This window comes from Enterococcus sp. DIV0436a (assembly GCF_051711605.1).
Classification (GTDB): Bacteria; Bacillota; Bacilli; order Lactobacillales; family Enterococcaceae; genus Enterococcus_B; species Enterococcus_B faecium.
Genome location: NZ_JBIONA010000001.1, coordinates 2,730,343 through 2,788,013 on the forward strand (window position 1 = coordinate 2,730,343; position 57,671 = coordinate 2,788,013).

A 57,671-nucleotide genomic window follows, 5' to 3' on the forward strand; every position below is an offset into this window, starting at 1 on the left:
GTTTAGCAATTATTGCTCCTGGTAACACTTCATTTTCACCATCACGGAAATAGATAGAAACATGACCTAATTCATTGAAGTTTGCATTAGCTGCCGAACCAACCTCACCAATTATATATTCTTTACCAGCAATAGTAAGCTTTCCACCTTTTACTATAACATTCTTTTTTTCATCCACATGATCATGTATGACGCTAATTGAGCGTAATTCTGGTGTTGCTTTAGGACCAAAAAGAATCAAAAGACGCTCCTCTTGGAAATCTGGTACAAGGTCCCCTATTTCAGTGATTGTTGTTTTATACATCTTGCCACTTCCTCTCGTATTAATACAATTAAAGAAATTACATAGCAAAACTGTTTACTAAGTTTAACTTAAGCTAACGTAGAAAAAAATATATTTTCAAGTCGTATTTATTGATTACATGGTGTAAGTAGCGTCCAGTACTCTTTCATATTATCTAATTCTAGTCTATTAATAACTCATTCACCACTTTATCAGTAGTTACAATAACATTAATTAATTGATGTTCTAAAGCAAGTTTTATTGACTCAACCTTCTCTATTCCATATGCGATACCAATCACCGTAGGAATTTTTTTTATGTCTTCCAGATTAACACCGATCACACTTTTATTTAGCTGACAGTCAGCCTCTTTACCGTTTTCATCAAAAAACCGCGAGTTAATATCTCCTTTAATCCCACTTTTCTTTAGCTCAGAAATATCTTGTTCTTTGATATAGCCGATTTCAGCCATAGTACTTTTCTCGAATGGACTAGCAACCCCAACCAAGGCAATATCAACATCACGACCTTCTTCTATAACACTATAGATAGTAGGATTTTCGAATAAATCATCTTTAATACGTGGATTAGATACTAACGCTGGGGCGTAAAGATACTTAGCTTTTCCCCTCATTTTTCTTGCTAGATCATATGACAATTGATTGGAATGAATATCAACATAATCATCACCCATACCACCAATCAGTGGATATACTGTCACATCAGGTTGATTGGTGAAAGGATAATTATCGACTAGTTTTCTCAATGATTTTCCCCAAGACATTCCAATTTTTGTTGCTTTTTTTGATGCTTTTTGCAAATACAAAGCTGCTTGCCGACCAATCATCTTATCAACTTCAGATCCAGCTAAGTCCATTGTATCAACGACTATAGCGCTTTTCAGGTTGAATTTTTGCTCAAGTTTCCTTTCAAGTTCTACCGAGTAAACACTCTTGCTATTAATGAATATTTCAACAAGCCCTGCTTCCTTAGCATCAATTAAATTTTTAGAAACTAACGATCTAGAAACGCCTATAATTTTCGCGATTTCTGCTTGTGTCATCCCTTCTTCATAATACATTGACGCAATTTTAACCAATTCTTTTTCATCAGCGCGATCCATAACATCTCTCCTATTTGCCTTTTTAGTAAAATATAACATATAGATTGGCATATGACACAGATAAAAAAATTATTAGTAAAAATTGATTAATTCGTTTTTCTTGTATTGATGAAAAGTTATCTGGTTCTATAACAATTGCGCCTAGAAGAGCTTCAACCTTACTGAATTTGAAATAGATGGAGATATGTCTTAATTCTTTAAAGTTCTTATTTGTAACATTCACCAACGTAAGTAACGGTGTATTCATGTTGTCTCCAATTCATGAATCACATAATTTGTTTTTAACTCATTTGTTGTATTTTGTTCAAATAGAATCAGTAATTTTTCTTTTTCAAATGCAGAAATCATTTTCCCTACTTCTAAAACTTTTCATTAAACCAAATCATCTTCCTCCCTTAATACATTCCAATACTGAATACCCAAGCAATAACTACTGCTAGTACGCCAGTGATGACGCGACTATACAAAATAGCAGGCACACCAACGCGTACCGTTTCAGGTTTAGCTTCTCCTAAAGACAAACCTACTGGAATGAAATCACATCCTGCTTGTGCATTGATCGCAAACAATGCAGGTAAGGCATACACAACTGGGATTGTTCCTGCACCAATTTGTGTGCCAATCAATACACCAACGACCTGTGCGATAACTCCACCAGGTCCCAAAATCGGTGACAAGAAAGGCATACTACAGATAAAAGCAATCGCAAGCATGCCTATAATCGAATCAGAAAAAGGTGCCAGTCCTTTTGCAATTAAATCCCCTATACCAGTATAATTAATGATTCCGATAATCATGGAAATAAATGCCATGAACGGAATGATGTTCTTTAAAATCATATCTACAGCATCGCGACCTGCTTGGTAAAAAATCCCCATGACTTTCCCAATACCACGAGAAAATTTAACTAATATACTGTCTTTCTTAGCATTGGCTGAGACATGATCTGCTTTTACTTTGGCATATGTTTCAACAAAGTCTTCATCGACGACGGAAGCTGGACTAGGAGCCGCATTTGCTTCCGTCGTCACCACGTCCCCCACAACTTCCACATCTTCAGGCTTTACACCTGACACAAAAACATCCTCTGTAATATGTTTTGATAAAGGTCCTGATGGCGAAGATGGCAGTATATCCACGGTCGGAATACGTTTCATTGGATAAACACCGATACGAGCAGTACCACCACAATCAATAACTGCTGCCAGGATTTATTCTTCTGGAACTGAATTAGAGAAACCATCAATCACTTCAGCACCACTTAAATCTGCCATCCGTTGCGCAACGGGGTGAATCCCACCACCAGTCACAGAAATGATTTTTGTTTTCTTACCTTCTGGTTGAATTTCTAAGCCTTGCCCCCAACCATTACTACCCTTCTTTACAAAAATTTTTTTATACATATTTCTTCCCCCTACATATGTTTAGCCAGATTATGCCACTTCTGTTTTAGCTGATGTTTCACGTTTCATTAAGAATTTAGTGATTTTTTCAGTAATGAAGCCACGTACAAAAATTATAACGATACCACATAAAAAATAACGAACTGCAAGACTCCCTTGATCATAACCGGCTTTCATAACACCATTGGCAATTCCAAGATAAACAAACAATTCACCAGCATTTGCATAGGGAAACAGGCCAGTCACTGGGTGTAGAAATGAAACTACTGCATCGTAAAAGGCAGGTTTTTCATCTTCTTCAACGAATTTACCAAATGTGTAAGCCATAGGATTTGTCAATAAAAGAACAGATAGTACTGGCATAACAGTATATCGTAGCAGCAAAAACTTGGCGCTTGCTTTAATTGCTTTATTTACGCGTTCTTCGCCAATAAAGGCAATAATAGAATAAGTAAACGTCAGCAAAACGATCAACAAAGGAATAATACCAGTCATAAAAGCCATAAATTGTTCTCCGCCAGCCTCAAATAAGCCAATAAAGTTTTTGCCAAACCATTCAATATATTTCATTTATTTTTCCTCCTTATTTTAAGTAACCGATTTCATTTTTTTGGATAAAAATGAATGAATCGCTCTCTGCTTAAGAGTTGGTTTTTCTTTGGCAATTTCATTTTTTAAATTTTGTGAAATTGTTTTTCCTGTCAAAACATCACACGGTTTAAACTGCGAAAAAATGGTTAGTCCAGCGTATATATAAGCTTCTGTAATAGTATCTTGACTATCTGTTATAACCACGAGTACTACCGAAGAAATCCAATTTTTTTCCACTTCAGTTGTTAACGTGTATCCAGGACATGTATCGTATCTTTTAATTAGTTTATTCATAAAAGCATTATAGTAACGGATTTGATAAAGACTGAGTAACACCTGAGCGACGATAATAAGTGTTCCTAAAATGGTTAAACCTCGCATAAAAACTCTCTCCTCCAGCCATCATTCTTCAATTGAAAATAGTGATGTCAATCTTTATTAATTGTAATTGAATTGTTCCATCGTCACAAGGCGAATAGGAGCCGTTTTGTATCATATAAAGATAATAAAGTACAAAAAAAGCTGGAGGAAGATCATCTATTACAAATTATGCAAATGCTTCATCTTGTAATTTGCGTAGTTTATAAACTGTAGTTGATTCATCCAATTCTACATCTTCTATCGTTAAAAATGCACCATCTTTAATATTACGTTTAGCAATTGCTCCAGCAATCAACCCGATTGGAATATTAGCATTTGTTACCATATCTTCATGTGTTTCTAATACACCACGAACGCAGAATCCACCAATACCATCAATTTTTTCACCAGCTTTAATATCTTTTTTCGCCACACAGACTGTTTCAGAAATTGGTGCTCCCATAGGTAAAATTGCTGTATCTTGCTCCAATACTGCACGAGCAATTGTAATTGGGGTTTCAAGTGAACATAAATGAAATGGACGATATAAAATGTGGTGATCACGATCTCCTTTCTTCATCAAGTAGTTCATTTCGTGGGCCACGCCTTCATTTTGTCCTTTAACAATACAAAAAATACCAGGAGCAATACCATCTACATACTCAACAACCCCAAATTTACTTAAAACTCCCCCATTTTCTTTTAGATCTAATTTATTGACAGTGCCATCCAAATCAGCTGAGATGCCGTGCATTCCAACCACATCAGGTACAAACCCCATTGCATTGGATAGTAAGTTCATTTCCCCCATTGTCTTTGTACCGTCTTGGAATGAGGCTAAAATTTTAGGACCCATCACTTGTTTTTTTGCTTTTTCAGCTGCTGTGTCAGGATTGGCATGAACCATCAATTTATTATTTTTTCCTTTACCAACAACCAAAACCTCCATACCCATACTTTTAGCAAATTCATACATTTGCATTGTTGCTGCTGGTTCGTCTCCATCTGATCCAGTATAAATCAAATCAGTAGCTCCATACATTTTATTCATTAATGGTCCAATGGTGATATCAATTTCTACATTTAGCAACACAATATGTTTTTTTGCCATCAACGACTCCAAAGAAATTTGTGCCCCTGCTTCAGGAACACCAGTTGCATCAACAATAATTTCAACTTTGTCTGAGTTAATCACGTCTTTGAAATCTGGACTGATCAAAATGTCATGTTTTAGAGCCGAACTCGCTTTATAAGCTTCTGCCGCACGATTAGCAGCTTCCAGGTTAATATCACTGATACCAGAGACAATCATCCCAGGAATAGTTGATATTTGAGAAATCATCCCAAAACCCATTTGTCCTGCGCCAATCACTCCAACTCTAATTGGGTGGCCATCCTTTTCTCGTTGTAATAATTTTGTATATAATGTCATGATTTCTCCTCCTTATTTGTCAAATGACAACAATTATGTCATTTGATTTTACAAAATAGTTATATCATTGTTTTTGTCAAATGTCAACTATATTACCAAACGACAAAAAGGGCTTATTATCGCAAATTACATTATTATAGATATTAAATGAAGAACTGAATAAATATAGACAACTACTGAAAGATTTTTTCTTGAAATTTTATTGATTATATTAACCTTTGTGTTGTAATTCTTTTATTAATATAAATATCTACAAAAGAGGAATTTACTATAACAATGAAAAAATCAGCAAAAAGAAGAACTGATATTAAGCAAACTCCAGATCAATTACTCTTTACTTTCCATGACGATAGGAAAATGTTGCTCAGAGACTACATATAAATTATCTAAAATACTAAATGAATTCGATCGTCGTCACAGAGATCTTGTTCAGACAATGATGCATAAGACGAGATACATCGATGTTACTTTATAGCAAAAAAATCTGTCTCATCCTTGAACAAATTCCAGATGCATTGATCTATATCGATATAAATATTACTCGAACTTACCTGAACACTTAGCGTGATGCAAATGCCAGTTGGTGAAATTGCTTAACGTAATTTATCTCAAAAAAGCATACCAAAATGTTGTCAACAACAAAAAAGACGTTTCACAAACAATGTTGTGAAACGTCTGAATCGCTGATCTACAAGATATATGAACGTTTTGAGCATTGAGATGCTTTACGAGCTTTCTTAAGACCTGGTTTTTTACGTTCAACCATACGTGCGTCACGAGTAAGTAACCCAGCACGTTTTAAAGCAGAACGGAAATACTTATATATCAACGTTTACAATGGTTTTTCTCACCATTTATTCCCCTTTAGAATACAGTCTTAAATTCTTCGATTTACCTCAAAATTTCAAAATCCAGACCCAAAAATAAAAAAGCCTAAAATTAAGGCTTTTCTATTTTTACCTCTAAATCAAGTTTTCTGCCATTAGCTCTGCTTGTGTAATCACTAAATCAATGGTTTCTAAATCCGTCTTAAAATTATTTTTTCTCAAAAAACGTTTAATTTCAACTCTCATTCGGGCTTTCTCAGAACTACGTTTTGTCCAATCAATTGTCATATTTTCTTCAATGGTTTTAGCGATACCTACTGCAATATCTTTTAGAACTTGTTCATCTTTATCCGAATTTTTAGAGATAACATCATAAAAGGCTTTTTCTTCGACTGTCAAGCCTAATTCTTCGCCTTCTTCTTTCATTGTTTTCATGTCTTTTGCCAATTCAATTAATTCACGAATGGCAATTTCAGAAGTAATTCCTCTAGTATTGTATTTATTGATTGATTTTTTCAATAGTTCAGAGTATTTTTCTGCTTGAACAACATTCGTTTTTTGAATAGACTTTATTTTTCCTGCTAATAAATTTTCAAGTAATTGTAAAGCAAGATTCTTCTGTGGCATTTCTTTAATTTCTTCTAAAAACTTATCAGACAAAATAGACAATTCAGCTTTTTCTAATCCTAGAGAATCGTAAATATCCACAATATCTTCCGTTACAACAGACTTAGAAATTAATTGCTTCAGTTCTTCATCGATTTGTTGAGGAGATTTTACTCCATCTACAAAGTTTAATTTAATTAAATATACTTTTACAGCTTTAAAAAAGGCAATTTCAGCGTTGTATTGTTGAACTTCTTCCTCTGTCACACACAAAGCATACGCTCGAGTGATTTCCGTTACTAAATCTTTAAATCTCTTAACATCTTCAACATCATCTAATCCTAAAATATAGTTTGCAGCATTTGTAATAACTTGTAATTTTTTCGCATAATCTGTTGAATTGAAATTAGAATAATCAAACTTATCTAAAATCGTATTGGTAATCAAATCATATTTTTCTTTGACTAAATTCACAGCAATTTGGGTATCAATCCCTGCTTGTTTTTGGTCATTTGGTGTATATTCTTGTAGAGCATTTTTCAAATTCGGTGCAATACCAATATAATCGACAATCAATCCACCTGTTTTGTCTTTAAATACACGATTTACACGAGCGATTGCTTGCATTAAATTATGCCCTTGCATTGGTTTATCAATATACATGGTATTCATGCTAGGAACATCAAAACCTGTCAGCCACATATCTCGAACAATAACAATTTGAAGTTCATCAGAATCATCTTTCATTCGCTTCGCTAATTTATCACGTCTTGTCTTATTCCCAATAAAAGGTTGCCAATAATCTGGGTCACTACTTGAACCTGTCATTACAATCTTAATTTTCCCTTTGTCATCGTCATCAGAATGCCAATCAGGACGAAGTTTAATTATTTCTTGGTATAAATCAATCGAAATTCTTCTAGACATTGTAACAATCATTGATTTACCGAAAGAAGCCTCTTGTCTTGTTTCAAAGTGTTTCACAAAATCTTGAGCCAATTTTTCTAATCGAGGTTGTGAACCTGTGATAGCTTCTATCCGACTCCATTTTGCTTTTGTTTTTGAAGCGACATCATCTTCTTGACCTTCCACAATGTCTTCTACTAAATCGTCTATATCTAATCCATCAGGAAGTGATACAGGGATGATTCGGCTTTCATAATAGATTTTTACTGTAGCTCCATCTTCTACCGCTTGGGTCATATCATATACGTCTATATAATCCCCAAACACAGCTTTTGTAGACTTGTCTGCACTAGAAATAGGTGTTCCTGTAAAACCAATGTAGGAAGCATTAGGTAACGCATCTCGTAAGTACTTAGCATACCCGTATTTGATTGAGCCATCTTTTGCATTAACATCAGCACTAAAACCATATTGAGAACGGTGAGCTTCATCTGCCATCACGATAACGTTTCGTCTATCAGACAATACATCCATCTGGTTACCTTCTTTAGGTGCAAATTTTTGCATGGTACTAAACACAATGCCACCCGCATTGACAGACAGTAATTCTTTTAGCTCGTCCCCATCATTGGCTTGTTTTGGTGTTTGTCGTAATAAATCACTTGATTGACTAAACGTTAAAAACAATTGGTCATCTAAATCATTTCTATCAGTTAAAACTACGACAGTAGGATTGTTTAATTCTTGTACCAACTTCCCTGTATAAAAAACCATTGATAGGCTTTTACCTGAACCTTGAGTGTGCCAAACAACCCCAATTTTATTATCTCCTTCAGTGCTAACTGCACGTTTTGCTTCTTCTACTGCACGATTCACTGCATGGTATTGATGATAGGCTGCTAAAATTTTAATCGTTTTATCCCCATCAGTTTTAAACAAGATAAAGTGATGAAGTAAATCAAGTAATACTTCTGGATTACACATTCCTTTGATTAGCACTTCTAATTGACTACTAGCTGTTCCATGTTCCACTTTTCCATCAATCGTTCGCCAAACCATGAAACGTTCTTCATTACTTGATAAAGTTCCTACTTTTGCTTGCACACCATCACTAGCAACCATAAATTCATTAAACGTAAGTAATGAAGGAATTTCTTGTTTATATGTTTGTAATTGGTTATAAGCGTCTGAAATGCCTACGGCTTCATCAGTCGCATTCTTTAATTCAAACAGCACAATAGGTAATCCATTGACAAAAAGAATAATATCCGTTCTCTTGCGTTGATTATCCTCTTCCACGATAAATTGATTGACGGCTAAAAAGTCATTATTTTTTGGTTCATTAAAATCAAATAATAAAATGCGTTTTGTCACATTACGATTACCTTCTCGCGTAGGAATTTCAATACCATCTGTAATGTATCTATGGAAAGTCTGATTATTGACCGCCATATTGGGATGTTTATGGACAGTAATTGTCTTAATGGCTTCATCAATCACTGCCATTGATAATTCAGGATTAATTGTTACAAGAGCTTCTTTCAAACGGTCTATTAATACCACTTGTTTGTAATCTTTCCGTTTAGACATCCCACTATCCTCTAATTCTTTGGCAGAAACAGAAGTATATCCCACTTCTTCTAACCAACGTAAAGCAACTAACTCTAAATCATTTTCATTGAAATGGTATTCTTCAGCCAAAAATTACACCTCCTCATCTTCTGATAGTTCTATTTCACCTGATAGTAGTTTGGGTAGTAATGCATCTCTCATTTCTTTAAGATTCTCGATTTGATTCCTTAAATTCATAATTTGCTCACTTATCCCTGAACAAATTTCACCATATTTATTAATTAAATCAACTGCACCAACAAATTTAAACCCCATTGCTATACTTGGTTTTATACGTTGTCTACTGCCTGTTGACCCAGTAGCATTATTAACTAAGAACCTATTAAATGCGGTTGACTTGCATAAAAAATAAGTATAAGTTTGTAGATTAATATTTTTACAATCTAATGCTATAAACTCTGGTGAGCAAACATTTAAATAACTTTTATTTAGTTCTGTTAACCATACTCTTTCAAAATTTGGATTCATTTTTGAAAATAACACTGTAAAATCTGTTATTTTTGTTTTATTACTTTTAATAGTATTTACATCCTCTATAACAGGAAACTTTTTAGAATCAAAATTAGGAATGCTAAAATGATTTACTTTTTCCACTTCGGTTTTATTTGGATTAAATGTTTCTTTTATCTGAACAACTAAATCTGACAGTTTTATTATTTCCCATTCTTCAGGAATTTCACCTAATTCACTGTAAACCATCTTTCCACCACTTGATTTATAGGGATTTCCATTCTCATCAGGAAATTCAAATTCAACAAACCATCGTTTGAACAATGTGGATGCTAGTTCTTCAAGATTAGAAATAATTTGATTGTTTAATTCTATTTTTGAGTCAATAGAATCTAAAATGGATAATACTTTTTTTTGAATCGATATTGATGGTAATTCAATCTCAAAATCTAAAATAGATTCTTTTTGAGCACGCTGTCTTCCAGAAGTTCCTGTCATTGACTTAATAGCAACATTTCTTAGTTTATCTGATATGGAAATATAATATAAATATTTTGGGAGTATATAATTCTCATCTGCACGTAATACGAAGTATTCTGTTGAACCAAATGCAATTTCATCTTCATTTAGGATATTAACATACGCAGTTTTACCATTTTCTAAACACGGAGTAATTCGAGCCATCAGAGTATCATTATTTCTAAATTTTGTACCACTATTAAACTCTTTAACCTCATAATATCCAACTTTTCTTGTAAAAGGTATTAACGCATCCATTGGAATTTTCTTTGCTAACTGATTTTTTTTTATAGTTTCCTTGGGATTAAAAAAAATTATATCTTTTAACTTGACTTTTTTATATTTCATATCCAATCCCTCCAAGTGCTTTTCGGATATTCTCTTCTAATTGATGAGAGTGAATAAATTGTTCTGATAACAACGTAGTTAATCGTTCCATCTTTTCTTCAAATGGCTCAGAATCTGCTACCTCATCTTCTAAACCTACATAACGACCAGGAGTCAAAATATAGTCTTGCTCCTTAACAGTTTCCAATGAAGCTGATGAACAAAAACCTGCTACATCATCATATTCTTTGTCGTTGGTTCCCTTCCATGCATGATAAGCATCTGCCACTTTTTTAATATCTTCTTCGCTAAACTCTTTTGTTGTTCTATCAGCCATAAACCCTTCATTTCTGGCATCAATAAATAAAATTTCGCCTCGATGATTGCGTTCATTTTTTTTTGCTTTGGATTTTGTTACAAACCACAAACATGCTGGAATTTGAGTATTATAAAACATTTGACTTGGTAAGGTCACAATACATTCTACTAAATCATTTTCAATTAGATTTTTACGGATTTCAAATTCATCTTTTGTAGACGTTGACATACTTCCATTGGCTAATACAAAACCTGCAGTTCCTTCTGGTGCTAATTTAGACACCATATGTTGAATCCAAGCATAGTTCGCATTATTTTTTGGTGGTATGCCATATTTCCAGCGAGAATCTTCTAGTAGCTTTTCTTGACCCCAGTCACTGATATTAAAGGGAGGATTGGCTAAAATATAGTCCGCTCTCAACCCCTTGTGTAAATCGTTTTGGAATGTATCAGCATTATTGGTGCCGATATTTCCATCAATTCCTCTGATTGCAAGATTCATTTTACAAAGTTGCCATGTTGTTGGATTAAATTCTTGTCCATAAACGGAAATATCACCAATTTTCCCTTGATGATTTTCTACAAACTTTTCTGATTGAATAAACATTCCACCTGCTCCACAACAAGGGTCATAAATACGTCCTGCATAAGGCTCTAGCATTTCAACTAGTAATGAAACTACGGAACGTGGCGTATAAAATTCTCCGCCACCTTTTCCTTCCGCATTTGCAAACTTCCCAAGAAAATACTCATAGGTTCTTCCTAAAGTGTCAGTTTTACGGTTTTCGGAATCCCCTACTTTAATGTTAGTAATTAAATCGACTGTTTCTCCTAAACGAGTTTTGTCCAATTGAGGTCTTGAATAATTTTTAGGTAATACATTGTTTAAAGAAGAATTTTCTTTTTCAATAGCTATCATCGCTTCATCAATCGTTTCGCCAATTTTTGGTGTTTTAGCATCACGATTGATTTTTTCCCATCTTGCTTCAGAAGGTACCCAAAAAATATTATCAGCCAAATATTCATCTTTATCTTCCGGATCCGCATACTCATCTTTAGTTAGTTCTTCATATTTTTCTTCAAAACTGTCTGAAACATATTTTAAAAATATTAATCCTAAAACAACATTTTTATATTCTGAAGCATCCATGCTTCCTCTTAGTTTATCTGCAGCTGCCCACAGTTTATCTTCAATTTTAAGTTCTGCTGATACCATTATTTACTTCCTCCTAATCATTGTCATACTTTACTATTATAACAGTTTTTGAACAGTTTTAGGACAGCAAAAAAACCCATTCAAAATAGAGTGGGTTTATCCGTTTGAAATTTTTGAGACATATGATAATGCAAAGCAATTGCTCGAGAATTCTCCTCTGTATAAACTGAAAAATCATAGTTTTCTTTTATCTCATCCATCAGTGCTTGTAATTTCTCATTATACTGTTTTGGATAATAGTTCCTTTTCCTCAAATGATGGAAATCTTTTTCGATTTCCACGTAAGTACGTTTTGTATTCATTTTTATCCATCATCCTTATTTAACTTAATCAATTATATCTATAAATCTTAATAAATCAACTCTGTAGACTTAGGTCTCTTATAAAAGATACGCAACACCTTTAATTTCATTTGAATAAATTTTAACTAATTTATTTTCATCACCTTTTAAAAATTCCTTTAACAACTGATTGGATATTTTCCTTATATTTTTGAGTGCCTATACAATCATTTAATGATGAATCTAAAGTTAGCAAAATAAAAATAGCGTGTTATTAATTAAAGTTTGAATTAATAATTATAACTCTAACACCTCATGTTAAACTTCCATATCTTTTATTGGACCAGAAAACTATTACTAACCAAACTATAGTTATATGTAATATGGATAAGCAGCTACATAATCTCAAATAAAAAAACATTAGATACTGATAATATCTTAAGATAGCGAGAGATCAAAACGAAAAAATATATTTTTTAAGAAATTAAAATAAAAAACACACCTTCCAAATAGAAGGTGTGTTTTGCTCGAACGATAATCGCAATTAACGTTTTGAGAACTGTGAAGCTTTACGGGCTTTCTTAAGACCTGGTTTTTTACGTTCGACCATACGTGCGTCACGTGTAAGCAAGCCAGCACGTTTAAGCGCTAAACGGAAGTCAGGATCAACTTCTAGCAATGCACGAGCGATACCATGACGGATAGCTCCTGATTGTCCAGCGTATCCTCCGCCGTTTACGTTAACAAATACGTCATATGCGCCTTTTGTTTCAGTAACAGCGAAAGGTTGATTGATTACTTCACGCAAGTCAGCATGTGGAATGTATTCTTCAACATCTTTTTTATTTACAGTAATTTTGCCAGTTCCTGGTACTAGACGTACGCGAGCAACTGCGTTTTTACGACGGCCTGTGCCGATATATTGAACTTGTGCCAATGAAATTCCCTCCTATTAGATTAAGTTTGTGATGTCTAAAACTTCTGGTTGTTGTGCTGCATGTGGATGTTCTGCTCCACCGTATACGTTCAATTTTGTAAATTGTTTGCGGCCTAAAGTGTTTTTAGGAAGCATACCTTTTACAGAAGTTTCGATCAAACGACGAGAATTTTTAGCACGCAATTCGCCAGCAGTGATTGATTTCAATCCTCCTGGGTAGTTGCTGTGACGGTAATAAATTTTGTCAGTCGCTTTTTTACCTGTTAATTTCACTTTGTCTGCATTGATGACGATGACGAAATCGCCAGTATCCAAATGAGGTGTGAAAGTTGGTTTATTTTTACCACGTAGTACAGATGCAACAACTGTTGAAAGACGTCCCAATGGAACATCAGTTGCGTCTACTACATACCATTTACGTTCTACTTCGCCTGGTTTGGCCATATATGTTGTACGCACGTTATTTTCCTCCAATTTAAGTTCTGATGTTTGACATACACTTCGAGTTTCCGGGGCTCTTTGTGGGGCAAACAATACCATTTAACATATTACCCGCTAATCTAGTCAATGTCAACGTTTTTCTGCTTGATTGAAAAATTTATATGAAACTTTACTTCTTTTTCTTTCTTTTATATAAAAGGGTCGTTTCCTGTCAAAATAAAAAACAAAAAGAGGCTGTGACAAAAGTCTTGTCACAACCTCTTATTTTGAATAAACGGTGTTCTCCTGCCAACTCCTCGGTCACAAGTCACAATATCCATAAAACATAAGAAGCTGTTTTTTGAAATTGTTTCTTGTGACTCGGAGCTGAACGGCAGGCTTACGACCTCTTGGTAAACGGTGTTCAATCAGCTGACCCTCGGTATTAGCTCAAAAAACGGCAAAATATGAGGAACTATTTTGACGTTTGTTTCTCTAATACTCAGGTCAAAACGCTGATTTCACAACCTCTTTTTCGGTCAAGTTCAACAACAGTTTTTACGCGTCGATCTCTGGCGCTTTGCCCAAATGAGCTTGGATCATCCAGATACGTTTTTCTGTGGCTGTTTTGAATTCGATAAAGATATCTTGTGTTGGATCGTCGCCTTCTTCTCCAGAAACTTCGATTCCTTTTTGGTAAAGATCTGCTAGATAACGATAGCCTGCAACAAGTGTTTCCAAACGTTCTGGAATAGTACGATCCCAGCGGCCAATTTCATCAGGGATTTTTGTGTTATCTGCAAATTCACGCAATGTAGAATAAGGCGAACCGTCTAATGTGATCAAGCGTTCGGATACTTCATCTAACTGAGCGTTCAAATCATCCATGAACTCATCCATCATTGGGTGCAATGTAAGGAAACCTGGTCCTCTCATGTACCAATGTGTTTGGTGAACAACAACAGACATTTGGCTTAGATCTGCAACTAATTGATTTAATACTTCTTTGGTTTGTTGGAATTTCATCTTTCTTGCCTCCTAACATTTTCTTACACTTAAAATAATAGTAGACTTTCAATGAAAAGTACAACAAAATCATTTACCTGAGAACGATTTTCAGTTCGCTTTTTTATCCGTAAAGCCAATCATTTTTCAGAATCAGCTAATTCTTCTCGCAGTTGAGCAAATTGCTGATAAGTCTGTGCTAAATGCTTTTGTGTCGAAACAAATAATGGATAGATTTTCTGATATTTTTTATGATCAGTTTCTTGTACTCCAACTTGCTCTTTCAATTCTATCAATTCCTGTGCTTCACTGATACTTTGGATCTTTCCGATGCTTCTCCAGCCTAAAATCACAGCTCCTAATGCGGATGCTTCTGTGACAGTAGGGAAAACAAGCGGGTAACCCAGTACATCAGCCATCATCTGACGAAAAATCGGAGATTGAGCAAACCCGCCTGTAGCACGGATCTCTGTGAGCTGATTTTCCTGGCAAACTCCTTTTAAAATCCGATAAAGGTTGAGACAGATCCCTTCTAGAATCGCCTTCATCATTTCTTTTTCTGTATGTTGCCGCTGTAAACCGATAAAACTGCCAAACGCATCTGCGTCCCAAAGCGGTGCTCGCTCACCAAGTAAATAGGGATGAAAAATCAGACCATTGGCACCCGCTGGCACAAAAGCGATAGCCGAAAGCAGTGCATCATATGGATTTTCTCCTTTTTCTTTAGCAGATTGAACGACTTCCTGTAAAAATGTATGCCCTGCCCAATCAAAGATGCCAGCACCATTGCTAGTCGCTCCTCCCACTATCCAATGTTTCTGATCCAGAACATAACAAAACGTCTCCATTTCTGGATGGAACTGAGGCTGAGTAGTAATAAAACGAAGTGCTCCGCTCGTTCCTACGGTCAAAGCGGCGATCGTATCACCAAAAGCACCTAACCCTAGATTAGAAAGCGGCCCGTCTGCCCCTCCCAAAACAAATGATATATCATTTGGCAAACCTAGTTCTGCTGCTGTTTTTGATGGTAGACCTGTTACTTGATAGGTGGAAGGAAAGACTTGCGGCAATTGCTCTATTCGAATGTTCAAGTAGTCAAGCACTTCTTCTGCCCATTGGAATTCATGGATATCAAAATATCCAGTTCCTGAAGCTGTTCCGTAGTCGCTGATCAGTTCGCCAAACAATCTATAAAAGATATAGTCTTTGATACCGACAAAATAAGCAGTTTTTTTGAATAATTCAGGTTGGCTGTTTTGCAGCCACTTGATTTTGTTCAATGGTGTCATTGGATGAATCGGCGTCCCAGTCTGCCGATAAAATTTTTTGCCAAGCACGGTATATTTCAGTTTTTCTGCTTCGTCCGCTGCTCGGTTATCTGCCCAAGTGATCATTCGAGATAACGGTGTTTTCTCTTCATCCAACAATATCAGGCCATGCATCGCAGAGGAGAAGGAGACAAATTGAATGATTGTGTCTGAAGGCAACTGTTTAATTACTTCTTTTATAACGGTGCAGACACCTTGAAAGATCAATTCCTGATCTTGTTCTGCCATCCCTTGTGTTTCTTGGATCAAAGGGTAGCGAAAATAAGCGGATGCTACTTCTTGGGCTTCATCTGTGAAAGCAACTGCTTTGGTTTGTGTGGTTCCGATATCTAATCCGATTGAAACGTTCATTTTTTCACCTCAAATTTTATGTATGTACAAAAATTTAGTTTAAGCTTGCGTATCTTGGTTTTGAAAAGGGGGAGATGGCGTGTTACTTTATTTTATCATTGGTTGCTGTATCGGATCATTTTTATGTTTAACCGCCCAGCGGATTCCGTTAGGTCACTCTATTATTTATCCTAGATCTCATTGTGTCAAATGCTGTCGTTCGCTTTCTTGGTATGAATTGATTCCGATTCTCTCGATCATCGTCCAACGATTTCGCTGCCGCTATTGCAGGTGTCGGTTGCCCTTCTACTATTTGTTGGCAGAAGCCTTATGTGGTGGTCTTTTTGTCTGGTTCTTTACTTTTTCTTCTGCAAGAAATTATTCGACGTTCATATGGATGCTTTCGGCTTTGCTATTTTCGTTGATGGATTTATTTTACTTCATGGTCCATTCTCACACGCTATTCTGTTCTTGGGCAATTTTATGGATTTTTTGGTTGCAAGGCCGGCGTCTTCCAATGGCAAAGTGTGCTGTTAACGTTTATCGTAGGCGGTGTGTGCCTTCGCTATGGTCAATCCTATCTCGGAGCTGGTGATACTCTGTTGATGCTTTCTTGGAGTGGTGGCTTGTCTCTGGAAGAGTTGCTTCAGATCTTGTTTCTTGCTAGTCTGTTTGGAATATCCGTTTTTTCTGTTTACTTTATCTGTCATAAAAAAAAGATGGAAAAACTGCCTTTCATTCCTTTTTTGAGCAGTGCGTTGCTGATCGTCCTTCATCTTAGGTATTGAAAAAAGGTTGTGACAAACGACTTGTCACAACCTCTGATATACGGTGTTACATAAGTAGCTTTTTCGGCTTCTTATTTCTTGACGCCCCAATGTCGACGAAGGAAACCTGCACGTCCAGAACCTTCTCGATAAAGATTGTAATGGAGCTTGTTTTTCTTGTAATAATCCTGATGGTAATCTTCTGCAGGATAAAATTCGCTTCTTGGTTCGATTTTTGTCACGATTGGCTTATCGAATCGCCCGCTGTCTTGCAATGCTTGTTTTGAACGCTCTGCAATATTTCGTTCTTCTTCATCATTATAGTAGATCACTGGACGATAAGAATCACCGCGATCAGCGAACTGTCCTAATGCGTCAGTCGGATCGGTTTGCTGCCAATAGATTTCCACCAACTGATCATAAGAAATAACTTCTGGATCATATTCGATCTCTACTGCTTCTGTATGCCCTGTTGTGCCTGTTGTTACTTGTTCATAAGTTGGATTTGGTACATGCCCGCCAGTATAACCGGATGTCACAGAAATGATCCCTGGCTGCTCTTCAAATGGTTTGACCATACACCAAAAGCATCCGCCTGCGAAAACTGCTTTTTTTGTCATATAAAATCCCCCTTTTTTCTCATCATACCTTGATTTCCAAAAGGAGGATAACGTTTTGCTTGTGACAGAAAAAACGGAAACTATTATATACGTGATACGGCTTCTGATAAATGCCAAAACGAACGTACTTGATCAAAAACGGTTAAATCAGGAATCACATATTCAGCAGAAGGAAGATTTATGTTTTCACCTATTCCCAATACATGCATGTTACCAGCCAAAGCTGCTTGACAGCCAGCTTCTGAATCTTCAATGACCAAGCATGCATTTGGCGGTACATTCAATTGCTGTGCTCCTTTGAGAAAAACTTCTGGATCAGGTTTTGCTTTTGATACTTGCGTACCGTCAATAAGGACATCAAAATAACTTGTCAAATTCGTTTTTTCTAAAATAAGGCATGCATTTTTGCTTGCTGATCCCAATCCGATCTTGATGTTTGTGTTTTTCAAGTACTCCAAAACAGCTATTGCACCAGGCAAAACGGATGTTTCATCCATTTTTTGAATCGCTTGAAGATATAGATTGTTTTTTTGCTCAGCAAAGGCTGATTTCTCTTTTTCTGAGAATTTCTGTTCCATTTTTCCAAATGACAGCAATCGCTCTAGTGACTCGGTTCTGGATATTCCTTTCAGTTGCTCGTTTTCTTTCTCAGTGAATGGAATGGACAGCTGGTTAGCTAAAACCAGCCACGCTTCGTAATGATAACGAGCTGTGTCTACAAGAACGCCATCTAAATCGAATAGTGCTGCTTTGATTTTCATCGATTACCTCCTTGAAAATGAACGACTTGAAGTAAAGATGCGATGTTTTTAGCTGTGCGATGAAGATTATCAGTGGCTTGCTGTAAAGCTTCTTGTAAAGGCACAGCTGCAGGAAGGATCGGAAAAACGGCCGAAATGCCAACATCTGCTGCTTTTTCGCTTCCTTTACCAACACTTCCGCAAATAGCTATCACAGGAACGCCCTCTGGTACTCTTCTAGCAATCCCAACTGGCGCTTTTCCTTTTAGACTTTGTCCATCTAGACGTCCTTCGCCTACGATTACGAGGTCTGCTTGCTGTACCCGTTTATCGAACTCCAGTAAATCCAATACGTAGTCGATGCCAGAGACTATTTTCCCTGAAGCAAATGCTAACAGTCCTGCACCCATTCCACCACCAGCACCACTGCCCGATGCCTCGATTACTTGAGGGGCAAATCTCATATAAAAATCATGCATGGCTTGGTCAGCCACTGCTAATTCATTTTCTTTCAAGCCTTTTTGTGGTCCGAAAACAAAAGAAGCGCCTTCTTTTCCGCATAAAAGATTAGTAACATCAGTAATGACAGTGATTTTGGCTTTAATCAGCTCAATAGGCACGTTCGTTTTATCAACTGTAGCAATTTTACCTAGATTTTCTCCCAGTGCTTCTACTTTTTGATTATCTTGATCGTAAAAAGCATAACCTAGACCTTCTGCCATGCCGATGCCGCCATCGTTGGTACTACTTCCGCCAACGCCGATGATGATGTGTCGAACACCTTGTTGCAACAATTGTCGTATCAGTTCTCCTACTCCTCGCGTGGATAACCTAAGTGGCTGTCGTTGGTTTAGTGGGACATCTTTCAATCCGACGATTTCTGCCATTTCAAAAATCGCAGTTTGACCGTCTGAAGCGTACTGGATTTCTTTGTTTTTGCCAAATGCATTAGTAACGACTGCTGTTTGCCGCTTCAACCTTAAACTGTCTGCTAATGATGAAACCGTTCCTTCTCCTCCATCGCCTATAGGTAGCAGATCATATTCAGCCTGAACAAAAACTTCTTGAAAACCTGATTGAATGGCTTGTGCTGCCTCTAAGGCTGTCAGACTTTCTTTGAAAGAATCTGGCGCAATCAGAATACGCATTATTTTCCCCTCCGTTCCAAGATCAGTTCTTTTTCCAGCTGGTATTGGTCTCCATTGACAAAAATAGGTAATGTTTCTTTCGTCTCTTTTTTTATTACTATTTGTTTTTTTGTCAAAACAAATAGCAACCTGTGATTTTTCCAAATAAAAGGAAAAGAAATTTTTTCCCATGCTGAAGGAAGTCTTGGAGAAATAGAAAGAGTTCCATTCGTTACTGTAATACCTGAAAAACCAAATATAACTGCTAGCCATAGTGCTCCTAATGAAGCAGCATGAATTCCGTCATCTGATGAATGCGGATCTGGTCCTAAATCAATCAGGCACGCTTCTTGGAATAAATGATACGCCCATTCCATTTCTTGGATACGGCAAGCCTCTATGGCGTGAATCGCTTTACTCAACGATGAGTCGTGGATCGTTTTGTTTTCATAGTAATGCAAATTCTTAGAAACGATTGGTTGAGAAAAATACTCAGGTAATAAGTATAACAGCATGACAAGATCTGCTTGCTTGCTGACTTGGAGTTCATTTACTTCGCTACGGGCATAATCAAGTAAAATAGACTGGCTGCCAGGACGTTCTTTGTAAGTGGTCAAATCAATAACTGGCTTACTGAGATACGTGTCATCTTGCGGAATCAGCTGTTCTTTGTTAGGCACTGGCAAATATAACTTATCTAAAAAATTTTGACATTCTTTCAAAAAAAGCGGATCGCCAGCTTGATATTTAACAGCTAAGGCCACATTATAATGCGCCAGATAGTTCGTATATGCATTATTGTCGATATATTCTGTGTATTCATCTGGACCAATGACTCTGTGTATCTCTAAATGATCATCGACTTTTACAGCTCTGCTCAGCCAAAAAGCTGCTGTTTCATGAATGAGCGTTTTTCCCTTTGTTTCTAAAAACAATTGATCCTCTGTTGCTTGGACATACTCTTGAACGGCATAAGCAAGGTCTGCACTGATATGGTGTTCTGCGGCAGCTGAAGCAACTTCTTGTCTTGTTCCGGTTTTGATATTCAATGCAGCAAATTTGGGTGTCTCTTCCTGACCAGTGTGTGCGCTTTCCCATGGGAAAAGTGCACCTTGATAGTGATAATCTCTTGCTTTTTGCCGAGCGCCTTCTAATCGATCATAACGGTACAGCAGCAAATTCTTTGCTACTTCAGGAAACTGATATAAAAAGAAAGGCAGGATAAAAATTTCCGTATCCCAGAAAACATGCCCTTTATAACCTTCGCCAGTTAGTCCCTTCGCCCCTACACTAACACTTGGATCATTGCGGGGAGTCATAATCTGTAAATGGTAAGCAGCGAAGTCCATCGCTAACTGATCGAAAGAAGAATCGCCTTGGATCGTTATCCGATGCTGATGCCAAAAATCTGTCCAATAAGACATCGACTGCTCTAAAATTTCTGTATAACTAACGCTTTTCTGGGCTTGGGCAATACTTTTCTTAAATGGGTCTGTTTGCTGAAGAGAGGTAGAGAGCACGATGATCTTCTCCAGCGTAAAGGACGTATTTTTTCTGATCTTTTCTGAAAAGGAAGCGGTGATCCGGCGATTTTTTGCTTGGAATACACCTGCTTTATTGAATTTAGCTGCAATCCCAATATCAATTTTACTTTCTGTTGTCTGGTAGGATGCACTGATCAAATCGTCACCAAATACTCGCAGTTCTTTTTCAACCAACTGCTGTGTACCAAAATTGGTTTGCTGTCCATCGATACCCGTTTTCACATCTACTTGGCAGTCTTCGGTCAACGGCTTGATGACCACTTTCAGGGCTGCCTGATGGAGATTATTTTGATCAGCAACACGACAAGTAATGACTTCCACTTTTTTTCCTTGAGCAGTTTCAATGAGCGCATAGCGTTTAAGCTCTCCCATTTCTAAATCTAGTGCCCGCTCGTATGCAAGAACTTTCATCGTCTCAAGAGAAAAATGTTCACCGTCGATTTTTATTTCCCATCTGATGACATCTGGAAGATTCACTAACTCGGCTGATTCTGCTCCTAAAGGTCGGTTATATACACCAGCTGCAAACATTCCCCTTACTTGATTCCGATAGTCTTCCTCCTGGCTTCCTCTGATACCAAAAAATCCATTTCCAATGGTCATCTGACTCGCATACTTATTGATATACTCTAAATCAAATTGTTTTTCTTCTACTTTCATAAGGTAATAACTTCTCCTGTTTCTGCCGAACGATATAAATTTTCCACCAGATTCTGGATGACATATCCTTGCCAGCCATCTGCAATCATCTGAGCCTGGTCACCGAGCGCCCTATTCACAAAATGAGCCATACTTTGTTCATGTGGGTCATTAACTGGCGTGGTCTTTTGTAAGGAAACCAGCTTTCCATCTACATCTTCGAATAGTTCGCCTGGATACAGATTAGCACCTGCCTGATCGCCACAAAAAGCCACATTCAGTTTGTCTTCTCTGATATTCAAAGCAAACGAAGTATTCAGTTGGATGATCTTGCCGTTTTCTAATTCCAGTGTGCCAAAAATTGCATCTTCTACTGTGAATTTGCTTGGATCCCATTTCCCGAATTTCCCTGAATTTTTTTTCGTACCAATTTTTTGGAAGCTGTACGCCCGAACGCTTTTTACTTTAGGAAATCCAGTAATATACATCGCTGTATCAAGCATGTGAATGCCATAATCGATCAAAGGCCCGCCTCCTTGAAGTTCTTTGTCGATAAACGTTCCCCAGCCTGGAACACCAGACCGACGAAGCGCATTCGCTTCTACGTAATAAATATCCCCGAGAACATCAAGATGATTCTTGATCATTGTTGCTTCGTCAGAAAAACGATGCTGGAATCCATAAGCCAAAATCTGCCCGTTTTTATCGGCTGTCTCTGCCATCTTTCTTGCTTGATCAGCTGTCATAGCTGGTGGTTTCTCGCACATCACTGAAGCATTAGCTTCGAGGGCAGCCAATACATGTTCGAAGTGAAAGCGATTGGGTGTACAGACACTCACGATATCGGGAGAAATCTCATTCAGCATTTGTGTAACTGATGTATACGCATGAGAAAATCCTGTACGTCGGCAAAAGTCTTCTGCTCGCTGGCTGACTGGATCAACCACAGCGGCCAATTCTAAGACATCTGATCTTTTTTGATAATAAGCAGCATGTACTTTTTCTGCTACTTGTCCAGCGCCTATGATTGCTACTTTCTTCATTTATTTCTCCCTCCTTTGCTTATTTACTTATTGTTTTTCTTTCTCTATTCTTTCTCTAAATCATTTAAATGACGCGCTGTTTCCAGACAGTTTTTCAAGTATTGCAATGATTCCTGATAAATTTTCACTTCATTTTCTCCTCGCAAACGACATTCATATACCATATAACCTTCATACTCATTTTGAAGTAGCGTTTGAAAATGGCGAGTAAAATCAATTGCGCCAGATCCTGGTTGGTAGCGATGATTATCTGCTAAATGGATATGACCCACATACTCTTTTTGCGTAGTCAATGCTTTTGAAATATCATCTTCTTCAATATTCATATGATAAAAATCAGCGATGATCTGCACATGTTTCAATTGATTAGAGTCAATGTAATGACGCGCATCCGCTAACAAATTGATCATATGGTCTTGGTATCGGTTCAAAGGCTCCAAATAAATAACCGTACCTGTTTCTTCGGCTACTTTATCTAAATAACGAAGTGATTCGCTGACTGCTTTATAGTCTCCTTCTTTGCTTCGGGGTGAAACCATCGGCGGTAATCGATAAGTGAACATTCCCCAAGCTGCTGGGATAACGATTCCTTTGCCTCCAACCTCGCTTAGTGCACGCAAAATCTCAGCAATTTGACGTACACCATTAAGACGCCGTTCTTCGATAAAGTCACCGATCCACCCATCGTAGCCGTTACAAGCTGTCACTACTGGGATCCCTGTTTCTTTGATTGCCTGTTTGACTGTGTCGATATTTTCTATTAACAACTTACCGTCGATTTCGTATTCTTCAAATCCACAGTCTTTGATAAATCTAAATTTTTCTAAAATGTCTCTTGGGAAAAATGCTTGATCTTGCGTACCGAATTTCATTGTTCTCCTCCTCGGACTTGAACGCCCATTTTGATACTTTCTTCTGGGTGCTGGTCTACATAACGCATGTAAGCTTCTGCGCTTTCTGCAAATGGCACAACTGGATCAATGATTTCTTCACAATCCAAGTAACCGTTCATCAATAATTCCCAACATGTGTCCTCGATTCGTTTACGGTTCCATCTTGGGTAATCTGGGTTTGGTTCACTAGATGCTCGAGCAAAGACGATTTTTGCATTATTGAAATGTGCTTCGCGACCAAGATTAAACCCAGCTGGAAAAGGTTTAGCAAAGGCAACATAAGAAATGATCCCGCCATAGCCGATCCCTCTTAAAGAAGCTTGTAATGCGGCAGCACTGCCACTCGTTTCAATAACTGAATCTACTCCACGTTTATCTGTCAATTCCTTTAGACGAAAACCGACATCTGCTTTCATAGGATCTAGCGTGTAATCGGCACCGTATTTTTCTGCTAATTCTCTACGCTGCGCTATGGGATCGATCCCAACGATGGTAGTAGCACCTGCTTTTTTAGCTAATTGAATCGCAATTTGCCCGATAGCGCCTAAACCGAAGATTGCTACAGCATCACCTGCTCGAACATGTGCTTCCCGGATACCACCTAAAGCGAATTGAGCAGGATCGTAACATACTGCATTTTTCCATTGATCCAACCGATCAAGTTTACGTAGTTTATAATTATCAACACCGTTTGTAATCAGCGTTTCACGAATGGGTCCATAAGTGCAGACTAACTCTCCTTTTTGATACTCTGTCACCAAACTGCCCGTTTCTTCGATCGTACCGACAATCATATTTCCTAATTGAAATTCGCCAAATACCACACCGCGTTGGCTTCCTTCTTCTCTTGGCAAGAATAGGCGCCATTCTTCCGAAAATTCTTCATCGATAAATGGACTTAATCCTCTAAAGTCGACAATTTCTGTTCCTGGTTTTGGAGTAGCGAAAATTACTCGGATACGTACTTCGTTCTTTTCGATCTCACGGTCTTCGTAATCTTTGAATCCGGCTATTCTTGGTTCTAATGCAACTAATTTTTTCATCTTTTCTTTCCTCTTTCTTTTCTTTTTATCCTTTTACGCCGCCTTCGACTAAATCACCTTTAATAAATCGTTCAGATAACGCATACATAATGATGACTGGTAAAGCGGTCACCAATGAAGCGGCCATCATTCGTCCCCAAATGTAGTCTGGTGTACTGAATAATGTGTTCAAACCGATTGGTAAAGTAAATTTTTCGGAGGTCGACAGGAAAATCGAAGCAAATAAATAATCATTCCACGAAACCATAAAGCAATAAACGAAGACAGAAATGATTCCAGAAATAGCCAATGGTATAATGATCCGAATAATAATCTGGATCCGGCTAAGACCATCGATCATTGCTGCTTCTTCAATATCAGTCGGAATCGCGTCAAAATAACTTTTTAGCATGAATATCGCAGTAGGAAGTGTTTGAACGACCATCGTGATAATCAGTGCTGTATTGGTATCATACAAACCTAGACCGGAAATGATTTTAAATAATGGAACAACGATCAAAATACCGGAAAACATATAAACGGTGTAAAAGCTAGCATTGATTTTCGAGCGAGCTTTGAAGCGTAGTTTTGACAAAGCGTATGCCCCGCTGATCCCAATCACTACTGCAGTTACGGAGGCTATCAAGGAGATCACTAAACTATTTTTGAAATACATGATGAATGGAAAAATCTCAGCATTGAAAATATCCTGATAATGTTCAAAAGTCCATTCTTTCGGAAAAATAGTTTGTGTCGTTGCAATTGCTTCTTGTGAATCCTTGAATGATGTCATCAGCATAATCAAAAATGGAAACAAATTGACAGCTAATAGCAACAAAATCGTCGCGTAAAATAAGATTTTCCTGCTCTTTTTATTTTTCATTTCAAGTCCACCTTCTTTCGTGAGAGCAAGACGACCGCTGCAATAATGATGAACAATAGAATCGATATAGCTGCTGCTTTTCCAAGATCATTGAACGCAAAGGCTGTCTGATACAAATAAACGCCTAAGATATTGACTTTATTCGTCAGTAGATAGACATCTGTAAACATATAGAACATCCAGATAGATCGTAAAACAATCACAGTTGCTAGTACTGGTTTGATTGCCGGCAGTGTCACGATCTTGAACTTCTGCCAAGCATTTGCACCGTCCATTTCAGCTGCTTCATAAAGCGTTTTGTCGACTGTTTGCAAAATAGCCAAAAATGAAATAAACGCATACGGATAGTATCTCCAGATCGCAAACAAAACGACCATAAAGAAGCTAGCAACTGGCTGGTCGAACCACAGCGGTGCTTCGTTGAAAAGCTGCAACCTATCTACTAACAGATCATTGACGATTCCATAACTATTATTGAACATATATTTCCAAGCAAAAATCAAAGAAATAGATGGCGTAACATAACTTAATAAAATCAGTGAACGCACCGTTTTCCTAAATCTGAACTTGCGGTTAAGCAAAATAGCTACGGCTAATCCTAAAGCTGTACTGCCTGCTACAACTAAGAATGTGTAAGCAACTGTTAAACCTAAAGAACGATAAAATTCACTATCACTTAAAATTTCAAGATAATTGCTTAATCCGATAAAAACGGCGTCTAAGTTAGGATTCAGCGGCATATCTAAAAAACTGATCTGAATATTGGAAAGCATTGGAATCAGCACTAAAACAGCTAATAAAAGCATGCTTGGTGCTAAAAGTCCCATGGCTAATTTTAAGTCAGAATGTTTCCTTGGACGATTCATTGAAACCTCCCCCTGATAATCTGCCAATAGCTATCTACTTTTTTCGAACACCATTGGCAGAACTTCTTGTTATTTCGTATTTTTTTGTGCGTCAGCTAAAGCTTGATCGACATCTTCGTTTCCGACAGTTACTTGGTTCACTGCTTTTCCGATCACACCTGAGCTTTTGATATCTCCCATTTTCGTGAAATTCTTTTCCCCGACTAGTCCAAAGACTTGTACTTCATCAAAAGCACTAGCAATCTCAGATGGCAGCTCGCCAAAAGACTTGATGACTTCATTTTCTTTGTAACCATCCAGTTCGACTACTTGTTTATTCACTGGTTGAGCACCACCAGGAGACATCAAGACCCACTTTTCCATGTTTTTCGGTTGAGATAAGAAAGCTGTGAATGCTTCAGCAGCCTCTTTTTGTTTCTCGTCTAGACCAGAAGAAATCGTCAATCCAGATACTGTGCCATAGACAGCTTGATCTTTTTGTGTTGGGATAGCAAAACCGATATTTTCTGAGTTCCCCGCTTCATAAACAGAAGGCAAAATGTAAGTTGAATAGATTGCCATTGGTGCTGTTCCATTCATGAAAGCATCTTTGATTTCTGTCACATCATTAGAGCCTGGCATCGTGTATTGGGATAAGTTTTGATAAAACGACAATGCTTCTCTCATCTTTTCCGTATCGATCGTTACCTCGCCTTCATCATCCAAAACATTTGCTCCATTTGACAAAGCAAATTGAGAGAACGCTTGCTCACTCATTGTTCCTTCAGCAGTAGGCATAGCAATTCCATATTGTTTATTCTCTTTATCTGTGAAATGTTGAGCAATTTTTAAAATATCATCCCAATTTTCTGGTTCTGAAAAACCAGCTTCTGATAATTTTTCTTTGTCATACCAAATACCTTGAACCCAGCCGCTAATTGGTGCAGCAATATAGCTTTTTCCATCTTCTGAACGAACAAGGTTTTTGGCTCCGTCATAATAATTATCTTCTCCAGCTTCCTCGATAACGTTTTGGACTGCCGTCTGATCGATCAGTTCATCTTTATCCATCACTTTAGCAAAATCCTGACTGACTTCCATTACTTCTGGTAATTTACCGGAACGAGCTAACGTAACGATTTTCGTATTGAACGCTGATTCTTCTACCGGCACTTGCTTGATTTTGATGTCTGGATTTTCTTTTTCAAAATCAGCAACCAGTTCATTGATCACACTTAATCGTTCCTGTTCGACAGAAGAGTGCATGAATTGAATCGTTGTCTGTTGTGATTCGTTAGAGCTTTGACTTTCACCACAAGCAGTAAGAAGAAATCCAGTAGCTAGCAGACAGGTAGTAACAATAATTTTTTTCATTTTTTTCCACCTCTTATTTTATTATTTTCAGCCACATATATTCATACGGCTGGAATATCAACTTTCGCTCTTGACTGCAATGGATAATTTGTCCAGAAAACAGGTCTAGGTAATCTCCTTTTGGTAAAAGATAACCTGCTGATTGATTGGAAAAATTATGGATAACTAAGACTTTCTCTTCCTTCGCTTCGCGAATAAAACTGATAAAAGAATCTGCTGAGTCCAGTAAGTAAATCAAACTATTCGGATGGAAGGCTTTTTCTTTTTTTCGAATAGATAGCATCTGGGTCAATTCACCATATACTGCTGTTCTTAATGGATCTGTCTGCAACTCTTTCTCAATATCAGCTAACAAAAATTTTTGCCGATTGATTTTTCGATTCTCTCCTGTTTTTTCTACGCCTTTGTAATCATTTCGACTTCCCAGCACACTTTGAATATAAATTGCCGGCACGCCTGGTAAAGTTACCAAAAATGAATGAGCTGCTAAAAAGCGTTTGCTTCTCCATTCCGTCGTATCTGTTGGATAACTTAACGCATCTAGATACGTAGCGTTTATCTCATATGGACTGGTCGTTCCATCTGGGTTTTTCTTGTAGTTTACTCGGGCACCCTCTTTCTTCAGCTGTTCCACTAATTCAAGGATCGTTTTTTCCGGCAGAATACCTCGTACCGGATTCAATCCGATACCGTCATGGGAGGCTAAAAAATTAAAAAAGGTCGTTTTTTCCGATGTAAAATTGATTGTTTCTAACCATTCTTTCAACTTACTTGTATTTCCCGAGCGTATCGCGTGAAGAGTCAAAGGTGGCAGTGAAAACTGATAGACCATCTGTGCTTCATTCCTGCCATCGCCAAAATAACTAATATTATCTTTGTGTGGCACATTTGTCTCGGTGATCAATACCGTTCCTGGAGCTGCTTCATCAACGATTGCACGGAATAACTGAATAATCTTATGCGTTTCTGGCAAGTGTATACAAGAAGTTCCTAGTTCTTTCCATAAAAACCCCACAGCATCCAAACGAATAAATGAAGCGCCTTTTTCTAGGTAAAACAAAAGAATATCGATCATTTTCAATAAAACTTCTGGGTTTTTAAAATTCAAATCTACTTGATCTTCGCTAAAAGTCGTCCATACATGTTTTTCTTTCCCGTTTTTGTCGATGAAAGTTGTAAGTAGTGGACTAGTCCTTGGTCTAGTCACGCTGCTTGTATCTGTATCCAGTGGCAAATCAATAAAAAAATCTTTGTACGTATCATTCAAGTTTAAATATTCCTGAAACCAAGTACTTTCGGCAGACATATGATTGCAGACAAAGTCGAACATTAACCGTGTTTCGCTTCTCATTTCTTCTATATCTTCCCATGTGCCCAAACGGTCGTTGATTGCCTGATAATTTACAACGGAGAAACCATCATCAGATGTATATGGGAAAAATGGCAAGAAATGTACAACTCTAAATGTATCTGCCAAATACTTTTGATAAAATTTCTTAAATGTACGCAAAGTTGGTTGCTGCTCTTCAAAAAATTGATCCCCATAAGTAATCAAGAAAATATCTTCTTCGTCCCAATGCAGTTTGCCTGCCTGGCCTTTCTTCTGCTGATAATCACTGACTTTTTGTTCAATCATAGAGGCGGTTTTCTCAGCCAAATCTGAGTCGCGATAAATCGCTTGTAAAAGTTTTGTATACATCGGATTCCCCTTTCTTTTTTGGGAGCGTTCCCAACGATTTGATCATATTATGGAAAACGCTTACTGTCAATAGCATTTTTTTAAATAATTTTGATATACAAAAAAATACAAATAAGAAAGCTTATGTATCAATAGTTAATAGCTTCTTAAAAAAATATGGTCTCTCATGATCATGCAAGCTATTCCTAAATTTTCAAAATCATAGACAAAAAAGAATGTCTATTGTACTATGGAATTATTCTAAAACGTTCCCAAAAAGGAGGTGCATATAAAATTGAAACCTACTATTTATGACATTGCGAACAAAGCCAATGTCTCCAAATCAACTGTCTCCAGAGTATTAAATAACCAGCCAAATATCTCTGATAAAGCAAAAGCAAGTGTACTTCAAGCAATCAAAGAATTGAATTATGAACCGAGCAAAATTGCAAGAGGACTGTCAGGAAATGGTTTTGACGCGATTCTAGCATTATCTCATCGTACTTCTCATACGACCTATGGCAATCCTTTTTTTTCAGATGTTATTCAATCCATTTCTGCCGTTTCTGAACAAAATAACTTCGACTTGATTCTACAAACGGCAAAAACACCAGAAGAAGAGCTAGAAAAATGCGCGAAAAAGATCCAAGAAAAAATGATTCGAGGAATTATTATTTTAAGCTCTACGATGGATGAAACACTTCTTTTTGAATTGGATCAATACAATATTCCTATTGTGGTAATCGGAAAAGTCGGAAACGACTACACGAACATCTACTCAGTGGACACGGATAATTTCCAGGATAGTTACGATTTGGTGGAAACACTGATCAAGAATGGACACCGTCATATCGGCTGTCTCCATGCTCCGACAGAAGTTTATGTATCCAATGATCGTCTCAATGGTTACCGTCAATGCTTATTTGATCATCACCTAGATATCCGTAATGAATGGATCATAGACGGCGGCTTTCGCTTAGAAGACAGCATGGCAGCAATGAATGATTTAATGAAGCTGCGAGAAAGACCAACTGCGATTTTTTCTACCGATGCATTAAAATCATTGAGTATTTACAAAGTGGCAGAACAAACTGGAAAGCAGATACCTGATGATCTTTCGATCGCAGGATTCAGTGATCCCTTATTGTCCTCCCTATTTTCGCCACAGCTGACTCGGATAGACATTCCAACAAATCAGTTAGGAATCAAAGCCACAGAACTTTTATTCCAATTGATCCATCACCAATACCCAGAAGAAAAAAGAATCATTCTTTCAACCGAAATTACTCTCACAGATTCGATCCAACAACAAGAAATATAGGGCAGATTTATAAAAGAACAGAAACACTGAGGATAAGTCAGTTACTCTGTTCTTTTTTCAATCACTCACCCCCTATTACCCCCTCCCGGTATTTTAGCGGATTTTTCTTTATTTTCCATCTGTTTTAGATAGCTGTGGATAACTATAATGTTTGTGTTAAACTATTTTTTCCACAGGGAAGAAAAAACTATTTTTAACCACGTTGTGTATAAGTTTTTATAGTTCATTTTTTTAAACTCATTTACCCTTATTTCAATCCATGTTATTTGGGGATACTTATCTCTAAAACATAAATAGAATAACAGACATGTCTACTGGTTTTGTTTTATTCGAGGAATTATTCAATAATAGCTAGCAAAATATTAAAAATAACCGCTCTATCTTCCCATGAATTTATTTTGCATTCAAAAAATGATCTATCTTTACTTTTGTTGATTGACTTCTCTTGGAAGATGATCGTTCCGATACCTTAATGGGATACGAATCGATGTTGTTAAGATCCTTTCCCACTTTTCTTCTAGTTAGACAAATTATTTTAGACAAACCAAAAAAGAGGTTGTGACAATAATTTGTCACAACCTCTTTTGTAAAATATCTATTTTGTTTGATTGTTCATTGCGTCTTCTGCAGCCATTTGTGCTTCAATATCTGAAATACTGTAGACATTTTCGCTTGCTACACCGACTTCTTTTGGTTCCATGTCACGGTAACGTTGCATACCAGTACCAGCTGGGATGATCTTACCGATGATAACATTTTCTTTCAAACCAAGAAGAGGATCTTTCTTACCGCGGATCGCAGCATCCGTCAAGACACGAGTTGTTTCTTGGAATGATGCAGCAGATAAGAAACTATTTGTTTCTAATGATGCTTTTGTAATACCTAGCAAGACTGGTCGAGAAGTTGCAGGAACGCCTCCTGAGACTAGCGTATTGTAGTTTTGATCTTTAAAGTCTGCGATGTCTAATAATGTACCTGGTAAGATATCTGTATCACCTGGATCCATTACACGAACTTTACGCAGCATTTGACGAACCATTACTTCGATATGCTTGTCGCCGATTTCTACCCCTTGCATACGGTAAACACGTTGTACTTCACGAAGCAAGTAGTTTTCAACAGATAATACATCGCGAACTTGCAACAATTGTTTTGGATCGATTGATCCTTCTGTCAATGGCGCACCACGGTGGATCATATCGCCTTCTGCTACTTTCATACGTGCTGTATAAGGAACAGTATACGTACGTGTATCTGTTTTTCCTTTGATTGTTACTTCTTTGGTACGTGTTGCAGGATCTTCTGAGATATCGATGACATCCCCTGTTACTTCTGTGATCACTGCTTGCCCTTTCGGATTACGTGCTTCAAAGATTTCTTGGACACGAGGAAGACCTTGAGTGATATCGTCTCCGGCAACCCCACCCGTATGGAATGTACGCATCGTCAACTGAGTACCAGGTTCACCGATTGATTGAGCGGCGATCGTACCAACTGCTTCGCCGACTTCAACGTCAGAGCCAGTTGCAAGGTTGCGTCCGTAACAATGTTTGCAGACACCATGTTTTGTATTACATGTGAAGACAGAACGGATTGTCACTGTTTCGACACCTGCATCAACGATTTGTTTTGCAATGTCTTCGGAAATCAATTGGTTTCCTGCAATGATCAATTCATTTGTTTCAGGATGACGTACTTCTTTACGAGTGTAACGTCCCACTAAACGATCTTCTAATGATTCGATGATTTCATTTCCTTCACGGATTGCTTGGATTTCAAGACCTCGGTCAGTACCGCAATCTTCTTCACGGATGATTACATCTTGGGCCACGTCAACCAGACGACGAGTCAAGTAACCTGAATCGGCAGTCTTCAAGGCTGTATCGGTCATCCCTTTACGAGCCCCGTGAGTTGAGATAAACATTTCCAAGACGGATAGTCCTTCACGGAAGTTCGAAATGATTGGCAATTCCATGATTCGACCATTAGGAGCGGCCATCAAACCACGCATTCCGGCAAGCTGTGTAAAGTTGGAAATGTTCCCACGAGCTCCAGAATCAGACATCATGAAGATTGGGTTTTTCGCTTCCAAACCTTCCATCAGTTTTTGTTGGATGCTGTCTTTTGCAGCGTTCCAAACAGCAATGACACGTTCATAACGTTCGTCATCTGTAATCAGACCACGACGGAATTGTTTTGTAATAGTTTCAACTTGTTTATGGGCATTTTCAATGATTTCTTGTTTTTCATTCAGTACACTGATGTCAGCGATCCCTACTGTGATACCGGCATGTGTTGAATGTTTATACCCTAAGTCTTTCATACGGTCAAGCATCTTAGAAGTTTCTGTTACTTTGAATCGTTTGAAGACTTCTGCGATGATGTTCCCTAAGTTTTTCTTCTTGAACGGTAATACTAATTCTTGCTCTTTGATATGTGCAGGAATATCCGTACCAGCTTCAACAAAGTATTTGTCCGGTGTTTGGACGGTCAAGTTGAAGTCTGTTGGTTCATTCAGATAAGGGAATTCAGGAGGCATGATCTCGTTGAAGATGATCTTACCAACTGTTGTGATCATCGTACGTTCTTTTTGCCATTCAGTAAATGGTTTTTCACCTAATGAGTTAGGGTTCACACCGATACGTGAATGTAAATGAACGTATCCGTTGCGCCATGCGATAACAGCTTCGTTTTGATCTCTGAAGACCATTCCTTCGCCTTCGCGTCCTTCTTCTTCCATTGTCAAGTAGTAGTTACCTAGAACCATATCTTGAGAAGGAGTAACAACTGGTTTACCATCTTTAGGGTTCAAGATGTTTTGAGCAGCTAACATCAACATACGTGCTTCTGCTTGTGCTTCTTCATTCAATGGCACGTGGACAGCCATTTGGTCTCCATCGAAATCGGCATTATAAGCTTCACATACAAGTGGATGCAAACGGATTGCGCGTCCTTGTACTAAAACTGGTTCGAATGCTTGGATACCAAGTCGGTGAAGCGTAGGTGCCCGGTTCAGCAATACTGGGTGTTCCTTGATTACGTCTTCTAAGACATCCCATACTTCGTCTTCTTGACGTTCGATTTTACGTTTCGCATTTTTGATGTTTGAAGCTAGTTCGCGTTGAACAAGCTCACGCATCACGAATGGTTTGAATAATTCGATAGCCATTTCTTTTGGAAGTCCACATTGGTACATCTTCAAGAAAGGTCCAACAACGATAACGGAACGACCGGAGTAGTCGACACGTTTACCTAGCAAGTTTTGACGGAAACGACCTTGTTTCCCTTTCAACATATGAGAAAGAGATTTCAATGGGCGGTTACCTGGTCCAGTAACTGGACGTCCGCGACGACCGTTATCGATCAATGCATCTACTGCTTCTTGCAGCATACGTTTTTCATTTTGAACGATGATTCCAGGTGCATTCAAGTCTAACAAACGTTTCAAACGGTTATTACGGTTGATTACACGACGGTAAAGATCATTCAAGTCACTTGTTGCAAAACGTCCACCTTCTAATTGAACCATTGGGCGTAAATCTGGTGGAATAACAGGGATAACGTCCATAACCATCCAGCTTGGTTGATTTCCTGAAGCGCGGAATGCTTCTAAAATATCCAAACGGCGGATTGCACGTGTACGTTTTTGTCCTTGTGCAGATTTCAATTCTTCTTTCAATTCGGCTGCTTCTGCATCTAGATCAACATTATCAAGTAATTGTTTGATCGCTTCTGCACCCATAGCAGCTTGGAATTCTTGTCCATATTGTTCACGTTTTTCGCGATATTCGCGTTCTGTCAACAATTGTTTTTTCTCTAAATTCGTATTTCCTGGTTCGATGACTACATATGAAGCAAAATAAATGATTTCTTCCAAAGCGCGTGGGCTCATGTCTAATACAAGACCCATACGTGAAGGAATCCCTTTAAAGTACCAGATATGTGAAACAGGAGCTGCTAATTCAATATGTCCCATGCGTTCACGGCGAACTTTCGAACGAGTAACTTCCACTCCGCATCGATCACAAACGATTCCTTTATAACGGATACGTTTGTATTTTCCGCAGGCACATTCCCAGTCTTTTGTAGGACCAAAAATCCGCTCACAGAACAACCCTTCGCGTTCAGGTTTTAAGGTACGATAGTTAATCGTCTCAGGTTTTTTTACTTCACCGTAAGACCAGCTTCTGATTTTTTCGGGAGAAGCCAAACCTATTTGCATACTTTCGAATTTATTTACATCGATCAAAAGGGGTTCCCTCCATTTCATTTAATGGCAAACCGCAAGACGGCTGATCTTCGACCGCCTTGCAGCTCATAGACCGGATTAGTCTAAATTATCTTCTGCGGTTTCAAAGTTTTGGATGACATCGTCTTTTTCATCTTCCACTTGTTCAGCAGCTTTCTTTTCTAATTCTTTGGCAGTTTGCTGTTCGGCAAATTTTGTCAAAGCATCAACAGTGATCAAATCATCGTCTTCATCGTCCATGTCGCGAAGTTCGATCTCTGTCTCTTCGATATCCAAGACACGCATGTCCAGACCTAGTGATTGCAATTCTTTCACCAATACGCGGAATGATTCCGGTACACCTGGTTTTGGAATTGGTTCACCCTTGACGATTGCTTCGTATGTTTTCACACGTCCGACTACGTCATCTGATTTGTATGTCAAGATTTCTTGTAAAGTATAAGCCGCACCATAAGCTTCCAGTGCCCATACTTCCATTTCACCAAAACGTTGTCCACCAAATTGGGCTTTACCTCCCAATGGTTGTTGTGTAACCAATGAGTAAGGTCCGATTGAACGTGCATGCAATTTGTCATCGACCATGTGAGCAAGTTTGATCATGTACATCACACCGACAGACACACGTCCATCAAATGGTTCCCCTGTACGTCCGTCGTACAGAACAGTTTTCGCATCGCTGGCCATACCGGCTTCACGAACTGTTTCCCATACGTCTTCATCACTTGCACCATCAAATACTGGCGTTGCTACGTGGATACCTAACTGACGTGCAGCCATACCCAAGTGTAATTCCAATACTTGCCCGATGTTCATACGTGAAGGCACCCCTAAAGGATTCAGCATGATATCGATTGGTGTTCCATCAGGTAGGAATGGCATATCTTCTTCCGGCATAATACGGGATACAACCCCTTTATTTCCGTGACGACCGGCCATTTTATCCCCTTCATGGATTTTACGTTTTTGAACGATATAAACACGAACTAACATGTTTACGCCTGGTGACAATTCATCTCCAGCTTCACGAGTAAAGATTTTCACATCGTGAACGATCCCGCCGCCGCCATGTGGTACACGTAATGATGTATCGCGGACTTCACGAGCTTTTTCGCCAAAGATCGCATGCAATAGACGTTCTTCTGCAGATAATTCTGTTACCCCTTTTGGCGTGACTTTCCCTACAAGCAAATCGCCATCTTGGACTTCTGCACCAATACGGATGATGCCCATTTCGTCTAAATCTTTCAATGCGTCTTCCCCGACATTAGGGATTTCGCGTGTGATTTCTTCAGGTCCTAATTTTGTATCGCGGGCTTCTGATTCATATTCTTCAATATGGATAGAAGTGTATACGTCATCTTTTACCAAACGACGGCTCATGATGATCGCATCTTCATAGTTGTACCCTTCCCAAGTCATGAAACCAACTAAAACGTTTTGGCCTAGAGCCATTTCGCCTTGTTCCATAGATGGTCCGTCTGCCAGAGTATCCCCTTTTTCGACTTTTTCACCTAAATGAACGATTGGACGTTGGTTGTAGCTTGTTCCGGAGTTTGAACGACGGAATTTCGTTACATCGTATTTATCTAATGCACCGTTGTCGCGGCGTACGCGGATTTCAGAAGCATCAACGTATTCAACGACACCATCATGTTTACATAACAAAGCAGCTCCTGAGTCATGCGCTGATTTGTATTCCATACCAGTACCAACCCATGGTGCTTGAGGATTGATCAACGGCACTGCTTGACGCTGCATGTTGGCACCCATCAAGGCACGGTTGGAGTCATCGTTTTCCAAGAAAGGAATACATGCTGTCGCAACGGCAACTACTTGTTTAGGTGATACGTCCATGTAGTCTACTTTATCAATAGATACTTCTAAGTTTTCACTTTGAGCACGAGCCATAACAACGTCTTGAGCAAATGTTCCATCTTCATTCAATGGGCTGTTTGCTTGGGCTACGATGTAATGGTCTTCGATATCTGCTGTCAAGTAGTCGATTTGGTCAGTAACACGACCTGTTTCACGGTCTACGCGACGATAAGGTGTTTCGATAAATCCGAATTTATTTACTTTCGCATAACTGGACAAACTATTGATCAACCCGATGTTTGGGCCTTCAGGAGTTTCGATCGGACACATACGGCCATAGTGGGAGTAGTGAACGTCACGAACTTCATAACCGGCACGGTCACGAGTCAATCCGCCAGGTCCTAAGGCTGAAAGACGACGTTTGTGTGTCAATTCGCCAAGAGGGTTTGTTTGATCCATGAACTGTGACAACTGAGAAGAACCAAAGAATTCTTTGATACTTGCCACAACTGGACGGATATTGATCAATTGTTGAGGTGTCAATGTTTCAGTATCTTGGATCGACATTCTTTCACGAACCACACGTTCCATACGTGCTAGACCGATACGGAATTGGTTTTGTAAAAGTTCACCGACTGAACGGATACGACGGTTTCCTAAGTGGTCGATATCATCGACATTGCCGATACCTTCCATCAAGTTCAAGAAATAGCTCATTGAAGCAATGATGTCGGCTGGACGAACCGTTTTTACAGCTGCTTCTGGATAGCCGTTTCCGATCACGTTTACTTCACGTTCAGGGTCTCTTGGTGAAAATACTTTGATGACTTGGACAGTCATTGGATCTGTGACCACACCGTCTTCTGATGGATAGTAAGTCACTGAATTTAGGCCATTATCAATGAAAGGAGCTAGTGTTTCCATGACTTGGTGAGTCAGAACTGTTCCTTTTTCAACGATGATCTCGCCTGTTTCTGGATCAACTAATGTTTCAGCTAATGTCAGATTCAATAGACGTGTTTTCAAATCTAATTTTTTGTTTACTTTGTAGCGACCAACGTTTGCTAAGTCGTAACGTTTTGGATCGAAGAAACGAGCATTCAGCAAGTTACGTGAGCTGTCTGCTGTTTTTGGTTCGCCTGGACGCAAACGTTCGTAAACGTCTTTCAAACCTTCTTCTGTTCTTGAGTCGCTTGCGTTTTTATGCAAGTCTTTTTCGACTGTATTGCGTAATGTTTCGCTGTCGCCGAAGATTTCAAAGATCGTATCATCGGAACCAAATCCTAACGCACGAACTAATACGGTTAAAGGAATCTTACGTGTACGGTCGATACGTACATAAGAGATGTCTTTTGCATCAGTTTCCATTTCTAGCCAAGCTCCACGGTTAGGGATAACAGTAGAACCGAATCCTTCTTTTCCGTTTTTGTCGACTTTTCCATGGAAATAGACACCTGGTGAACGGACTAACTGAGAAACGATTACTCGCTCTGCCCCGTTGATGATGAATGTTCCTTGTTCTGTCATTAATGGGAAATCACCGAAGAATACTTCTTGTGCTTTGATTTCGCCAGTCTCGCGGTTTGTCAAACGCAATGTTACATGTAATGGTGCAGAGTAGTTTGCATCATGCGCACGAGCTTCTGCTACTGTATACTTTGGTTCTTTCAATTCATAATCTACAAATTCCAAAGATAGATTGCCATTGAAGTCATCGATTGGCAAAATGTCTTCAAACATTTCTCTAAGTCCCTCATCTAAGAACCATTGGTAAGAGTCTGTTTGAATTTCGATCAAATTTGGTAATTCCAACACTTCACTGATTCTTGCGAAACTTCTACGTTCGCGATGTTTTCCGTATTTTACTACGTGTCCAGCCAAGCTCTTCACCCCTCTAAAATGTCATTCAAAAAGACTACCCGATCAATTGTTACAATAATATTTCAAATATTATTTTTAGGTAACAACAGACATTTTTTGCGGCTTTTAGGCAAAAAAAAACCAAAAATAGAACATTCTCTTGAAACCTTACTTCGTGAGCTTCTACTTTTGTTTCCTTATATTAAAGCCGAAACGGACAATATTTCGTTTCTGCCTTTTCTTCATCAGATAGTTTTTGCAACTTCATATACTACACTTATTTTCTATAAAAGTCAACACTTCCTGGCGTTTCTTCTGCTTTTTCGCAATATTTTCTTAATGTTTTCAATTTTATGTTTTCAATTATCTGACAATTCTTAATTGACAGACCTTTTTATCTCGGTTATACTTTAGAAAATTCATCTTGTGGAGGAACTTCTATGCGAACCAACATCAACCAAATCGCACCAACACAACTGAATAACTTTTACTTTAGCTACTTTAGATAGGTTTGTATTCATCATGATGGATACAAACGTTAAACGACAGTTTGTATCTATGATGGCTAAAGAACTTTGTATTGCAGCAAAAAGCCACGTAGACAAAATGCTAAGTGGCTGAGCAGTGAAAATACAAAGTAAAAGTATCAAGCATTCTACTTTTTCAATTTATTTTCCGACTTTTCAATCCATTTGGACATTTTGTCTGAATGGATTTTTTGTTTCCCAAAATTAAGGAGGAAAAAGAAATGAAAAAAAATATAATCATCGGATTAGGCGCTGCCCTGCTACTAGCTTTAGGAGGTTGCGCACAAAAAGACAATTCCGCAGAGGCATCAGATGGACAAAAAACAATTGGCGTATTGCAACTTGTACAACATAACTCGTTAGATGCTGCCTATAAAGGATTCAAAGAAGGATTAGCAGAAGAAGGGTATAAAAAAGGCGATAATCTAACAATCGATTATCAAAATGCCCAAAACAATCAAGACAACCTGAAAAGTATGAGTGAGAAACTCGTCAAAGAAGATCCTGATTTGCTACTTGGAATCGCCACTCCAGCAGCACAATCTTTATTAAATGAAACAACCACTATCCCGATGACTGTCACAGCGGTCACAGACTTGGAACAAGCCCATTTAGTCACATCCAATGAAAAACCTGGCGGCAATGTGACTGGCACGACAGATATGGTGCCAATCGAAAAACAAATCGGCTTACTGTTAAATATCGTGCCAGACGCCAAAACAATCGGCATCATGTATAACAACGGTGAAGCAAACTCTAAGATCCAAGCTGATTTGGCAGAAAAAGAATTGAAAAAAGCGGGCGTCAAAGTCAAAGTACTGACAGCAAATTCCACAAATGATGTCCAACAAGTGACGAAAAGTCTAGCTAAAGATGTAGATGGAATCTATATTCCTACTGATAACACGTTCGCAAGTGCGGCAAGTGTTGTCGGTGAAGTCGCAAAAGAAACAAAAACACCTGTCGTTGCTGGCGCAGTTGATCAAGTCAAAGACGGCGGTCTAGCAACAGTAGGAATCGACTACGAAAGCTTGGGCAAACAAACAGGGATCATGGCAGCAAAAATCTTAGACGGCAAGAAGCCAAGTGAACTTCCTGTCGAAACAGCGAATGATTTGGAACTGTATGTCAATAAAGACATGGCCAAAGCATTAGGCATCAATCCAGACAGCATCAAAGAAGCTGAATAAAACACAGGAGGATTCTCATGACAAATTTGCTCTCTCTTTTCTTATCATCTGCATCGCAAGGGGTCTTATGGGCCCTACTTGCGATTGGTGTATACGTCACTTTCCGTATCTTGGACATTGCCGACTTGACTGCTGAAGGAAGCTTCCCTTTAGGTGCAGGGATCGCGGCAGTAAGTATTACAAATGGCTATCATCCATTGACAGCTTGTCTTCTAGGCTTTTTAGGGGGTGCGGCAGCAGGGCTTGTTTCCGGACTGCTTCACACAAAATTGAAAATTCCCGCCCTTCTTGCAGGGATCATCACCATGACTGGTTTATATTCTGTCACATCCCGTGTGATGGGTGCGCCGAACATCTCTTTATTGGGTCAGCCAACGATCTTTCATTGGGTCGAGTCATTCGGCATAACAAAAGACAACGCTGTACTGATCGTCGGTCTGCTTTTTGCTTTGATCGTTGTATGTTTACTTGTTTTGTTCTTACGTACAGAAACAGGACTTGCTATTCGTGCAACTGGCGATAATCTGGCAATGAGCGAAGCAAACGGGATCAACACAGATAATATGAAGATCATCGGTTATATGATTTCTAATGGATGCATTGCTCTTTCTGGCTCCTTGCTTGCGCAAAACAACGGCTTTGCTGATTTGAATTCTGGTATTGGAACGATCGTAATTGGACTTGCTTCTATTATCATCGCAGAAGTTTTTTTACGTAACCAGCCACTATTTCTCCGTCTCTTGACTGTCGTTTTAGGTGCGGTCATTTATCGTTTTATTTTAGCGTTAGTCTTCGAACTGAATGTTGAACCAAGTGATTCGAAACTTGCTTCTGCTTTCGTGCTAGTGATCTGTCTTTCTTTCCCGCAGATCCAGCAAAAATTCCATTTACCTCAAAAAAAGAAAGGCGGTAGTGTCAAATGAATGACGTCTTAACATTGGAAAATCTCCATCATACCTTTGAAAAAGGAACGATCAACGAAAATCATGTCCTGAAAGGCATTAATCTTTCCTTAGATCCCGGCGACTTCGTGACGATCATCGGTGGAAATGGGGCTGGTAAATCTACTTTGCTGAACAGCATCGCCGGTACATTTTCTGTCGATCAGGGACAAATTTTATTGAATGGAAAAAATATCACGAAAAAATCTGTTGTCGAACGTTCGAAATCCATCAGTCGCGTATTCCAAGATCCTAAACTAGGGACAGCCGTTCGTTTAACGGTAGAAGAAAACCTCGCTCTTGCTATGAAACGAGGAAAAAAACGCGGCTTCTTCCGTGGTGTCAAACCACAAGACCGAACATTTTTCAAAGACCAGCTGGCTCGGCTGAATTTGGGTTTGGAAAATCGTTTATCCTCAGAAATCGGTTTGCTGTCTGGAGGACAACGTCAAGCTATTACGCTATTGATGGCCACATTACAGCGTCCAGAACTGATCTTATTAGATGAACACACTGCAGCGCTTGACCCTGCTACTTCCAAAAGGGTGATGGAATTGACAGAAAAGCTGATCACTGAGCAGAATCTCACTGCTTTTATGGTCACTCATGACATGGAAGACGCGATCCGCTATGGGAATCGACTGATCATGCTGCATCAAGGAAGGATCGTCGTAGATATCCAGCAAGAGGAAAAACAGCAGCTCACAGTGCCCCAATTATTAGCGTTGTTCAAACAAAACAGCGGCACGGCATTAAAAGACGATCAAGTACTTTTATCTTCATAATCAGAAAGAGGCTGGGACAAAAAAATGAACGCCCACCCTCTTCTTTTTTCTCTTTCCTTCTTTCGTTTTTGCTTTATGTATCAACCGTTGTTTCTTCGAAAACTATTTTGTTCTCTCCTTCTTCCTGATAGAATGGATGGGAAAGGAGCTTGATGCCATGACAACGAAAGACAAGGTACTTCAATTATTGAAAAAGACACCAGATTTTCTTTCCGGAGAAAAGTTGGCACAGCAACTGGAAGTTTCCCGGACAAGTATTTGGAAAGCCATCAAAGAATTGGAAAAGGCAGGCTATCGTTTTGAGCACGGGCCTACAGGGTATCGTTACCTGCCCTCTGACGTACTAGATGCAAAAGAAATCCAGCAAGAGCTACGGTCGTTTATTCCTGATTTGAAAGTACAAACGATGTTGACTTCTGAATCTACGATGAAAGATGCCAAACTGGCAGCAGCTCAAGGAGATTCTGTTTCGAAGTTATTTGTTGCTGATACACAAGAACAAGCTCGTGGACGTTTTGGACGGCCTTTTTTCGCTGAAGCTGGACGAGGAATCTACATGAGTCTCTTGCTCCATCCAGACAAACGGTTTGATGAATTGCCTCAATATACGATCATCGCAGCCAGTGCCTGTGTGAAAGCCATTGAATCTGTAACCGGTCGTTCTGCTTCGATCAAATGGGTCAATGATATCTACATGGATGGAAAAAAAGTCTGTGGGATTTTATCTGAAGCAGTCAGTGATATGGAAAGCGGCAGGATCAGTCATATCATCATTGGGATCGGGCTTAATTTTTCTGTTCCTCAAAATCATTTTCCAGCTGATCTCCAAGAAAAAGCCATCTCTGTCTTTCCCGACGGACAAGCTAGTGTCACAAGGAATCAGCTAATCAGCAAAATCTGGCGAGAATTGTTCACTTATCTTTCTCACCCAGAAAAAGCGTTGGACTTCTATAAAGAAAAATCATTCGTATTGGGAAAAACCGTGTCGTTCAATCAAAAAGGAACGACTTATGTCGGTCTTGCAAAAGAAATCGGTGATCATGGCGAACTGATCGTCCAAACAAATGAACAGGAGATGAGTTTGTCTTCTGGCGAAATCAGTCTCACATCTATCCGTACGCAATAATTATCAGATTTCACAAAAGGACACCTGATCTCATACAGTGTCCTTTTTTCTGAATTCTCTTCAAAAGACTCTCCTTATTCTATCAGCTGACAGTTTCTCTATCCTCTAGAAAAAGGTATTCTAAAAATATCTATAAAGCATGGTACACTTTCTTTAAATGAATCAATGCAAAAAACAAGAAAGTCATCAGTTTACACGATCAAAAGAGATAGCAGGCCGCTTCCTTTTTCAATCTTATAGATAGACCATGGGTAACGATAAAAACAAAAAAGAACTTGCGACTTATTTTACCGTAAGTTCTTTTTTAGCTAGTGCCTTAATCTCTTAATCCCAACAAACGTCTCGCATAGATCACCTGACCAGAGTGCATAGCAGCATCATCAATAATAGAAACGAGACGCATTCCTCGTGTGACTGGTGGTGTCCAGTTCTCGTCAATTACTTCATCTAGCTCGGAAGGTTCCAGCCTTCTTAAGTAAGAAATAGCAAAATCAGCAGCTCCTCGCAAGTATCCTAGCAGATCTTCTATTTGATTAGCTTGGATCTGCTTTGCTTGTTCCAGACTATGCTTCCAATCTTGTTCGTTATCTGCTATCGTCATCGGAAACCGGCTTTCCCAGTCTTGACTATGCCAAATTGGAGAGATTCCTGCTAAATCAGCAATCTGGAAATCTAATTCTCGAGCGGTATGCCAAGCCAGCCAAGTCATTGATTTGATCTGCGGGGCTCTATCTTCCACTGGAAAACGATTGGCCTCCTCAATAGAGACGCCTTCAAACAAACGTTCAAACCGATCGTATGCCCGATCCACACTCTCGCATAGCATATCTAAATAATCCATTTATTTTCCTCCTTTTTATTTATCCTACTTACTTTTTCCTAATTCTAGGATACCTACTTATATGTTACTACACACCCTTATTTTTTACACTTTAACAGTCACCATCATCAATAGTTTGGAGATTGAAAGAAAAAGATAGTGTCGAACTATCAATTGAACAAGAAGCAACAATATGAACGTTTCATTAATATTCTATAAATAAACAATGATTTTTCAAACGAACAGTTTAAGACTAGGAGAAAAAGAGTATAATAGGAAAATGTTTGAAAGGAAAGGAAGGGGAAAAATGAAAAAAGGGCAAGTTTACTAGTCCTAGTTGCTTTGTTGTTCAATATCTTTTCGTATGGTGTGGCCGTTTCAGCGGAAACATACATTCCTAAAGACCCTGGGAATATTTATAATGATCTAACTGGTAACTATGGCTTGTTAGGAATTGCTAGTCAATTCCACGTATTTGCTAAAAATAAGACAACTGTGAATGCACATACAGACGGAAATATAGCAACACATGAACTTGATGCAAAAAATAATTTTGGTACAGAGCTTCATGAAGGTTTATTGAACCAAGAAATAAATTATATACAAAAAACTGATTCTTTCGCTAATTCTTCAGGCATACCTACAGGTGGCACAAGAATGAATAAATTTGTCGTTGGCAGTAACGTGGATGTAGCACTTCAAGATGGTCATCCTACAGTCAATGGATCCAGGCTTGATCACTTAACTCCAGATGATTTTTATAAAGATCGTGCTGGGCATGAATATATTGATTTCGAGCAGGAATTTGCTAAATTGAATGTAGCAGCAAATGATCTTGCAACCATCACTCCAGCTAAAACATATACTGCTGCAGATTTTCCAGACATGAACAATCGGACAATCGATTTAACTGGTTTATCAGATACCGGGTTTTTATTGGTAAATATCGATGCAGAAGTGTTAACGATGAATACGCCACTTCAAATCATCAATCCAAATGATCAAGTAGTTGTATTTAATGTCATCAACAGTTCTTCTGCATTGAACGTACAGTCACCAATCAAATACAATGATCGTTCAAATCATGAAACAGAAGATTTTTCGGATGCGAATATCTCTTGGAATTTTGGAAATGAGATGACTGATTTGACAATCAGTGCTCCTTTTCAAGGAACAATCCTTGCGCCTAATGCTACTATCCGCATTACTCAAAACCAAGACGGAACGATTATAGGGACAAATGTGATTTTAGATGCAGCTACCAATCGTTGGGATCCTAACGAAATATTTATCAGCGACAATGGTACAGATACGACAGACACAAGCGACAGTACAGATACCTCTACCACAAGTGATAGCTCAGATTCAACAACTTCAAGCGATAGTACAGATACTACCTCTACCACAAGTGATAGCACGGACACGTCAGCTTCAAGCGATAGTACAGATACTACCTCTACCACAAGTGATAGCACGGACACGTCAGCTTCAAGCGATAGTACAGATACTACCTCTACCACATGTGATAGCACGGACACGTCAGCTTCAAGTGACAGTACAGATACATCTACCACAACAAGCGATAGCTCAGATTCATCAACTTCAAGTGACAGTACGGATACATCTACCACAACAAGTGATAGCACGGACACATCAGCTTCAAGTGACAGTACAGATACTACCTCTACCACAAGTGATAGCTCAGATTCATCAACTTCAAGCGATAGTACAGATACTACCTCTACCACAAGTGATAGCACGGACACGTCAGCTTCAAGCGACAGCTCAGATTCATCTACCACTACAAGTGATAGCACGGACACGTCAGCTTCAAGCGACAGCTCAGATTCAACTACCACTACAAGTGATAGCGCGGACACGTCAGCTTCAAGCGACAGCTCAGATTCAACTACCACTACAAGTGATAGCACGGACACGTCAGCTTCAAGCGACAGCTCAGATTCATCTACCACTACAAGTGATAGCACGGACACGTCAGCTTCAAGCGACAGTACAGATACAATCTCTACCACAAGTGATAGCTCAGATTCATCAACTTCAAGCGATAGTACAGACACGTCGTCTACCACAAGCGATACACGTCATGCAAGTGTCTCCTTCTCAAAAACAAGTTCGGATAACAGGACGAACTTTAACTTAACTAATAAAACAAGCAATGACAATGGAAACAAATCAAAAAGAGCACTTCCTAAAACTGGAAGTCAATCGAATAATTGGATAACACTCGCAGGCGTTATATTACTTGTAATCGGTTTAAGAATCACTTTTATGAGTTATAAGAAATCGAAAAGGTAAAAAAATATTCAAGATAAAAAAGAGCAACGTCGCTAGCGGACGTTGCTCTTTATTTTTGCTTTTTATCATAAATACAAGAACTACAATTCAATTTGTCAAAAAACACGTAGATTTCCTTTTGAGAAATTTATTTACGTATCGAACCTTTCCCTATTCAGTCTTTGCGATCCAAAATCAGTTGGGTAAGGGAAAAGAGATTCTCTTTTGTTCGAAGAGAGGTGGCAGGTAATTTCTTTATTTCCTTCAAAGCCTTTTCTGTGTAAGAGGCCGCTAACTTCCTAGCTTCTTCCACGCCTCCTGTATGTTCAACGATTTTGCGTACGGCGTCGACATCTTCTTCTGTCATTGCCGCTTTCTTCTCTAAATAAGGTAGTAGCTTTGGTTTGTTTTTTTGCAAAGAGTAGATCAACGGTAAAGAATAGACCCCTTGACGCATGTCTTCTAGTACAGGTTTGCCGATTTCCTGGCTCTCTTTTGTATAATCTAAAATATCATCGATAATCTGAAAGGCCATCCCGATAGAAAGTCCGATATCTCCTGCTTTTTTTGCGAAGCGCTCGCTTGTTCCACTTTCAAAAGCGCCAACAGAACAACTTAATTGGAACAGTTCAGCTGTCTTACCTGAAATATTTTCCAAATATTCTTTTACAGAAAGTTCATAATTATAGCGATCATCCATCTGCCCTAATTCGCCATTCAATACTTTTTCCATACTGCGAGAATTCAATTGGAGACTTTTCAAGGAAGTGGAGTAATCAGACAATAGTTTAAAACAGCAGACAAATAAATAGTCTCCTGCATAGACAGAAACGACATTACCAAACTGACTACGGATATTAGGCTGACCACGTCGCAGATCCGCTTCATCAACGATATCATCATGGATCAGTGTGGCCGTATGGAGCATTTCGATAGAAGCTGCCAAAGCGATGGCTTTGTCTCGATCTTGCTCTGGTCCAAATTGTGAGAACAATAGCTGATAGGCAGGACGCAACAGCTTTCCGCCGGCATGGATCGTTTCTTTGATTGCTTGTTCGACAGGTTTGTTTTTCAGGCGGACAGTTTCTTCCATCCGTTTTAGTGTTTCTGTCAATTCTTTACTTAAAGCAGGATAGTTTTCCCACATTGGATGTAGCTTCATAAAAAAACTCCTTGTTTGACGATTATTTTTTGGTAAACATTGGGCTCCATTTTTGTTTGGTTCCCTGCTCATAATCTTTTTGGAATCGTTGAAGTGTCTGCACATGTCGTAAAAGATAATTCGCTGCGATCCCGATTGCAATCCCTGATAAAATCCCTAAAACTGAAAGGACTGGCAAGTACAACATGACTGTCCATGATTGTGCAATGAAAGAAGCCATCAAAAGCTGTCCGACATTATGCATGAAACCGCCGGCCGCACTAATTCCGATGATACTGACACGTTTTGGTCCTAATTGCTTGACCAATAACATTCCAAAATAACTAAGCAAAGCACCACTCATACTATAAAGGAATGTGGAAATCGTTCCGCCTAGCAAAGTAGTCAGGAATAGTCGTAGCCAAAGTAGTAAGAAGCTGTCTCGTTTTTTCATGGTAAAAATGGCAACGATCGTGATTAGATTGGCTAAGCCTAGTTTTGCACCAGGCGCAAAAGAAAAAGGATAAGGGATCATATTTTCCAATAAACCAATGATCACTCCTTGTGCAACAAGTAGCGAAATATAAATCATTTTTTGTAATTTACTCATGGTGTGTGAAGGTCTAATAAATCAGACTGTCTTCGTCACCCCCATCTGTTGATCGGACCTCGATCACTAATTTATGTGGTAAACAAACAATGGTTTCGCCATTTTTCGTTGCCCAGCCTCGACGTACGCAGATCTGGTCATCGCAATCTGCTTCTTTTATCCGTACTCGATCGCCATCTATCTCGATCAAGTTATAATCTCCGTGTTCATCTTTGTAAGTATATGTGTAGCTCTCTTCTCCAGCCATCAAAGGGAATGTTTTGATTTCTGTGCCATCCACACGCAGTACCGCTTCTTTTTCTGCTGTTGCGGTGTTTTGCTGAAGACCAAAAATCATGACTGGTAAAAAAGAAAGAACAGTCAAAAGCAAAATAATAAAAACATCCCAAGGTTTGAGCAGACTTTTTTCAGCAAATTCTTTAAGGCTCATTTTTGTTCTCCTTTTTCCAGATTAACTCACCCAATTTTAGCATAAAAACAAGAGGTTGTGGCACCTGTGTCTTGCTTTGAGTAATAAGAACGAAGAATAGAAAACAGCTTTCCATGTTTTCTAATTCTTTAGGCTTATTACCGAGAAGCAGCAGGTAGAACACCGTTTATAACAAGAGGTTGTGACAGAAGTGGGCAACTTCAAGAAATAAGAAGGAATTTACGAAAATTACTTTTCAAGTTTTTGTGAAATTTCGGCTTATTTTTCGAAGAAGCTACTTCTGGAACACCGTTTATCAGAGGTTGTGACACCTGTGTCTTGCTCATGGAGGCTTATCTCGGGCATCTTATTCCTTTAATTTTACATAAAAAGGAGGCTGTGACGGTTTGTCTCAGCCCCTTTCTATTGAAATCTTGCATTCAAATAACGTTCTTTATCTATTTATTTCTTGCCGTACTGGGAACTTGGTCTACCGTACCACCAATTACCTAGTGTACGTTGTAGCCATGGAATTACCCAGCGATCCAACCCAATCGCACGTCCGGAACCGTTCATCAATGCGAAAGCAACAAAAATGAACCAAATGTTTACCCAGTAAAACATGCCTGATAAGCAGAACGTGATCACCAATACAATCGTTGTGGCACTGCATAGCCATGTGAATAATCCAGCAATCAATGCTAATGCCAAGGCAATTTCAAAGAATACCATGAATTTTTGGAAGAACATTGCTACATCATTGTTTGGCATGATCACTTGCATGATCTTTGTGAACCAGTCTGGTGACTTCTCAATCACAGCCATTGGTTCTTCACCGTATGCATAACTCAAACCAAAATGTGCAGCTTGAGTCGCTGCTTCTCCAGCACTGGCCCCTGCTCCGCTGGCAGCTGTGGTTGCATCACCAGCAGCAGAAGCACCACTGGCAACATCTGTTACATTGTATTCCCATGTCCAAGGGAACACACTGTTTCCAGTGAACCATGATCCTTCACCAAACCAAGTACTTGGTTTTAACACTTCACCATTACCAATGATTTTTTTGGAGGCTTCAACGAACCAAACTAAACCATAGAAAATACGAAGTGGCACACTCCATAAGACGTTGCCGTAACGAGAAGAATGTCCTCGAGTCACGTTGCGATCATCTTTGATATGGAAAAACTCATGCATTAAATATTGGAACATATAATAACCAGAACGAATATCAAAGAAATATTTCAAATTAACGATATGTTTCATTACGATAGCTAAAAATCCGCTTAAATGGATCTTATCAAATAGGTTAGCTACCCCCCATTTGGCACCAATAGAAACCATAAATCCTTGATAGTTTCCTTTAAATTTATGCTTTTCTCCGCCTTTGATCGAAGCCACGATATTCGCTGCGGCTGTGTGTCCTGTTTGTTCAGCAGCTTGGACGATCTGCGGTGTCGGTGTTCCTGGGAACTCTTCATAAAAGACTAAATCACCGATGATATAGATGTTTTTATCTTCGTAGCCTTTTGCCTGCATGTATTCATTGGCGATCAACCGCTGTCCGCGTGCTGCTTCTAATCCAAAGTCAGCAGCGTCAGAAGTTCCTTTAACACCAGCTGTCCAAATCAGTGTGTGAGTCAGAATGTTGCGTCCGTCCTTCAGCTTGATATGATCCGCAGCCACTTCTACGATTGGTGCGTTCAATAATAATTCTACATTGTGCTTACGCAAATAGCGTTCAGCTTTTGCAGCATCATTTCGGTCTAACATATTCAAGATTGTCGGCATTGCCTCTACGACCATCAGTGTGATCTCGTTTGGATCCAACTTATAATCTTTGGCTAAGCGATTTTTCCAGTCGATCAGTTCCCCAATCATTTCAATACCGGTAAACCCAGAACCACAGACAACGAAAGTCAGCATGGCTTTACGCAACTCATCATTTGGTTCCAATGCAGCTTTTGCTACTGTCTTCTCAATATGTTCCCGAATCCTTACAGAATCTTCAAATGACCAAAGGGTGAATCCGTGTGCTTTGACACCAGGTGTACCAAAGTCATTCGGCTCTCCGCCCATTCCAAGGATCAGCTGATCAAAAGGATAGGAACCTAATTTGGTCTTGACGATTTTTCGTTCTTTATCGATACCGATTACAGTGTCTGTGACAAGTTGTACATTCTTTTGACGAGCAAACAAATGCTGCAGATCGTATTGGATTGCTTCTGGTTCTACACGTCCGCCAGCTACTTCATGCAACTCGGTCATCATAGTATGGTACGAATGACGATCGATCAGAGTAATTGCTACATCTTCTTTTTTCAGTTTCTTTGCCAAGTATTTTGTAGCTGAAACACCGGCATATCCTGCTCCTACAACGACAATATTTTGCTTTGCCATTGATCATCCGCTCCTTATAGACTATCTATATAATGAATATATGATAATTCTTTTAGTTTGATACTTATTACACAATCTCCATATATTATATAGATGTTCTGTTCTTTTGTCTAACTCCTTTTGGATTTTTTTCAAATTTTAAAATAAAGCGTTTTTTCACGAAATTTGCTGAAAGAAAACGTTTGAAATATTACATGGGTTATTTATCAAAAATAGTTGACTTATAGGCTAAAAAGATTAGAATGTATAATGAATCACAAAGAAAAATTGTGGACTAAAAATGGAATGGTGGGGTATTAAAATGAAGAAAAAACGTTTTGTAACTGGATTTGCTGTGTTAGCATTTTCAGCTCTAGTGTTAGGCGCTTGCGGCGCAGATGACAACGGAAGTTCAAATGCTTCTTCTGAATCATCTACAGCACAATCTTCGACTGCAAAAAGCACAACAGAATCATCTGCAAAAGTTGTTGCTGGCGGAGACTTGCAAGACGGCACATATAAATTAGAAGAAAAAAATTATTCAAACGGTTACCGCGCAGTCTTTGAAATGGTTGTAAAAGACGGCAAAATCACTGAATCAAAATATGATAACGTCAATGAAAACGGCGAATCAAAAACAAAAGATGCAGAATACAACAAAAACATGGAAGCAAAATCTGGCACAAACCCAGAAAAATACATTCCTGAGTTGAATGACCAATTCTTAAAAGCACAAAGCGCAAGCGGTGTGGAAGTCGTAACTGGAGCTACTCACTCATCTGAAAGCTTCCAAAACTACGCACAACAATTGATCCAAGCTGCTCAAGCTGGTAACACAGATACAATCGAAATCGACAATGGTGCTGATTTGAAAGACGGCACTTACAAGCTTGAAGAAAAGAACTACTCTAACGGCTACCGTGTGCAATTCGAAATGACAGTTGCTGGCGGCAAAGTAACTGAATCAAACTTTGATTATATCGACAAAGACGGTAAATCAAAACAAGATGATACAGAATATAATGAAAATATGAAAGCAAAAAGCGGTACAGAACCAAAAACTTACATCCCTACTCTGAACGACGAATTCGTCAAAGCAATGGGCGAAGAAGATGGCTCACCTGCTGATGTAGAAGTTGTTACAGGTGCTACACACAGCTCACATTCATTCATCATGTACGCACAACAATTAGTGAATGCAGCTGAAAAAGGCGACACTCAAACAATCGAAGTAGATAATATCGTAACAGAAAAATAATCACATAATCATACTAATAAAAGTTGGAGGGTGGGACGATAGCCAGATTAGGCAGTCGTCTCACCTTTCAAAATGAAGAGAGGAAAACAATGCGGAAAAAACTACTATTTTCCTTAATCACACTGGGCATCTCTTTTATGGTGCTAACTGGCTGCACTGATTCAGCAAAAAATACAACCACTGAAAGTACAGCGTCTACCAAAATATTAAAAGATCCGTATTCTGATGAACAGTTCTTGTTAGGGACTTACGTTCGTATCCGTGTGTATGATGAAGGCAAAGAATCAGCATTGAAACCTGCCTTCGATCGAGTAAAAGAACTTGGTGATAAAATCACGATCAATCAAAAAGGTTCTGAGATCGATGAAGTGAATGAGCAAGCTGGGATCAAACCAGTAAAAGTTTCTGATGACGTCTACACGTTAGTCAAGCGGGCCTACGAATATAGTCAAGATTCTCAAGGCGGATTCGATATGGCGATTGGTGCAATCACACAATTATGGCGAATCGGTTTTGATGACGCCAGAAAACCTTCCCAAGAAGAAATCGATCAGGCATTAAAATTAGTGGATTATCATAAGATCGAACTAAATGACAAAGAAAAAACTGTTTATCTAAAAGAAAAAGGAATGATCATCGATTTAGGTGCAATCGCCAAAGGTTACATTACGGACGAAGTAGTGAAAGTCTTGAAAAAACAAGGAGTGACCACTGCCATCGTTGACTTGGGCGGTAATGTCTATGTCTTAGGCCACAGCCCAAGAGGCGAAAACCAAGACTGGACAGTCGGCATCCAAGATCCGAACATGGCTCGCGGATCTGTTTTAGGTTCTATTAAAGAACGGAACAAAACATTAGTTACCTCTGGAATTTACGAGCGTTATTTAGAAGTAGATGGCAAAAAATACCATCATTTGTTTGATCCAAAAACGGGTTATCCGTTCGACAATGATATCGCAAGTGTCACGATCATAACAGATAAATCAATTGATGGTGACGGGTTGTCTACAGCAGTCTTTTCAATGGGTGTGAAAAAAGGACTGGAATACGTCGAAAGCGAATTGAATAACGGGACGGAAGCGATCTTCGTGACAAAAGACGATAAAGTATATGTGACCGATCCAATCAAAGACACCTTCAAATTATCGGAGGACTCCCATTACACGATGGGTGACCGTTCTGAACTAAAATAAGGAGTACGAACCATGACACTAAAAATCTTTTTAGAAGTAGTTGAAATACGAACAAAGGTGGCTAGTGTATTTCCTTTTGCGGTAGGGGTATTATTCTCTATCGCTTTTTTTCATGAGATACATTGGCTAAACACTTTTTTATTTTTTATTGGAATGCTAGTTTTTGATTTAGCGACTACCGCTATCAATAATTACATGGATTATGAAAAGGCTCATTCTGAAGTATATAAGTATGAAGAAAATGTCATTGGCCGCAGAAATCTATCTCCTGTATTGATTCGAAACATGATTTTAGCTATGATTGCATTTGTTTTTGTTATCGGCGTTATTTTAACGATCAATACGGGTTGGCTTTTACTTTTGATGGGATTTATCTGTTGTTTTATTGGAGTATTCTATACATTCGGACCGATTCCTTTATCTCGAATGCCTTTAGGGGAAATTTTCAGTGGGGTGACTATGGGCCTTGGAATTTTTGCCATGGTCGTTTATGTCAATACATTCGGTTCAGATGTCTATGATCTGACAGTCAACTTTTCATCTGGACAATTTGCTTTGGTAGGAAGTCTTTGGGCTATAGCAGCAATCGTATTAGCTTCCTTACCCTTGGTGTTTACGATTGCCAATATCATGTTGGCTAATAATTTGCGGGATCTTGACCGTGATATTGAAAATCATCGCTATACACTAGTTTTTTATATCGGACGCCCTGCAGGGACAGTGTTATTCCAACTATTGATGTATGCTTGTTATTTTGTGATTTTGATGGGACTGTTGAGCGGTATCTATGAATGGCCGATCTTGGTCACCTTCTTGACCTTGCCAATTGTGAAGAAGCATTTGGATCAATTCAAGCAAACGTTACCCCAGCCTATCAGTTTCAGCTATTCCATCAAAAATATGGTCTTATTCAATGCCAGTTATGTATTGGGGCTATTACTAACAATCATTATGCAAGCCATTTAACAGCATGAAGAGGTTGTGAAAAAACTGCCCTGCATCAAGTAATAAGAACAGCCAAATAAAAATAGCTCCTTATATTTTTCGTTTGGTTGGGCTTATTACCGCAGATGCAAGCTTTTGAACACCGTTTATCGAGAGGTTGTGAAAAAGTCGCTTAGTTTCGAGTATTAAGAAAAATTTTGTGAAAATGGCTTTCCATATTTTTGCATAAATTTGGCTTAATACCGAGAAACTGGCTTTTGAACACCGTTTATCAGAGGTTGTAAAATCAGCGTTTTGTCCTGAGTATTAGAGAAACAAACTGAAAAATAGTTCCTCATATTTTGCCGTTTTTTGAGCTAATACCGAAGGACAGCTGATTGTACACCGTTTATCAGAGGTTGTAAAATCAGCGTTTTGTCCTGAGTATTAGAGAAACAAATGGAAAAATAGTCCCTCATATTTTGCCGTTTTTTGAGCTAATACCGAAGGACAGCTGATTGAACACCGTTTATCAGAGGTTGTAAAACCAGCGTTTTGTCCTGAGTATTAGAGAAACAAATGGAAAAATAGTTCCTCATATTTTGCCGTTTTTTGAGCTAATACCGAAGGACAGCTGATTGAACACCGTTTAAGAAAGAGGTCGTGAGTCTGCCGTTTAGCTCCGAGTCGCAAGGAACAAGTTCAAAAAACAGCTTCTCATGTTTTATGAATATTGTGTCTTGTGATTGGGAGTTGGCAGGAGAACACCATTTGTTCGGAAAAAGTGACTACCTATGACACAACTTTTGTCACAGTCCCTTTTTTCACTTGATTTGATTCGTACCAGCGAACTTGACGAGAACTTTCTTGGTTTGGTAACTATATGGTATTCTTTTAACATCCTCGTTTGCTTCTTCTAATTTATTTATACAAAGTCACACTTTTTTAATCATCTGTTCTTCGATACATTTCTATTTCTTTTAAAATTTTGAACTTAAGAGTGCATACCAAATGGATTCATTTACTCTTCGTCAGTTACGAAGATAATCAAAATCTCCAACTTCCCTACTTATTTCGTTTTGAGAATTATCGAAGCAATCTTACATAAATAACTAAAAAACAAAAAACCAGAAAATCAGTATACTGATTTTCTGGTTTTACATGGTTTGTTCAATAAAAAGCTGTTGGAACTGTTAATATTAAATTATCGCATCGTTACGAATTCTTCCGCTCCTGTTGGATGGATGGCTACTGTATTGTCAAAGTCTTCTTTAGTTGCACCCATCTTGATAGCCACAGCAAAACCTTGCAGCATCTCATCGACACCAACACCAATAGCATGTAAGCCGACGATTCTTTCTTCTTTTCCGACACAGATCAATTTCATTTCGCATTTTTGGCGATAATCATTTAATGCAAAGTACATTGGGGTAAAGCGTGAACGATAAACTTTCAATTCATTTTCGCCATATTTTTCCAATGCTTCTTCTTCTGTCAAACCAATTGTTGCAATTGGTGGATGCGTAAAGACGACTGTCGGAACAAGTTTATAGTCAAGATAAGAATCTTTCTTTCCATTAAATAAACGTTCTGATAAACGTCTACCAGCTGCGATTGCAACAGGAGTCAGATCTAATTTACCGATCACATCACCAACAGCAAAAATATGTTCATCCGTTGTATTTTGGTATTTATCTACTTTGATAAACCCTTTTTTGTCCAATTCCACATTTGTATTTTCCAGACCTAATTTTTCGGTATTCGGTACACGTCCACCGGCAAAAAGTACACAATCACCAGTTAAGGTTTCACCATTTTCAAATAGCACCGTATATTCGTCATTGTTTTTAGTAATTTCTTTAGCAATATGATGTGCGTAAGTTTTTATTCCAGCTTCTTGGTACATTTGGATCAAATTGTCCGAAAGCATTTTATCAAACGTTCTAAGTGGTCGTTCTTTTCGATATGCCCACATGACTTCACTACCTAAACCACGAAATACACCTGAAAGTTCAGCCGCAATGTATCCAGCACCTAAAACGATTGCTCTCTTAGGTAACTCTGTTAATTCAAAAAATCCATTTGAATCAATGGCGTATTCTCCACCAGGAATGGTCATTTTACTTGCACGGCCTCCAGTAGCGATCAAGATTTTAGGAGCACGATAGGTTTCACCGTTTACTTCGATCGTTTGACTATCGATAAAAGTAGCGTAACCTTTTATAGCCTCGACATGATTGCTATCTAATCCTCTTTGATAAGCACCGTGTAGAAAATCAATATATTTTTCTCGTCTTTCTACTAGACCGGCGAAATCAATATTTTTTAAATCTGCTTGGATACCGTAACTTGAGGCATCTCGTTCAATTGTTTCCAAAATCGTACTTGCTTGCCACATAACTTTTTTAGGTACACAACCGACGTTGACACATGTTCCGCCCAATTCATTCGCTTCAATCAGCAAAACTTTTGCGCCATGCATCCCTGCTCTGTTTGCTGAAGCAATACCGCCAGAGCCGCCACCAATTACGATGTAATCATATATTTGCATTTTGTTCCTCCTTATTGAAGAGATCAATCAAAACCTTTATTTAACGATCCTTTTTCTACAGAAAACAAGTGTAACACTTTTCTTGAATTTTGTATGCGAAGATGCTTAAAACAGGGATATATCAGCTTTTTCCTTATTTACGTTTTCGGATCATATCTCCAGGTTTCACCGGCTGTGCGACTGGCATAGTTAAAATCATCATTGGATTTGGTGCTCGGTCAATGGATTCGCCTTCTTCATTATGCATAACTTCAACGGTTTGACTGAAATGACTGAATCCTGGACCATAAAATTCGATTTCATCTCCTACAGAAAACAAGTTTCTCTGACGTATCGTAGCAATCTGTGTTGCCTCATCATAAGATAATACTTCACCGACAAATTTATATACTGGGATTTTACGACGTTCACCGAATAATTGTTCGTTTTCAGTTGGTGTATTGTAGTAAAAACCTGTAGCTAATTCTCGTTGTGCTACTTTCCATAACTCGTCGATCCATTCTTGCTTGCAGACATAGTTTTCAGGATCTTCCATATAACTGTCTACAGCCGCTTTATAGACATTTGACACCGTAGATACATAATGGATCGATTTCATTCTTCCTTCGATCTTGAAGCTGTCTACGCCGTTTTCAATCAATTCTGGAATATGTTCGATCATTGACATATCCACTGCACTCATCGAGAATTCTTCTTCCACTTCGCCTGTATCAGTTAAACTGTTTCGTTCTTGACCAAAAGGCATATCGAACAATCCATACTTCCAGCGACAAGATTGAGAACATCCGCCACGGTTTGCATCCCGCATCGA

42 protein-coding genes and 4 pseudogenes (2 of these 46 only partly in view) are annotated in these 57,671 nt (G+C 38.7%); 10 read left to right on the top strand and 36 right to left on the bottom strand.

Annotated elements, in window-relative coordinates:
* From IGL15_RS13495 to IGL15_RS13570, 16 genes and pseudogenes are all read right to left on the bottom strand, one after another.
* A protein-coding gene (locus tag IGL15_RS13495) for a PTS glucitol/sorbitol transporter subunit IIA (RefSeq protein WP_002307769.1) crosses the window boundary here: on the bottom strand, positions 1-304 show its 5' portion. The gene continues 56 nt to the left of window position 1, outside the view; only the first 304 of its 360 coding nucleotides appear in the window; its start codon is at positions 302-304; its stop codon lies beyond the left edge, outside the window.
* A 160-nt stretch (positions 305-464) separates the two neighbouring features.
* Positions 465-1,406: a sugar-binding transcriptional regulator gene (locus IGL15_RS13500; protein WP_002307771.1), complete on the bottom strand. Its 942-nt coding sequence runs from the start codon at positions 1,404-1,406 to the stop codon at positions 465-467.
* A gap of 243 nt (positions 1,407-1,649) precedes the next feature.
* Positions 1,650-1,763: pseudogene (locus IGL15_RS13505) on the bottom strand (PTS glucitol/sorbitol transporter subunit IIA); the annotation flags it as partial.
* A 38-nt stretch (positions 1,764-1,801) separates the two neighbouring features.
* Positions 1,802-2,809, bottom strand: a pseudogene (srlE, locus tag IGL15_RS13510) (PTS glucitol/sorbitol transporter subunit IIB).
* 30 nt (positions 2,810-2,839) lie between these two features.
* Entirely contained in the window at positions 2,840-3,379 is a 540-nt protein-coding gene (gene srlA, locus IGL15_RS13515) for a PTS glucitol/sorbitol transporter subunit IIC (RefSeq protein WP_002307775.1), read from the bottom strand.
* An 18-nt stretch (positions 3,380-3,397) separates the two neighbouring features.
* A complete protein-coding gene (locus tag IGL15_RS13520) occupies positions 3,398-3,781 on the bottom strand; it encodes a transcriptional regulator GutM (protein ID WP_002307777.1) in 384 nt (127 codons plus the stop codon).
* Between the two features lie 166 nt (positions 3,782-3,947).
* Positions 3,948-5,192: an NAD(P)H-dependent oxidoreductase gene (locus IGL15_RS13525; RefSeq protein WP_104765229.1), complete on the bottom strand. Its 1,245-nt coding sequence runs from the start codon at positions 5,190-5,192 to the stop codon at positions 3,948-3,950.
* Positions 5,193-5,880: 688 nt separating this feature from the next.
* Positions 5,881-6,006 (bottom strand): annotated as a pseudogene (gene rpsI, locus IGL15_RS13530) (30S ribosomal protein S9); the annotation flags it as partial.
* Between the two features lie 148 nt (positions 6,007-6,154).
* Complete coding sequence (locus tag IGL15_RS13535) at positions 6,155-9,232, bottom strand: type I restriction endonuclease subunit R (RefSeq protein ID WP_104765230.1); 3,078 nt, start codon at positions 9,230-9,232, stop codon at positions 6,155-6,157.
* A 3-nt stretch (positions 9,233-9,235) separates the two neighbouring features.
* Positions 9,236-10,480 carry a restriction endonuclease subunit S gene (locus IGL15_RS13540; RefSeq protein WP_438767976.1) on the bottom strand — a complete coding sequence of 415 codons (1,245 nt, stop codon included), beginning with the start codon at positions 10,478-10,480 and terminating at the stop codon, positions 9,236-9,238.
* A complete protein-coding gene (locus IGL15_RS13545; protein ID WP_104765188.1) occupies positions 10,470-11,993 on the bottom strand; it encodes a type I restriction-modification system subunit M in 1,524 nt (507 codons plus the stop codon). The genes IGL15_RS13540 and IGL15_RS13545 overlap by 11 nt, the downstream gene beginning before the upstream one ends.
* 80 nt (positions 11,994-12,073) lie before the next feature.
* A complete protein-coding gene (locus IGL15_RS13550) occupies positions 12,074-12,295 on the bottom strand; it encodes a hypothetical protein (protein ID WP_104765189.1) in 222 nt (73 codons plus the stop codon).
* A gap of 523 nt (positions 12,296-12,818) precedes the next feature.
* Positions 12,819-13,211, bottom strand: coding sequence for a 30S ribosomal protein S9 (gene rpsI, locus IGL15_RS13555; protein WP_002287505.1), 393 nt, complete (start codon positions 13,209-13,211; stop codon positions 12,819-12,821).
* Between the two features lie 15 nt (positions 13,212-13,226).
* The gene (rplM, locus tag IGL15_RS13560; RefSeq protein ID WP_002323724.1) at positions 13,227-13,655 is read right to left on the bottom strand and encodes a 50S ribosomal protein L13; all 429 of its coding nucleotides are present in this window, start codon (positions 13,653-13,655) and stop codon (positions 13,227-13,229) included.
* A 534-nt stretch (positions 13,656-14,189) separates the two neighbouring features.
* A complete protein-coding gene (locus tag IGL15_RS13565; protein WP_002297290.1) occupies positions 14,190-14,657 on the bottom strand; it encodes a Dps family protein in 468 nt (155 codons plus the stop codon).
* 119 nt (positions 14,658-14,776) lie between these two features.
* Positions 14,777-16,315, bottom strand: a complete 1,539-nt coding sequence (locus IGL15_RS13570) for a gluconokinase (protein ID WP_104765190.1) — start codon at positions 16,313-16,315, stop codon at positions 14,777-14,779.
* Positions 16,316-16,394: 79 nt separating this feature from the next.
* Here IGL15_RS13570 and IGL15_RS13575 point away from each other — a divergent pair.
* Positions 16,395-17,082: pseudogene (locus IGL15_RS13575) on the top strand (prepilin peptidase).
* Positions 17,083-17,153: 71 nt separating this feature from the next.
* Here the strand turns inward: IGL15_RS13575 and msrA are convergent.
* The 11 genes from msrA to IGL15_RS13630 all read right to left on the bottom strand — a co-directional run bounded on the left by msrA (position 17,154) and on the right by IGL15_RS13630 (position 29,490).
* Positions 17,154-17,681, bottom strand: a complete 528-nt coding sequence (gene msrA, locus IGL15_RS13580; RefSeq protein ID WP_002288119.1) for a peptide-methionine (S)-S-oxide reductase MsrA — start codon at positions 17,679-17,681, stop codon at positions 17,154-17,156.
* 83 nt (positions 17,682-17,764) lie between these two features.
* Positions 17,765-18,442 carry a beta-phosphoglucomutase gene (gene pgmB, locus IGL15_RS13585; protein ID WP_002331266.1) on the bottom strand — a complete coding sequence of 226 codons (678 nt, stop codon included), beginning with the start codon at positions 18,440-18,442 and terminating at the stop codon, positions 17,765-17,767.
* Positions 18,439-19,569, bottom strand: a complete 1,131-nt coding sequence (locus IGL15_RS13590; protein ID WP_010723554.1) for a glycerate kinase — start codon at positions 19,567-19,569, stop codon at positions 18,439-18,441. The genes pgmB and IGL15_RS13590 overlap by 4 nt, the downstream gene beginning before the upstream one ends.
* Positions 19,569-21,752, bottom strand: coding sequence for a glycoside hydrolase family 65 protein (locus IGL15_RS13595; protein WP_104765191.1), 2,184 nt, complete (start codon positions 21,750-21,752; stop codon positions 19,569-19,571). Before IGL15_RS13595 ends, IGL15_RS13590 begins: the two co-directional genes overlap by 1 nt.
* Complete coding sequence (locus IGL15_RS13600; protein WP_002332235.1) at positions 21,749-22,774, bottom strand: Gfo/Idh/MocA family protein; 1,026 nt, start codon at positions 22,772-22,774, stop codon at positions 21,749-21,751. Before IGL15_RS13600 ends, IGL15_RS13595 begins: the two co-directional genes overlap by 4 nt.
* A gap of 44 nt (positions 22,775-22,818) precedes the next feature.
* Positions 22,819-23,646: a sugar phosphate isomerase/epimerase family protein gene (locus tag IGL15_RS13605; protein ID WP_002288129.1), complete on the bottom strand. Its 828-nt coding sequence runs from the start codon at positions 23,644-23,646 to the stop codon at positions 22,819-22,821.
* Positions 23,643-24,710 (bottom strand): zinc-dependent alcohol dehydrogenase, encoded by a 1,068-nt coding sequence (locus IGL15_RS13610; RefSeq protein ID WP_002288131.1) that lies wholly within the window; start codon positions 24,708-24,710, stop codon positions 23,643-23,645. Before IGL15_RS13610 ends, IGL15_RS13605 begins: the two co-directional genes overlap by 4 nt.
* A 25-nt stretch (positions 24,711-24,735) precedes the next feature.
* Positions 24,736-25,572 (bottom strand): carbohydrate ABC transporter permease, encoded by an 837-nt coding sequence (locus IGL15_RS13615; protein ID WP_104765192.1) that lies wholly within the window; start codon positions 25,570-25,572, stop codon positions 24,736-24,738.
* On the bottom strand, positions 25,569-26,438 hold the full coding sequence (locus tag IGL15_RS13620) for a carbohydrate ABC transporter permease (protein ID WP_104765193.1): 870 nt from the start codon (positions 26,436-26,438) through the stop codon (positions 25,569-25,571). The genes IGL15_RS13615 and IGL15_RS13620 overlap by 4 nt, the downstream gene beginning before the upstream one ends.
* Before the next feature lie 69 nt (positions 26,439-26,507).
* Positions 26,508-27,791, bottom strand: coding sequence for an ABC transporter substrate-binding protein (locus IGL15_RS13625; protein WP_104765194.1), 1,284 nt, complete (start codon positions 27,789-27,791; stop codon positions 26,508-26,510).
* Positions 27,792-27,804: 13 nt separating this feature from the next.
* Complete coding sequence (locus IGL15_RS13630) at positions 27,805-29,490, bottom strand: alpha-amylase family glycosyl hydrolase (protein WP_104765195.1); 1,686 nt, start codon at positions 29,488-29,490, stop codon at positions 27,805-27,807.
* Positions 29,491-29,764: 274 nt separating this feature from the next.
* Here IGL15_RS13630 and IGL15_RS13635 point away from each other — a divergent pair, with 274 nt between their 5' ends.
* On the top strand, positions 29,765-30,790 hold the full coding sequence (locus IGL15_RS13635) for a LacI family DNA-binding transcriptional regulator (RefSeq protein ID WP_010727380.1): 1,026 nt from the start codon (positions 29,765-29,767) through the stop codon (positions 30,788-30,790).
* 595 nt (positions 30,791-31,385) lie between these two features.
* Here IGL15_RS13635 and rpoC read toward each other — a convergent pair.
* Together rpoC and rpoB are read right to left on the bottom strand one after the other, a co-directional pair.
* The gene (gene rpoC / locus IGL15_RS13640) at positions 31,386-35,039 is read right to left on the bottom strand and encodes a DNA-directed RNA polymerase subunit beta' (protein WP_002295965.1); all 3,654 of its coding nucleotides are present in this window, start codon (positions 35,037-35,039) and stop codon (positions 31,386-31,388) included.
* A 78-nt stretch (positions 35,040-35,117) separates the two neighbouring features.
* Entirely contained in the window at positions 35,118-38,735 is a 3,618-nt protein-coding gene (gene rpoB / locus IGL15_RS13645; RefSeq protein WP_002295964.1) for a DNA-directed RNA polymerase subunit beta, read from the bottom strand.
* 727 nt (positions 38,736-39,462) lie between these two features.
* Between rpoB and IGL15_RS13650 the strand changes: the two genes are divergently transcribed.
* The 4 genes from IGL15_RS13650 (at position 39,463) to IGL15_RS13665 (ending at position 43,283) form a co-directional block, all read left to right on the top strand.
* Positions 39,463-40,431, top strand: a complete 969-nt coding sequence (locus tag IGL15_RS13650; RefSeq protein WP_104765196.1) for an ABC transporter substrate-binding protein — start codon at positions 39,463-39,465, stop codon at positions 40,429-40,431.
* A gap of 17 nt (positions 40,432-40,448) precedes the next feature.
* A complete protein-coding gene (locus tag IGL15_RS13655) occupies positions 40,449-41,354 on the top strand; it encodes an ABC transporter permease (protein WP_104765197.1) in 906 nt (301 codons plus the stop codon).
* Positions 41,351-42,157 (top strand): ABC transporter ATP-binding protein, encoded by an 807-nt coding sequence (locus IGL15_RS13660; RefSeq protein WP_002307814.1) that lies wholly within the window; start codon positions 41,351-41,353, stop codon positions 42,155-42,157. Before IGL15_RS13655 ends, IGL15_RS13660 begins: the two co-directional genes overlap by 4 nt.
* A 157-nt stretch (positions 42,158-42,314) precedes the next feature.
* Positions 42,315-43,283, top strand: coding sequence for a biotin--[acetyl-CoA-carboxylase] ligase (locus tag IGL15_RS13665; RefSeq protein WP_104765198.1), 969 nt, complete (start codon positions 42,315-42,317; stop codon positions 43,281-43,283).
* A gap of 316 nt (positions 43,284-43,599) precedes the next feature.
* Here the strand turns inward: IGL15_RS13665 and IGL15_RS13670 are convergent, their stop codons facing one another.
* Complete coding sequence (locus IGL15_RS13670) at positions 43,600-44,124, bottom strand: mycothiol transferase (protein ID WP_002300075.1); 525 nt, start codon at positions 44,122-44,124, stop codon at positions 43,600-43,602.
* 321 nt (positions 44,125-44,445) lie between these two features.
* Here IGL15_RS13670 and scm point away from each other — a divergent pair, with 321 nt between their 5' ends.
* Positions 44,446-46,419: a collagen-binding MSCRAMM adhesin Scm gene (gene scm, locus IGL15_RS13675; protein WP_438767993.1), complete on the top strand. Its 1,974-nt coding sequence runs from the start codon at positions 44,446-44,448 to the stop codon at positions 46,417-46,419.
* A gap of 154 nt (positions 46,420-46,573) precedes the next feature.
* Here scm and IGL15_RS13680 read toward each other — a convergent pair whose 3' ends face one another.
* The 4 genes from IGL15_RS13680 to IGL15_RS13695 form a co-directional block, all read right to left on the bottom strand.
* On the bottom strand, positions 46,574-47,560 hold the full coding sequence (locus tag IGL15_RS13680) for a polyprenyl synthetase family protein (protein WP_002289380.1): 987 nt from the start codon (positions 47,558-47,560) through the stop codon (positions 46,574-46,576).
* 22 nt (positions 47,561-47,582) lie between these two features.
* Positions 47,583-48,149, bottom strand: a complete 567-nt coding sequence (locus IGL15_RS13685) for a Gx transporter family protein (protein ID WP_002289378.1) — start codon at positions 48,147-48,149, stop codon at positions 47,583-47,585.
* Between the two features lie 13 nt (positions 48,150-48,162).
* Positions 48,163-48,579 carry a NusG domain II-containing protein gene (locus IGL15_RS13690; protein ID WP_002298268.1) on the bottom strand — a complete coding sequence of 139 codons (417 nt, stop codon included), beginning with the start codon at positions 48,577-48,579 and terminating at the stop codon, positions 48,163-48,165.
* 441 nt (positions 48,580-49,020) lie between these two features.
* Positions 49,021-50,955, bottom strand: coding sequence for an NAD(P)/FAD-dependent oxidoreductase (locus IGL15_RS13695; RefSeq protein WP_104765238.1), 1,935 nt, complete (start codon positions 50,953-50,955; stop codon positions 49,021-49,023).
* Positions 50,956-51,256: 301 nt separating this feature from the next.
* Here IGL15_RS13695 and pplA point away from each other — a divergent pair, with 301 nt between their 5' ends.
* From pplA to menA, 3 genes are all read left to right on the top strand, one after another.
* Positions 51,257-52,192: an extracellular electron transfer flavoprotein PplA gene (pplA, locus tag IGL15_RS13700; protein ID WP_033582015.1), complete on the top strand. Its 936-nt coding sequence runs from the start codon at positions 51,257-51,259 to the stop codon at positions 52,190-52,192.
* Positions 52,193-52,281: 89 nt separating this feature from the next.
* Complete coding sequence (locus IGL15_RS13705; protein ID WP_002327584.1) at positions 52,282-53,385, top strand: FAD:protein FMN transferase; 1,104 nt, start codon at positions 52,282-52,284, stop codon at positions 53,383-53,385.
* 12 nt (positions 53,386-53,397) lie between these two features.
* Positions 53,398-54,351: a 1,4-dihydroxy-2-naphthoate polyprenyltransferase gene (gene menA, locus IGL15_RS13710; RefSeq protein WP_104765237.1), complete on the top strand. Its 954-nt coding sequence runs from the start codon at positions 53,398-53,400 to the stop codon at positions 54,349-54,351.
* 1,162 nt (positions 54,352-55,513) lie between these two features.
* Here menA and gor read toward each other — a convergent pair.
* A complete protein-coding gene (gor, locus tag IGL15_RS13715; protein WP_104765236.1) occupies positions 55,514-56,860 on the bottom strand; it encodes a glutathione-disulfide reductase in 1,347 nt (448 codons plus the stop codon).
* 133 nt (positions 56,861-56,993) lie between these two features.
* Positions 56,994-57,671: the 3' portion of a peptidase U32 family protein gene (locus tag IGL15_RS13720; protein ID WP_002318037.1), read on the bottom strand. The gene runs 576 nt beyond the window's last position; the window shows 678 of its 1,254 coding nt (coding positions 577-1,254); its start codon lies off the right edge, out of view — the gene reads right to left on this strand; it ends in the stop codon at positions 56,994-56,996.

What these genes read in the sequence shown, in the direction of transcription:
- IGL15_RS13500 (WP_002307771.1), bottom strand. Translation starts at nt 1,406, where the DNA reads ATGGATCGCGCTGATGAAAAAGAATTGGTTAAAATTGCGTCAATGTAT.
- srlA (WP_002307775.1), bottom strand. Translation starts at nt 3,379, where the DNA reads ATGAAATATATTGAATGGTTTGGCAAAAACTTTATTGGCTTATTTGAG.
- IGL15_RS13520 (WP_002307777.1), bottom strand. Translation starts at nt 3,781, where the DNA reads ATGCGAGGTTTAACCATTTTAGGAACACTTATTATCGTCGCTCAGGTG.
- IGL15_RS13525 (WP_104765229.1), bottom strand. Translation starts at nt 5,192, where the DNA reads ATGACATTATATACAAAATTATTACAACGAGAAAAGGATGGCCACCCA.
- IGL15_RS13540 (WP_438767976.1), bottom strand. Translation starts at nt 10,480, where the DNA reads ATGAAATATAAAAAAGTCAAGTTAAAAGATATAATTTTTTTTAATCCC.
- IGL15_RS13545 (WP_104765188.1), bottom strand. Translation starts at nt 11,993, where the DNA reads ATGGTATCAGCAGAACTTAAAATTGAAGATAAACTGTGGGCAGCTGCA.
- IGL15_RS13550 (WP_104765189.1), bottom strand. Translation starts at nt 12,295, where the DNA reads ATGAATACAAAACGTACTTACGTGGAAATCGAAAAAGATTTCCATCAT.
- rplM (WP_002323724.1), bottom strand. Translation starts at nt 13,655, where the DNA reads ATGGCCAAACCAGGCGAAGTAGAACGTAAATGGTATGTAGTAGACGCA.
- IGL15_RS13565 (WP_002297290.1), bottom strand. Translation starts at nt 14,657, where the DNA reads ATGAAATTCCAACAAACCAAAGAAGTATTAAATCAATTAGTTGCAGAT.
- IGL15_RS13570 (WP_104765190.1), bottom strand. Translation starts at nt 16,315, where the DNA reads ATGAACGTTTCAATCGGATTAGATATCGGAACCACACAAACCAAAGCA.
- msrA (WP_002288119.1), bottom strand. Translation starts at nt 17,681, where the DNA reads ATGACAAAAAAAGCAGTTTTCGCAGGCGGATGCTTTTGGTGTATGGTC.
- pgmB (WP_002331266.1), bottom strand. Translation starts at nt 18,442, where the DNA reads ATGAAAATCAAAGCAGCACTATTCGATTTAGATGGCGTTCTTGTAGAC.
- IGL15_RS13590 (WP_010723554.1), bottom strand. Translation starts at nt 19,569, where the DNA reads ATGCGTATTCTGATTGCGCCAGATTCTTTCAAAGAAAGTCTGACAGCC.
- IGL15_RS13595 (WP_104765191.1), bottom strand. Translation starts at nt 21,752, where the DNA reads ATGAAAGTAGAAGAAAAACAATTTGATTTAGAGTATATCAATAAGTAT.
- IGL15_RS13600 (WP_002332235.1), bottom strand. Translation starts at nt 22,774, where the DNA reads ATGAAGAAAGTAGCAATCATAGGCGCTGGACAAGTAGCAGAAAAAGTA.
- IGL15_RS13605 (WP_002288129.1), bottom strand. Translation starts at nt 23,646, where the DNA reads ATGAAATTCGGTACGCAAGATCAAGCATTTTTCCCAAGAGACATTTTA.
- IGL15_RS13610 (WP_002288131.1), bottom strand. Translation starts at nt 24,710, where the DNA reads ATGAAAAAATTAGTTGCATTAGAACCAAGAATAGCCGGATTCAAAGAT.
- IGL15_RS13615 (WP_104765192.1), bottom strand. Translation starts at nt 25,572, where the DNA reads ATGAAAAATAAAAAGAGCAGGAAAATCTTATTTTACGCGACGATTTTG.
- IGL15_RS13620 (WP_104765193.1), bottom strand. Translation starts at nt 26,438, where the DNA reads ATGAATCGTCCAAGGAAACATTCTGACTTAAAATTAGCCATGGGACTT.
- IGL15_RS13625 (WP_104765194.1), bottom strand. Translation starts at nt 27,791, where the DNA reads ATGAAAAAAATTATTGTTACTACCTGTCTGCTAGCTACTGGATTTCTT.
- IGL15_RS13630 (WP_104765195.1), bottom strand. Translation starts at nt 29,490, where the DNA reads ATGTATACAAAACTTTTACAAGCGATTTATCGCGACTCAGATTTGGCT.
- IGL15_RS13650 (WP_104765196.1), top strand. Translation starts at nt 39,463, where the DNA reads ATGAAAAAAAATATAATCATCGGATTAGGCGCTGCCCTGCTACTAGCT.
- IGL15_RS13655 (WP_104765197.1), top strand. Translation starts at nt 40,449, where the DNA reads ATGACAAATTTGCTCTCTCTTTTCTTATCATCTGCATCGCAAGGGGTC.
- IGL15_RS13660 (WP_002307814.1), top strand. Translation starts at nt 41,351, where the DNA reads ATGAATGACGTCTTAACATTGGAAAATCTCCATCATACCTTTGAAAAA.
- IGL15_RS13665 (WP_104765198.1), top strand. Translation starts at nt 42,315, where the DNA reads ATGACAACGAAAGACAAGGTACTTCAATTATTGAAAAAGACACCAGAT.
- IGL15_RS13670 (WP_002300075.1), bottom strand. Translation starts at nt 44,124, where the DNA reads ATGGATTATTTAGATATGCTATGCGAGAGTGTGGATCGGGCATACGAT.
- IGL15_RS13680 (WP_002289380.1), bottom strand. Translation starts at nt 47,560, where the DNA reads ATGAAGCTACATCCAATGTGGGAAAACTATCCTGCTTTAAGTAAAGAA.
- IGL15_RS13685 (WP_002289378.1), bottom strand. Translation starts at nt 48,149, where the DNA reads ATGAGTAAATTACAAAAAATGATTTATATTTCGCTACTTGTTGCACAA.
- IGL15_RS13690 (WP_002298268.1), bottom strand. Translation starts at nt 48,579, where the DNA reads ATGAGCCTTAAAGAATTTGCTGAAAAAAGTCTGCTCAAACCTTGGGAT.
- IGL15_RS13695 (WP_104765238.1), bottom strand. Translation starts at nt 50,955, where the DNA reads ATGGCAAAGCAAAATATTGTCGTTGTAGGAGCAGGATATGCCGGTGTT.
- pplA (WP_033582015.1), top strand. Translation starts at nt 51,257, where the DNA reads ATGAAGAAAAAACGTTTTGTAACTGGATTTGCTGTGTTAGCATTTTCA.
- IGL15_RS13705 (WP_002327584.1), top strand. Translation starts at nt 52,282, where the DNA reads ATGCGGAAAAAACTACTATTTTCCTTAATCACACTGGGCATCTCTTTT.
- menA (WP_104765237.1), top strand. Translation starts at nt 53,398, where the DNA reads ATGACACTAAAAATCTTTTTAGAAGTAGTTGAAATACGAACAAAGGTG.
- gor (WP_104765236.1), bottom strand. Translation starts at nt 56,860, where the DNA reads ATGCAAATATATGATTACATCGTAATTGGTGGCGGCTCTGGCGGTATT.